Origin of the sequence: Haloechinothrix sp. LS1_15, from assembly GCF_033042135.1 — a bacterium.
Classification (GTDB): domain Bacteria; phylum Actinomycetota; class Actinomycetes; order Mycobacteriales; family Pseudonocardiaceae; genus Haloechinothrix.
The window spans coordinates 1-57,671 of the sequence record NZ_WBXM01000006.1; the positions used below are offsets into that span (position 1 = coordinate 1).

At 69.1% G+C, this 57,671-nt stretch carries 52 protein-coding genes and 1 pseudogene (1 of these 53 running past the window's edge); 31 read left to right on the forward strand and 22 right to left on the reverse strand.

Going from position 1 to position 57,671, the window contains the following annotated elements; all coding sequences use genetic code 11:
* The 3 genes from F8178_RS10715 to F8178_RS10725 form a co-directional block, all read right to left on the reverse strand.
* Positions 1–917, reverse strand: a 917-nt coding sequence (locus tag F8178_RS10715; protein WP_317494594.1) for a malectin domain-containing carbohydrate-binding protein, incomplete at its 3' end; no start/stop codon positions are given.
* Between the two features lie 101 nt (positions 918–1,018).
* On the reverse strand, positions 1,019–3,163 hold the full coding sequence (locus F8178_RS10720; RefSeq protein ID WP_317494595.1) for a glycosyl hydrolase family 18 protein: 2,145 nt from the start codon (positions 3,161–3,163) through the stop codon (positions 1,019–1,021).
* 429 nt (positions 3,164–3,592) lie between these two features.
* Positions 3,593–4,468 (reverse strand): GGDEF domain-containing protein, encoded by an 876-nt coding sequence (locus F8178_RS10725; protein ID WP_317494596.1) that lies wholly within the window; start codon positions 4,466–4,468, stop codon positions 3,593–3,595.
* A gap of 266 nt (positions 4,469–4,734) precedes the next feature.
* On the opposite strand from F8178_RS10725, the gene F8178_RS10730 reads away from it, so the two are divergent.
* The gene (locus F8178_RS10730) at positions 4,735–7,128 is read left to right on the forward strand and encodes a sigma-70 family RNA polymerase sigma factor (RefSeq protein WP_317494597.1); all 2,394 of its coding nucleotides are present in this window, start codon (positions 4,735–4,737) and stop codon (positions 7,126–7,128) included.
* Between the two features lie 81 nt (positions 7,129–7,209).
* The gene (locus F8178_RS10735) at positions 7,210–7,722 is read left to right on the forward strand and encodes a GtrA family protein (RefSeq protein WP_317494598.1); all 513 of its coding nucleotides are present in this window, start codon (positions 7,210–7,212) and stop codon (positions 7,720–7,722) included.
* A gap of 29 nt (positions 7,723–7,751) precedes the next feature.
* Here the strand turns inward: F8178_RS10735 and F8178_RS10740 are convergent, their stop codons facing one another.
* Positions 7,752–9,035: an ATP-binding protein gene (locus F8178_RS10740; protein WP_317494599.1), complete on the reverse strand. Its 1,284-nt coding sequence runs from the start codon at positions 9,033–9,035 to the stop codon at positions 7,752–7,754.
* An 86-nt stretch (positions 9,036–9,121) separates the two neighbouring features.
* Positions 9,122–9,832 (reverse strand): response regulator transcription factor, encoded by a 711-nt coding sequence (locus F8178_RS10745; protein ID WP_317494600.1) that lies wholly within the window; start codon positions 9,830–9,832, stop codon positions 9,122–9,124.
* Positions 9,833–9,868: 36 nt separating this feature from the next.
* Here F8178_RS10745 and F8178_RS10750 point away from each other — a divergent pair, with 36 nt between their 5' ends.
* Positions 9,869–10,669 carry an inositol monophosphatase family protein gene (locus F8178_RS10750; protein ID WP_396345300.1) on the forward strand — a complete coding sequence of 267 codons (801 nt, stop codon included), beginning with the start codon at positions 9,869–9,871 and terminating at the stop codon, positions 10,667–10,669.
* Positions 10,670–10,674: 5 nt separating this feature from the next.
* On the opposite strand, the gene F8178_RS10755 is transcribed toward F8178_RS10750, so the two are convergent.
* The 7 genes from F8178_RS10755 to F8178_RS10785 form a co-directional block, all read right to left on the reverse strand.
* Positions 10,675–10,965 (reverse strand): hypothetical protein, encoded by a 291-nt coding sequence (locus F8178_RS10755; RefSeq protein WP_317494602.1) that lies wholly within the window; start codon positions 10,963–10,965, stop codon positions 10,675–10,677.
* Positions 10,962–12,983, reverse strand: coding sequence for a TNT domain-containing protein (locus tag F8178_RS10760; protein WP_317494603.1), 2,022 nt, complete (start codon positions 12,981–12,983; stop codon positions 10,962–10,964). The genes F8178_RS10755 and F8178_RS10760 overlap by 4 nt, the downstream gene beginning before the upstream one ends.
* 11 nt (positions 12,984–12,994) lie before the next feature.
* The gene (locus F8178_RS10765) at positions 12,995–13,324 is read right to left on the reverse strand and encodes a hypothetical protein (protein WP_317494604.1); all 330 of its coding nucleotides are present in this window, start codon (positions 13,322–13,324) and stop codon (positions 12,995–12,997) included.
* On the reverse strand, positions 13,321–13,917 hold the full coding sequence (locus tag F8178_RS10770; RefSeq protein ID WP_317494605.1) for a YbaB/EbfC family nucleoid-associated protein: 597 nt from the start codon (positions 13,915–13,917) through the stop codon (positions 13,321–13,323). Before F8178_RS10770 ends, F8178_RS10765 begins: the two co-directional genes overlap by 4 nt.
* Before the next feature lie 124 nt (positions 13,918–14,041).
* On the reverse strand, positions 14,042–14,983 hold the full coding sequence (locus F8178_RS10775; RefSeq protein WP_317494606.1) for a hydroxymethylglutaryl-CoA lyase: 942 nt from the start codon (positions 14,981–14,983) through the stop codon (positions 14,042–14,044).
* 6 nt (positions 14,984–14,989) lie between these two features.
* Positions 14,990–15,559 (reverse strand): PH domain-containing protein, encoded by a 570-nt coding sequence (locus F8178_RS10780; protein WP_317494607.1) that lies wholly within the window; start codon positions 15,557–15,559, stop codon positions 14,990–14,992.
* Between the two features lie 107 nt (positions 15,560–15,666).
* The gene (locus tag F8178_RS10785) at positions 15,667–16,512 is read right to left on the reverse strand and encodes a biotin--[acetyl-CoA-carboxylase] ligase (protein ID WP_317494608.1); all 846 of its coding nucleotides are present in this window, start codon (positions 16,510–16,512) and stop codon (positions 15,667–15,669) included.
* An 81-nt stretch (positions 16,513–16,593) separates the two neighbouring features.
* On the opposite strand from F8178_RS10785, the gene F8178_RS10790 reads away from it, so the two are divergent.
* From F8178_RS10790 to F8178_RS10840, 11 genes are all read left to right on the forward strand, one after another.
* Complete coding sequence (locus tag F8178_RS10790; RefSeq protein WP_317494609.1) at positions 16,594–18,240, forward strand: acyl-CoA carboxylase subunit beta; 1,647 nt, start codon at positions 16,594–16,596, stop codon at positions 18,238–18,240.
* 38 nt (positions 18,241–18,278) lie between these two features.
* Positions 18,279–18,518 (forward strand): acyl-CoA carboxylase subunit epsilon, encoded by a 240-nt coding sequence (locus tag F8178_RS10795; protein ID WP_317494610.1) that lies wholly within the window; start codon positions 18,279–18,281, stop codon positions 18,516–18,518.
* A 91-nt stretch (positions 18,519–18,609) separates the two neighbouring features.
* Positions 18,610–19,242, forward strand: a complete 633-nt coding sequence (locus F8178_RS10800; RefSeq protein WP_317494611.1) for a Maf family protein — start codon at positions 18,610–18,612, stop codon at positions 19,240–19,242.
* 110 nt (positions 19,243–19,352) lie between these two features.
* A complete protein-coding gene (locus F8178_RS10805; RefSeq protein ID WP_317494612.1) occupies positions 19,353–19,673 on the forward strand; it encodes an SAV_915 family protein in 321 nt (106 codons plus the stop codon).
* The gene (locus F8178_RS10810) at positions 19,670–19,960 is read left to right on the forward strand and encodes a hypothetical protein (RefSeq protein WP_317494613.1); all 291 of its coding nucleotides are present in this window, start codon (positions 19,670–19,672) and stop codon (positions 19,958–19,960) included. Before F8178_RS10805 ends, F8178_RS10810 begins: the two co-directional genes overlap by 4 nt.
* 4 nt (positions 19,961–19,964) lie before the next feature.
* On the forward strand, positions 19,965–21,140 hold the full coding sequence (locus tag F8178_RS10815) for a hypothetical protein (RefSeq protein ID WP_317494614.1): 1,176 nt from the start codon (positions 19,965–19,967) through the stop codon (positions 21,138–21,140).
* 316 nt (positions 21,141–21,456) lie between these two features.
* The gene (locus F8178_RS10820; RefSeq protein WP_317494615.1) at positions 21,457–22,071 is read left to right on the forward strand and encodes a hypothetical protein; all 615 of its coding nucleotides are present in this window, start codon (positions 21,457–21,459) and stop codon (positions 22,069–22,071) included.
* 123 nt (positions 22,072–22,194) lie between these two features.
* Positions 22,195–23,058, forward strand: a complete 864-nt coding sequence (locus F8178_RS10825) for a hypothetical protein (protein WP_317494616.1) — start codon at positions 22,195–22,197, stop codon at positions 23,056–23,058.
* 234 nt (positions 23,059–23,292) lie between these two features.
* Positions 23,293–25,098 (forward strand): acetyl/propionyl/methylcrotonyl-CoA carboxylase subunit alpha, encoded by a 1,806-nt coding sequence (locus tag F8178_RS10830; RefSeq protein ID WP_317494617.1) that lies wholly within the window; start codon positions 23,293–23,295, stop codon positions 25,096–25,098.
* 31 nt (positions 25,099–25,129) lie between these two features.
* The gene (locus F8178_RS10835) at positions 25,130–25,558 is read left to right on the forward strand and encodes a DUF1707 domain-containing protein (protein ID WP_317494618.1); all 429 of its coding nucleotides are present in this window, start codon (positions 25,130–25,132) and stop codon (positions 25,556–25,558) included.
* A gap of 48 nt (positions 25,559–25,606) precedes the next feature.
* Positions 25,607–26,152 carry a GNAT family N-acetyltransferase gene (locus tag F8178_RS10840; RefSeq protein ID WP_317494619.1) on the forward strand — a complete coding sequence of 182 codons (546 nt, stop codon included), beginning with the start codon at positions 25,607–25,609 and terminating at the stop codon, positions 26,150–26,152.
* A gap of 34 nt (positions 26,153–26,186) precedes the next feature.
* Here F8178_RS10840 and glpD read toward each other — a convergent pair whose 3' ends face one another.
* Both glpD and F8178_RS10850 read right to left on the reverse strand, forming a co-directional pair.
* Positions 26,187–27,941: a glycerol-3-phosphate dehydrogenase gene (glpD, locus tag F8178_RS10845; RefSeq protein ID WP_317494620.1), complete on the reverse strand. Its 1,755-nt coding sequence runs from the start codon at positions 27,939–27,941 to the stop codon at positions 26,187–26,189.
* Positions 27,942–28,097: 156 nt separating this feature from the next.
* Positions 28,098–29,501: an NAD(P)H-quinone dehydrogenase gene (locus tag F8178_RS10850; protein ID WP_317494621.1), complete on the reverse strand. Its 1,404-nt coding sequence runs from the start codon at positions 29,499–29,501 to the stop codon at positions 28,098–28,100.
* Positions 29,502–29,648: 147 nt separating this feature from the next.
* On the opposite strand from F8178_RS10850, the gene F8178_RS10855 reads away from it, so the two are divergent.
* The 3 genes from F8178_RS10855 (at position 29,649) to F8178_RS10865 (ending at position 30,795) form a co-directional block, all read left to right on the forward strand.
* The gene (locus tag F8178_RS10855) at positions 29,649–30,101 is read left to right on the forward strand and encodes a gamma-glutamylcyclotransferase family protein (protein WP_317494622.1); all 453 of its coding nucleotides are present in this window, start codon (positions 29,649–29,651) and stop codon (positions 30,099–30,101) included.
* Positions 30,102–30,174: 73 nt separating this feature from the next.
* Positions 30,175–30,453 carry a type II toxin-antitoxin system RelE/ParE family toxin gene (locus F8178_RS10860; RefSeq protein ID WP_317494623.1) on the forward strand — a complete coding sequence of 93 codons (279 nt, stop codon included), beginning with the start codon at positions 30,175–30,177 and terminating at the stop codon, positions 30,451–30,453.
* A gap of 18 nt (positions 30,454–30,471) precedes the next feature.
* Positions 30,472–30,795, forward strand: a complete 324-nt coding sequence (locus F8178_RS10865; RefSeq protein ID WP_317494624.1) for a HigA family addiction module antitoxin — start codon at positions 30,472–30,474, stop codon at positions 30,793–30,795.
* A 45-nt stretch (positions 30,796–30,840) separates the two neighbouring features.
* On the opposite strand, the gene F8178_RS10870 is transcribed toward F8178_RS10865, so the two are convergent.
* From F8178_RS10870 to F8178_RS10890, 5 genes are all read right to left on the reverse strand, one after another.
* Positions 30,841–32,133: an amidohydrolase gene (locus F8178_RS10870; protein WP_317494625.1), complete on the reverse strand. Its 1,293-nt coding sequence runs from the start codon at positions 32,131–32,133 to the stop codon at positions 30,841–30,843.
* Between the two features lie 218 nt (positions 32,134–32,351).
* Positions 32,352–32,705 (reverse strand): hypothetical protein, encoded by a 354-nt coding sequence (locus tag F8178_RS10875; protein WP_317494626.1) that lies wholly within the window; start codon positions 32,703–32,705, stop codon positions 32,352–32,354.
* A 142-nt stretch (positions 32,706–32,847) separates the two neighbouring features.
* Positions 32,848–33,840, reverse strand: a complete 993-nt coding sequence (gene meaB, locus F8178_RS10880) for a methylmalonyl Co-A mutase-associated GTPase MeaB (protein WP_317494627.1) — start codon at positions 33,838–33,840, stop codon at positions 32,848–32,850.
* A gap of 15 nt (positions 33,841–33,855) precedes the next feature.
* The gene (gene scpA, locus F8178_RS10885; protein ID WP_317494628.1) at positions 33,856–36,093 is read right to left on the reverse strand and encodes a methylmalonyl-CoA mutase; all 2,238 of its coding nucleotides are present in this window, start codon (positions 36,091–36,093) and stop codon (positions 33,856–33,858) included.
* Complete coding sequence (locus F8178_RS10890; protein WP_317494629.1) at positions 36,090–37,994, reverse strand: methylmalonyl-CoA mutase family protein; 1,905 nt, start codon at positions 37,992–37,994, stop codon at positions 36,090–36,092. Before F8178_RS10890 ends, scpA begins: the two co-directional genes overlap by 4 nt.
* A gap of 157 nt (positions 37,995–38,151) precedes the next feature.
* On the opposite strand from F8178_RS10890, the gene F8178_RS10895 reads away from it, so the two are divergent.
* From F8178_RS10895 to hisS, 8 genes are all read left to right on the forward strand, one after another.
* Positions 38,152–39,900, forward strand: coding sequence for a serine/threonine-protein kinase (locus F8178_RS10895; RefSeq protein ID WP_317494630.1), 1,749 nt, complete (start codon positions 38,152–38,154; stop codon positions 39,898–39,900).
* A gap of 176 nt (positions 39,901–40,076) precedes the next feature.
* Positions 40,077–41,786 (forward strand): substrate-binding domain-containing protein, encoded by a 1,710-nt coding sequence (locus F8178_RS10900; protein WP_317494631.1) that lies wholly within the window; start codon positions 40,077–40,079, stop codon positions 41,784–41,786.
* 147 nt (positions 41,787–41,933) lie between these two features.
* Entirely contained in the window at positions 41,934–42,740 is an 807-nt protein-coding gene (locus tag F8178_RS10905; protein ID WP_317494840.1) for a purine-nucleoside phosphorylase, read from the forward strand.
* Positions 42,740–44,437, forward strand: a complete 1,698-nt coding sequence (locus F8178_RS10910) for a phospho-sugar mutase (protein ID WP_317494632.1) — start codon at positions 42,740–42,742, stop codon at positions 44,435–44,437. Before F8178_RS10905 ends, F8178_RS10910 begins: the two co-directional genes overlap by 1 nt.
* 24 nt (positions 44,438–44,461) lie before the next feature.
* Entirely contained in the window at positions 44,462–44,914 is a 453-nt protein-coding gene (locus tag F8178_RS10915) for a flavodoxin family protein (protein WP_317494633.1), read from the forward strand.
* 34 nt (positions 44,915–44,948) lie between these two features.
* Positions 44,949–45,698, forward strand: coding sequence for an LppX_LprAFG lipoprotein (locus F8178_RS10920; RefSeq protein WP_317494634.1), 750 nt, complete (start codon positions 44,949–44,951; stop codon positions 45,696–45,698).
* Positions 45,695–47,365 carry an MFS transporter gene (locus tag F8178_RS10925; protein ID WP_317494635.1) on the forward strand — a complete coding sequence of 557 codons (1,671 nt, stop codon included), beginning with the start codon at positions 45,695–45,697 and terminating at the stop codon, positions 47,363–47,365. The genes F8178_RS10920 and F8178_RS10925 overlap by 4 nt, the downstream gene beginning before the upstream one ends.
* Before the next feature lie 87 nt (positions 47,366–47,452).
* Complete coding sequence (gene hisS / locus F8178_RS10930; protein WP_317494636.1) at positions 47,453–48,745, forward strand: histidine--tRNA ligase; 1,293 nt, start codon at positions 47,453–47,455, stop codon at positions 48,743–48,745.
* 191 nt (positions 48,746–48,936) lie between these two features.
* On the opposite strand, the gene upp is transcribed toward hisS, so the two are convergent.
* Positions 48,937–49,560 (reverse strand): uracil phosphoribosyltransferase, encoded by a 624-nt coding sequence (gene upp, locus F8178_RS10935; RefSeq protein ID WP_317494637.1) that lies wholly within the window; start codon positions 49,558–49,560, stop codon positions 48,937–48,939.
* A 126-nt stretch (positions 49,561–49,686) separates the two neighbouring features.
* Between upp and deoC the strand changes: the two genes are divergently transcribed.
* The gene (deoC, locus tag F8178_RS10940) at positions 49,687–50,610 is read left to right on the forward strand and encodes a deoxyribose-phosphate aldolase (RefSeq protein WP_317494638.1); all 924 of its coding nucleotides are present in this window, start codon (positions 49,687–49,689) and stop codon (positions 50,608–50,610) included.
* A 45-nt stretch (positions 50,611–50,655) separates the two neighbouring features.
* On the opposite strand, the gene F8178_RS10945 is transcribed toward deoC, so the two are convergent.
* Entirely contained in the window at positions 50,656–53,202 is a 2,547-nt protein-coding gene (locus F8178_RS10945; protein WP_317494639.1) for a DUF3516 domain-containing protein, read from the reverse strand.
* Positions 53,203–53,319: 117 nt separating this feature from the next.
* On the opposite strand from F8178_RS10945, the gene F8178_RS10950 reads away from it, so the two are divergent.
* Both F8178_RS10950 and F8178_RS10955 read left to right on the forward strand, forming a co-directional pair.
* A complete protein-coding gene (locus F8178_RS10950) occupies positions 53,320–54,555 on the forward strand; it encodes a primosomal protein (RefSeq protein ID WP_317494640.1) in 1,236 nt (411 codons plus the stop codon).
* A gap of 386 nt (positions 54,556–54,941) precedes the next feature.
* A complete protein-coding gene (locus F8178_RS10955; protein ID WP_317494841.1) occupies positions 54,942–55,988 on the forward strand; it encodes a PA containing protein in 1,047 nt (348 codons plus the stop codon).
* 117 nt (positions 55,989–56,105) lie between these two features.
* On the opposite strand, the pseudogene F8178_RS10960 reads toward F8178_RS10955, so the two are convergent.
* Positions 56,106–56,292: pseudogene (locus F8178_RS10960) on the reverse strand (cytidine deaminase); the annotation flags it as partial.
* 399 nt (positions 56,293–56,691) lie between these two features.
* Between F8178_RS10960 and sdhC the strand changes: the two are divergent.
* The 3 genes in view from sdhC to sdhA are tightly spaced (at most 33 nt apart) and all read left to right on the forward strand, a layout consistent with a single transcriptional unit that may run on beyond the window.
* Positions 56,692–57,126: a succinate dehydrogenase, cytochrome b556 subunit gene (sdhC, locus tag F8178_RS10965; protein WP_317494641.1), complete on the forward strand. Its 435-nt coding sequence runs from the start codon at positions 56,692–56,694 to the stop codon at positions 57,124–57,126.
* Positions 57,127–57,128: 2 nt separating this feature from the next.
* On the forward strand, positions 57,129–57,545 hold the full coding sequence (locus F8178_RS10970) for a succinate dehydrogenase hydrophobic membrane anchor subunit (protein ID WP_317494642.1): 417 nt from the start codon (positions 57,129–57,131) through the stop codon (positions 57,543–57,545).
* A gap of 33 nt (positions 57,546–57,578) precedes the next feature.
* Positions 57,579–57,671, forward strand: the start of a protein-coding gene (gene sdhA / locus F8178_RS10975) for a succinate dehydrogenase flavoprotein subunit (RefSeq protein ID WP_317494643.1). The gene runs 1,710 nt beyond the window's last position; the window shows 93 of its 1,803 coding nt (coding positions 1–93); it begins with the start codon at positions 57,579–57,581; its stop codon lies beyond the right edge, outside the window.

The window sequence follows — 57,671 nt, forward strand, 5'->3', positions numbered from 1 at the left end:
TCGTCGGGTGCTTCGCCGCGGGGTTGGGTGGTGGCGGTGACCGTGTTGCTCGGGCCGGACTCTCCTGCCTCGTTGACCGCCACAACCGCGAACTCATAGCTGGTATCAGCCGCCAGACCGGTCACCGTATGACTGGTCGCCTCCGTCTCGGCGACCACCTCACCATCCTGAATCACCCGATAGCCGGTGACCTCGTCACCCTCACCACCGGCCTGCCAGGCCAGCGACACAGTCGTCGTGGTCGTACCGGTCACCGCCAGCCCGGACGGCGCAGCAGGCGGCTCCTCCGGCGGCTCCGGATCCGGATCATCCGGCGGACCCGGATCGTCATCACCATTGGCCGCGACCACCGAAATCGCCGACACCGTAGCGAAATTCGACCCACCATTCATGGTGAAACCCACCGACAACCGGCCACCCGACACCGACACCGGGAACGACCGATCACACGCCGTCAACGCCCCACACTCGGCGAAAATATCGAACCCGGACAGCACCGTATCCCCATTAGCAGCCACATCGAACACCCGCTGCCCAGGAGCATTCGCCCAATCCTCCACCATCTTCACCGTGACCTCATAGTCACCATCAGGAAGATCAAACGAATACCCAGCACCCCCAGTAAACAAGTTGTACCCCTGATACAACTCGTCATCCCCGGTCCCGGCCACCGACTCCGACGTCGACCCCGAACCGAACACCATGTCATAACCCCACTCCCCCTGCGAATACGACCGATCCGCCGACCACACCACACCGGCACTATCGGTCACCTCACCACCATTCGCATTCACCCGCACCGGCACCGAACCGTCCCCGGCACCATCCGCACCCTGCGCCACCGGCACCACAGCCCCCAAAGCAAGCAGGGCCGTAGCGAATCCGGCCAGCAGGCCGAACGTGCTTCGTCTACGCATCGTCATCTCTCCCTCGGGATCGCAGGAACGACCGGTCGTGCCCGGGCCCGCGGCCGGACCGCGGGCCCGGGCACGACCGAGTCAGGGGTAGGACGCAGGGCCTACGAGAGGACGTTGGCCAGGGTCGAGGTCAGCGACGCTTGCTCGTCGTCACCGTCGAGCGACCACATCATGGCGCCGCCGAGTCCGAGGTCGAGAATGTACTGACCCTTCTGCTCGAACAGCACCGGATCGTCGTAACTCCACCACTCGTGGCCGTCGTAGAGCCACAGCGCGCCGTGCTCGGTGTCACGGAAACGCTCGCCCGGCTTGTCCTTGAGGACCTTGTAGTCCTCGTAGCCGTTCTCGTGCGTGCCCTGCGCGGCACCGGTCGCCGGCTGGTACAGACCGTCGTTGGTGTCCGGTACACCGGCCCAACCACGCCCGTACGCCGGGAAACCGAGCACGAGCTCGTCGGCGGGCGCACCACGCTCGATGTAGCTACTGATCGCCAGATCCACGCTCCACTGCTCCGGCTTGGGGTTGTCCGGCGGCGAGAACAACTGGGACTGGTGGTTGGTCTCGTCGTCCCAGGCACCGGCGAAGTCGTAGCCCTGGACCGTGGCGAAGTCGAGGTAGTCGAAGACCTTGTCGACCTCGAATCCGGCGTCGATCTTCGCCGGGTCGGCTGGGAAGAACGCCGTCAGCTCGTGGTACTCGCCCGTCTCGTCACCGAGCTCATCCAGTTGCTGGCGGAACTCCTCCAACAGCAGGGTGTAGTTCTCCTTGTCCTCCTCGCGGACGATGTTGCCTGGCGCGCCCTCCGAACCGGGCCACTCCCAGTCCACATCGATCCCGTCGAACACGTCCTCGGCCGCACCATCCGGCAGGCCGGGAATGTTACCCCTGACGAACCGGTCGATGCAGGTTTCGACGAAGTGCTCGCGGGACTCCTGGGTCAGCGCGGCATCCGAGAAGTTGCGGGACCAGGTCCACCCGCCGAGCGAGAGCAGCACCGTCAGGTCGGGGTGCTCCTCCTTCAGTTTGCGCAGCTGGTTGAAGTTCCCGCGCAACGGCTGATCCCAGGTGTCGGCCTCGCCGTCGACGCTCTCCTCCGCGGTGAACGCCTTCTCGTAGTCGGCGAACCGGTCACCGCTGACGCACTCGCCATCCTGGCTCACGTCGGCGAACGCGTAGAAGACGTGCGTGAGCTGCTCGGCGGCGCCGTTGTCGTGCACGTCGGAGAGCATGAAGTCGCGGCCGTAGATGCCCCACTGGGTGAAGTACCCGACGTGAACGTGCTCGTCGGGTGCTTCGCCGCGGGGTTGGGTGGTGGCGGTGACCGTGTTGCTCGGGCCGGACTCTCCTGCCTCGTTGACCGCCACAACCGCGAACTCATAGCTGGTATCAGCCGCCAGACCGGTCACCGTATGACTGGTCGCCTCCGTCTCGGCGACCACCTCACCATCCTGAATCACCCGATAGCCGGTGACCTCGTCACCCTCACCACCGGCCTGCCAGGCCAGCGACACAGTCGTCGTGGTCGTACCGGTCACCGCCAGCCCGGACGGCGCAGCAGGCGGCTCCTCCGGCGGCTCCGGATCCGGATCATCCGGCGGACCCGGATCGTCATCACCATTGGCCGCGACCACCGAAATCGCCGACACCGTAGCGAAATTCGACCCACCATTCATGGTGAAACCCACCGACAACCGGCCACCCGACACCGACACCGGGAACGACCGATCACACGCCGTCAACGCCCCACACTCGGCGAAAATATCGAACCCGGACAGCACCGTATCCCCATTAGCAGCCACATCGAACACCCGCTGCCCAGGAGCATTCGCCCAATCCTCCACCATCTTCACCGTGACCTCATAGTCACCATCAGGAAGATCAAACGAATACCCAGCACCCCCAGTAAACAAGTTGTACCCCTGATACAACTCGTCATCCCCGGTCCCGGCCACCGACTCCGACGTCGACCCCGAACCGAACACCATGTCATAACCCCACTCCCCCTGCGAATACGACCGATCCGCCGACCACACCACACCGGCACTATCGGTCACCTCACCACCATTCGCATTCACCCGCACCGGCACCGAACCGTCCCCGGCACCATCCGCACCCTGCGCCACCGGCACCACAGCCCCCAAAGCAAGCAGACCGGCCGCGGCAGCCGCGCCGAACGTACTGGCCCGGCGCAGCAGATGTCGGCCACTGCGGGAACTCTCCTGTCGAGAGGAGATACGTTTGATCATGAAAGTTCCTCACTGCTCGATGACCCGGCAGGCGTAGCGTGCCGGGTCTCGCACCGTTCGCGGGCGGGACGCCAGCCCCGCCCGTCATCCCCTTGAAACCCACCTGTCAGGCGCAGGATCGGTGTGCCGTTGAACAGCCCACCGCCCGCGGTGTCGCCTGTGTCGTGTCGTTCCCCTGTGCTGACCGGAGCGCGAAAACTGTAAAGAACGTTTCCTATTTAGCCGGGCATCACCTCGCCAGCACGCGCGCCGGGAACCCCGCCGCGATACGCGATCTAAACTTTTAGGAAAGTTTCCTAAAAGTAAAGGTAATTGTAATTGCATGGATCCGGGCCCCGTCAACCCTCTGTCCGCTGGCGCACGACGAAAGTCGGGGACAGCCGCGCCGCACCACGCATCGCGACGACGAGCGTGCGGCCGCGGCCGGTCTCAGCAACGACCGAGTTCGTGCAGCAGCTCGCAGCTCTCCGGAACGCTCGGACGTAGACGTACGATGCGCACCGTGACCGACGCGCACGCGAGATCGGGATCCTGTTGGAGGCGCCAGTGCACCTCGCGTCGCACGGCGACCGCACGATCCCCGAGTCCTTGGGCACGGTCGGCGAGCGCCACAAGGACGGAGGTCCCGATGGCCGCCACGCTCTCCCCGGCGGTGAACACCGCGCGCATCCCTTCCGCGGCCAGGATCATGCTGGTCAGCCTCGACCAGCCGGTCACGCGTGTCAGGTCGATCGACAGCACGACGAGCACGTTCCGATCGGCGGCGGCAACCCGGTCGTAACGCGCTCGCTGGTACAGCTCCTCGAGCCGCGTGCGCAGGTACGCCGCCGTGGGCAGGCCGGTCAACGCGTCGGTCACCTCGGTATGCGCGAGCTGATCGAGCGCGACATCCGCCCACGCCAGCGCGGTGACACGGACGAACCGGGTAGGGGTCGCGTCGACATCGGCCAGCGCGAGCTGCCCGGCATCCCGTGTCCCGCCCGATCCCTGCGTGGCCGCGTGCAGCGCCGCCAGGTCGGCGAGTGTCTCGGCCAGGCCTGCCCCGGCCGCCGCCCGCGCCCGCCCGAGACCGGACAGCGCCTGGTCTGTGACCCCCTCGCGCATGACCGTGGCGCACACCGCATCGATCTCGGGCAAGGCCCAGTCACTGGGGAACCGCCAGCCGGAGGCCAGGCTCATCGCACGCCACCGCGCGCGCAGCGCCCGCAGCGGGGCACTCGCCGGTCCGGGCATGTCGGGACTGGCCTGGGACGGACCGTCTGCCTCACCGTTGCCCGTCACCCCAGACGCATGCCCGTCCGCCACTAGCCGGTTCCTTCCACCGCGTCGTTCACCTTCCGTGATGAAGTGACGGCGCCGCCCGCCGCGCGTGACGGCACGACGCGACCGCAATTTCCGTCCCGGTGAACCGCGGCGGCAGCCGTACGGTACCGCCCCCCACCCGCCACGACGCGTCACACTATCGCATGCGCGCGGTCTCCACTCCGGTGTCGTAACCTGAGCAGGCGGGACTCGATAGTGACCACGCTGGTAACGGTGACACCGGCCAGCAGCGAGCCAGGAGGAGGCCAGTGTCAACGGTTCCAGCAGAACCGGCGGGGCCGAGTGACGCCGCGCTGATCACCTCGGTGCAGGAAGGTGATCTGTCCGCGTACGGCACCCTCTACGAGCGCCACGTCACCGCGGCGCAGAACCTGGCTCGCCAGCTCGCCAGGTCCCCAGCCGAAGCCGACGACCTGGTGGCCGATGCGTTCGCCAAGGTGCTCGACACGTTGCGCGCGGGCAAGGGCCCCGAGAGCGCCTTCCGCGCTTACCTGCTGACCGCGCTGCGACACACCGCCTACGACAAGTCCCGCAAGGATAAGCGCGTCGATCTCAACGAGGATATGAGCGCGGCGACCGGGGAGGTCGGTAGCGCACTGGCCGTGCCGTTCTCCGACACCGCCGTAGCAGGCCTGGAGCGCAGCCTGGCGGCGCAGGCGTTCGCGCGGCTCCCGGAACGCTGGCAGGCCGTGCTCTGGCATACCGAGATCGAGCAGCAGTCTCCTGCCGAGGTGGCTCCGCTGCTGGGGCTGACAGCCAATGGGGTCTCCGCGCTCGCCTACCGCGCACGCGAGGGTCTACGGCAGGCTTACCTGCAGGTCCACCTGTCGCGGACCTCGGCCGAGCGGTGCAGGGCCACGGCCGACCGGCTCGGCGCATGGACCCGCGACGGCCTGTCCAAGCGGGAGCGTGCGCAGGTGGAAGCCCACCTCGACGAGTGCGAGGAGTGCCGCGCACTCGCGGCCGAGCTCGCCGACGTCAACGGCGCACTGCGCGCGGTCATCGCGCCGATCGTGCTCGGCGGTGCCGCACTGGGTTACCTCGCCACCGCGGGTGCGGGCCAAGCTTCGGCGGCGACCGCGGGTGCCGCCGCAGCGGGCGGCGCCGCCGCATCCGCATCGGCGGGATCCGGCGGGGCGGGTGCCGCGGCCTCCGGTGGACCACGCCAGTTCCTCGGCGTCACCGCCTCGGCCGCCGCCGTCGCCGCCGCCGTCGGCATCGGGCTGGTCGGCGGGGACGGCCAGCACATCCCCGATGCGCAGCAACCGGCGGCCGAGCAAGAGCCGCCCGCCGACGAGCCGCCCGCCGACGAGCCGCCCGCCGACGAGCCGGACACGGATGAGCCGGACGACGAACCAGCCGATGAGCCGGACGCCCCACCACCGGCACCGGCACCCGAACCACCACCTGCACCGGCACCCGAACCGGACGAAACCGAGGAGGCACCGCCCCAGGACGCACCGGAGGCACCGGCACCGGAACCCGCGCCGGAACCCGCACCCGAACCACCCGAACTCACCGCCGAGGGCCCACCCGAGGGCATCGAACTCGTCGCAGGCGGCGACCCGGTCGACCTTCCCATCACGGTGCGCAACGACGGCGACGCACCGTCGGAGCCCGCCACGGTCACCCTGACCTTGCCTGCTGGGGTGGCCGCGGTAGCGCATGCCACCGGTGGTGGCAGCCAGCCGATGGCGGGATCCGTCCGGGCGACCATCGCCGAGAACCCCCGCCAGCAGGGCGACGGTTCCGACGACGGCTCCGTGGTCCGCTGCCCAGCGGGTTCCGGAACGGTCAGCTGCACGACCCCGTCCGGGCTCGAGCCGGGCGAGGAGATGACGCTGCTGTTCCGATTGCAGGCAAGCGAGGATGCCGAGCCGGGTGAGATCACCGGCAGCCTGGACAGCGAGGATGCCGCCAGGGTGCGGATCACCATCCCGGTCCGGGTGGCCGCCCCCAACGACGGCGTCGAGGTCACCACCCGGCCGTTCGGTCACGGCCATCCCGGGACCGGCGGCGGCAGGCTGTCGCACATCACGGTGACCAACACCGGGGAATCCACGGACCACACCACGGTCCACCTCGACGCCAGCGCGTTCGTGTTCAGCCGCTCCCGGCCGGGGCATATGGACTGCACCAGCGACGCTTCCAGCACCGAATGCACCTCCGCCGACGAGCTGGAACCCGAGGAGTCGGTGCGCATGTGGGCGCTGGTACGCGACCCCTGCACCGCCGGGATCGTCACGGTCACCGCCAGGCTCGGTACGGCCACCGATACCGCCACCATCGAGGTCGGCAGCTGGCAGCCGTGCACCCTCCCGCCGACACCACCGCCCCAGCAACCGGAACCCGACCCGACGCCCTCGCCCGGCCCGTCCCCCGGGCCCTCGCCGAGCACACCGGAACCGACACCTCCCGAGAAGGACCCCACTGGCGGCGTCACGGGCACCGGGCAGAGCCCCACCCCCACGGGTGAGACCGAGACGGGTCCCGCCACAACCACCACGCGACAGCACCCGACCGGGGACAGGACGAGCCCACCGGAAGCGGAGGAGTCCTCACCGGCCTCAGAGCGTCCCGGCGCGCGTCACGGGCACGGGAAGCCACCGGCCCAAGTAACGGCAGGCTACGGTCCGCGGTGACCCCTGGCGGCGAGCCGTCCCGGCAGGGTCGCCGCGCGGCCGTCACCGCCCCGGCTTCCCACGGCTCGTAGACTGCTGCGGATGACCCTCGTCGACGACGTGCTGGCGCGGGTGCCCCGCCCGCTGCGGCTGCTGCTGCTCAGGTACCGGGAGCTGCTGAAGTTCGGCTTCGTCGGTGGCACCGCCTTCCTCGTCGACAACGGCATCTGGTACGCGCTGAAGCTCACGATCCTGACCGAGAAGCCCACCACCGCCAAGGGCATCGGCATCCTGGTGGCCACGATCGTGTCGTACGTCCTCAACCGCGAATGGTCGTTCCGCACCCGAGGCGGCCGGGAACGCCACCACGAGGCCGCGCTGTACTTCCTGATCAGCGGTATCGCGATCGTGATCAACCTGATCCCGCTGTTGATCTCGCGCTACGTGCTCAACCTCGAGGTGCCGCACGTGTCGTTGCTCGTCCAGGAAGTCGCCGACTTCACCAGCGCCTCGATCATCGGCCTGGTGCTGGCGATGGCCTTCCGCTTCTGGGGCTACAAGCGGTGGGTCTTCCCCGACGAGTTCGGCGACCACCGCACGGGCGTACCGGTGTGAGCGGCCCGACCGGGTCCTGCCGCGTAGCGCTACCGGGGTGAGGGCGTGCTCGGCCAGTCCACGCCAGCGATCTCGGTCGACTTGGGGACGCGGAGGAACACGCTGAACGTCGCCGGGCGCTGCCCGGACAGCTCCAGCCTGCCACCGTCAGCCTCGACGAGAGCGCGTGCCAGCGCCAGGCCCACCCCGGTGGAGCCCGCGCCGGAGACACCCCGGTCGAACATGTGCGGCACCAGGGCGTCCGGCACGCCGGGCCCATCGTCGGTCACCTGCACCAGTACCGTCTCGTCACCGTCACCACGCCGGGCCGACAGCGTCACCGTCCCCGACCCGTGCCGCCGGGCGTTGTCCAGCAACACCCCGATCACTTCGCGGAGCCGTGCCGGTGTTGCCCTGGCCATCAACCCGTCGGCCACCCGCAGCTTCAGCGTCCTGCCTTCGGATTGCAGCATCTCGCGCCACTCCTCGGCGATGCGGCTGAGGGTAGCGGGCAGGTCGACGGGTTCGGCATCGGACTCCCGCGCCGCCCGGGCGGCGGCGAGCAGCTCGTCGAGGACCTGGGACAGCTCATCGGCCTGCTCCTGTGCCGCGGTGGCGTCCTCGACCACATCGGGATCGCTGTGCATCGTGAGCGCGTCGAGTCGCAGCTGCACCGCGGTCAGCCTGCTCCGCAACTGGTGCGAGACGTCGCCGACCAGCTGACGCTCCCGGTGCACCAGCCGGGACAGTGCCCGCGCCGAGGTGTCCAGGCTCTCGGCGACCTGGTCCAGTTCCGGCACGTCGTAACGCCGGGAGTCGGAACGGAAGTCACCGGCACCTAGCCGTGACGCACGCTCCGCGACGTGCCGCAACGGCCGGACGAGCCTGCGGGCGGTAACCGTCGCCACCACCGTTCCCGTCCCGACCGACAGCACCGCGAGCAGCACCACCGCGATCGTGACCTGTGTCTGCCGGGCACGCAGCGGCCCCATCGGCGCGGCGAGCTCCAGCGTGGCATCATCGACGAGCTCGGCCCGCGCCACGATCTGCTCGCCGTCGGTCTCCGCCCCGTAGTACAGGTCCTGCCTGTCGGGTAGCCGCACGGTGAGGGTCTCGTCCTCCCGTACCGCCAGCCGTACCCGGCCGAGGTCGATCTCCTCGCCCTCGGCCATCCGCTCGTCGATGTTGCCCGCGATCCGCTCGGCTCGGGTGTTGAGCTCGTCCCGGGTCATGTTGTGCACCAGCTCCCAGGCCGTGACCCCGAGCGGGATGCCGAGCGCCGCCGCCGTCACGGTCACCGCCAGCAGGATCGCGAGCAGTATGCGCCTGCGCACGTCAGCAAGCCTAACCGCATCCTGGAGTGGGCAACATGACCACCGGCGTCCCGGCGCGCATCACCGATCGCACGGTTCGCGGCCGCTCAGTCGGTCTCGAAACGGAACCCGAGGCCGCGCACGGTCGCGATGCGCCGCTCCAGATCCGGCTGGGTCGGTCCGCCGTCGCCGCGCCCGTCGATCTCGCCGCTGGCGACCGCCAGCTTGCGCCGCAACCAGGAGATATGCATGTCGAGCGTCTTGGTGGACTTGGTATCCAGGTCGTTCCACACCTCCGCGAGGATCTCTTCCCTGCTGACCACCTGCCCCGCACGGCGCAGCAGCACCCGCAGCAGCTCGAACTCCTTGTTGGCCAGCTGCATCTCCGTGCCGTCCACGGTGACCACCCTCGCGGCGAGGTCCATGCGCACCCCACCGGACTCGAGCACCTCTGGGCTCCTTCGCCGCAGCAGCGCACGGATCCTGGCCAGCAGCTCGGCGAGCCGGAACGGCTTGGCCACGTAATCATCGGCACCCGCATCGAGGCCCACGACGAAATCGACCTCGTCGGTGCGGGCGGTCAGCATCAGCACGGGGAGGTCGCTGCCGTGGGCACGCAACCTGCGGCACACCTCGAGACCATCCATCTTCGGCAGCCCCAGATCGAGCACGAGCAGGCTCACCGGGCCGCTCGCGGCCGCGTCGAGGATACCCGGGCCGTCCTCGACGACCTCGACCTCGTATCCCTCCCGCTGCAGTGCGCGCGACAGCGGCTCGGCGATCGCCGGATCATCCTCGCCAAGCAGGACCTTACTCACCTGAATCACCTTACGCGGTACCCGCGTGAAACCATCGTGACCGTGGCCGACTCCCGTACCGATACCGAACTCATCACGTCACTGGCCGATGCAGCCGACGCCGTCACATTGGCCCGGTACCAGGCTAACGACCTGGTCATCGACCGCAAGCCGGATCGCACGCCGGTCACCGACGCCGACTTCGCGGTGGAAGACACCATCCGGTCGCTACTCGCCGAGCACCGTCCGGACGACGTCGTCGCCGGGGAGGAGCACGGCGGCGAGCTCGACGGGGCGCCGGGCAAACGAGTGTGGGTCGTCGACCCGATCGACGGGACCAAGGCCTTCCTGCGCGGGCTTCCCGTGTGGGCGACGCTGATCGCCGCCGTCGACGCGGGCACCGTAGTCGCAGGCATGGTCAGTGCCCCGGCGCTGGGGCGGCGCTGGTGGGCGACGGATGGTGGCGGAGCTTACACCGACGACGGTCGCGGTCCGCGCCAGATCGCGGTGTCGGGGGTGGCCTCGCTGGCCGATGCCTTTCTGTCCACCACGAACCTCAGCACCTGGGGCGAGCACCACTCGCTTCCCGCCTACCTCGCGCTCGTCGAGGCATGCTGGGAGAACCGCGCCTACGGCGACTTCTGGCAGCACTGCCTTGTCGCGGAAGGGGCCATCGATGTGGCGGCCGAACCGATCGTCAGCCCGTGGGACATCGCGCCGTTTCCGGTGCTGCTGGCCGAGGCCGGTGGCAGGATGACCGACCTGACGGGCGCGACACGTCTCGACGGCGGCAACGCGCTGTCGACGAACGGGACCCTGCACGGATCCGCGCTGGACGTGCTCGCCAGCGCGGGCTGATCCCTTCAGCGGGGGCCGATCGCCCCGCGCACCACCTGCGCCCAGGCCAGCCTGCCGAACAGGTAATGGCAGGCGACCTGCTCGCTGGTGAAACGCGCCCAGTCGTACCGGTTGCCCTGCTCCCGCCAGAAAACCTCCCACGCCACCGGCGGGTCGGCCTCGGCATGGCCCTGTTGGCCGCGGTGGTGCTCGGTGCGCAGCAGGCACCAGCGGTTGTCAGCCTCAGCGCCGATCGAGACCACCTCGCCAGGCACCCCGATCTCCGCGAGCCACCTGCCGATCGATTCGCAGTTCATTCGCCCTCCGGAGTGTCCTCGCCTGCAGCGGTGTCGCTCCCGGTCGCCGTGATGTCCGCAAGGAACCCGAGGGCCACCAGCTCGCCTGCCGGGTAGACGGTCCGGTACCGGACGCCACCGCCCTCCTGGCCGAACCATGCCGCCGACACCGCGCGCCATACCGGGAGCTCCCGCAGTACCCGGAAGCGGAAGTACCCGGCATGCCGGTGCGCGGGCGGCAGCGATCGCCTGCCGAACGCGGTACCGCCCGCACTGAACACGCGGCCGTGTTCGGTGCCCAACCGGTCGATGACGGTCCCGGCTTCGAGCACCACGGCGACGCCGACGTCGGTACCGCCCTCCGGATACCGCTCGCACGGCGGCCACGCGTACTCCGGGGCGAGGTCATCCGATCTCACCAAGTACCGCCTGTCCCATTCCCGCTCGTGCATGCCGCCGAGCGGGTCGTATCCCGCCAGCAGCTCGGTCACCATCGGGTGGTGCGCGGGCATCCCCCTGTGCCCCAGGACCTCACCGTCCACCGCGGTGGGGACCCCGTGGAGCCGGTCGGACTCGGGGTGGTCGTGCGGCGGGAACCGCAGCCCTGCGGCGAGGTCCTCCTCGGGAGGGGGTGGCGGTAGCTGCCTGGCCGGTTTGTCGCTGGGCACCGGGAGGTGACCGATGGGGAACATGTGCACAAGGAACAGCGCGAGATCCCCGCCAGGATCCTGGCGGCCCGCGGCACCGTGCCCGGCGGCCTGCTGCGCCGCGGGCTGGGCCGTGCCCGGTTGCCCCATCACCTGATGACCCGCCCCGTGCTGACCCGCTACCTGCGGGTTTGCGGGGGCGGCGCCTGCGTGCGGGTGCTGCGGCACGGCCTGCTGCCATCGCGGCCCCGGCCCGTAGCCACCACGGTGCGGGCCCGCACCCGGACCACCCGCAGGGCCTGCCCCCGCCGGTCCACCGCCTGCCTGGCCCGCTGCCTGGCCCGCTGCCTGGCCCGCGGCGGGAGCACCGGGGCCGGCACCGGGTGGTGCGCCGGGACCGTGCGCCTGCCCCGGCGCGCCCGGTCCCGCTGCCGCAGGCGACGCTGCAGGAGGTGGCGCCCCAGCCTCGGCGAATCCGGCCAGCGAGGTACGGCCCGCGGGCGGTTGCGCATCCGCAAGCGGGTGACCGCCAGCGGGGCCTGCCTGGCCGGGATCGGGTTGGGTCACGGGCGCGGCACGCGGCGCCTCACTCGCGACCGGTCGCGCCACCCCAGCCGGTGGGGTCTCGCCGTCGAACCGCGCTCGCACGCCGTGCGCGGGTGCGTCCCCCGCGACCCCGACCCCACTCGGCGGGGTCGGGGGATCGGCAGCGCCCGCGCCCGCGGGTCCGGGTGGTTCCGGCGAGCCCGGGGGCGGCTCCGGGGACGTCGCATCCACCTCCCCCGCCGCCTCCTCGGCGGCACCGGCGACGTGGTCGGGCAGGTCGGCGGGTGGATCCCCGGCCGCGGTGGCGGCCAGGTCGGCGAACGGGCCGCCCGCAGGGCCGCCACCCGCACCGGCATCGGCGACGGACTCAGCCAGCCCGCCGGTGACCGACGCGAGCTCCGCGGCCGCGCCGTTGAGCACGGCATCCACCCCGGCGAGTGCGGTTGGGTGTCCGGCGGAGGCCGCGGCCTCCGCCGCATCGACGTTTCTCGCCGCGTGCGTGAGTTGCTCGATCATCGTCACCTTGGCCGAGGCGATCCGCTCGGCCGCGTACTCGAGCCGGTCGGCAGCACGGTCGGCCTCGCGCGGTGTCGCGACCAGCGAACCCTCGTCGGGGTCGAGATGCCGGAGCCACATCGCCCGCGCCGCATCCGCCGCCTCCCCCTCCATGGCTTCGAGAGCGCGATCCATCGTGGCATCGGCCTCGGTGGCCAGCCTCGACAGCTGCCGCGCGGCCTCGCGCCACGCGGCCGCCTGCTCCAGCATCGCGTCCTCATCGGCTTCCGGCCAGGTCACGCCGGTGCGCTCGGCGATGTCCGCGAGTTCAGGGGGAAGGTCGATGCCCATCGCCACCGCCCTCAGCGCTCGGGGTCGCGTGCGATGCCGACGATCCGGTCCGCAGCTTCCCCCTCTGCTTCGCGATAACGCGCGGCCACCTCGGCCAGTCGGTCACCCGCATCCCGCAGGTGCGCGGGTAACGCCGCGACGCGATCGCGAACTCGATCGGCGTCGGGCGCGTGCCGCGCCGCGAACGCGGCGCCGGTCGCATCCGAACCCCAGGCGTTACCGGTCCTGCACAACACCTCATCTAGCGCCGCCGCGATGGCTCTCGCGCGTTCGGCGTGCTCGGTGAACTCGCCCGCCCGGGCGGCGATGCGGTCGGCATCGGCGAAGAACCCGCTCGTCATCGGGAGTCCGCCCTCCCTCCGGGCACCCAGCTCCGCAGCGCGAAGTCCTCCTCCTCGACATCGTCGGCGTCCCGGTCCCGGGACACGGCCTGCGACGTACCGGAGCTGCCGGTTCCGGAGCCACCGTGCCCACCTCGGGGGTCGTACCGGGAGGCCCCGGCGCCGGTCTCACGCACCCACCCGGCGTCCTGGCGCGGAACCTGCCGCCCGGAGCGGCCAGGCGCGATCGCGCCCGCGCCGTCGTGGCCCGACAGCTCGGTTGTTCCCAGCAGCAGCGCATGCGGATCGGTTCCGGTAGGCAGCACCCCGGCCAGCACGTCCGCCGCCCGCGACCGCGCACGCGCCGCCGCCTCGGTGGTGGCCCGCACGATCTGCGAGGAGAGCTCGGTAGCCGTGAGCCTCGCGTACGCCTCCGGCGCGATACGCAGCTCCTCGAGCGTGCCCAGCGGGCCGACCGTGGCCGTCACCAGCCCGCCAGCGACACTCGTTGCCTCGCGGATGGTCGCGAGCTCCCGGTGCGTGGCCGCGAGCTGCTCCCTACTCCTGTGGTACTCGGTGAGGAGCTCGTCAACCCTGGCGCGGTGATCGACCACGGCACACCCCGTTCCCCTCTTCTCGCCCGATACGGCGTCGCGCAGGTCCGATTGGTGAGACGCTATCCCATGAGACTCGGTTCCCACACCGTCAGGAGTGCGGCCCGTTCCGGGGTGCCCGCCATCAACCGCCGAGCGCACGTACCACCCGGGACGGCGAGGGCCTGCCGAGCTGCTGCGCCATCCACCGGCTCGCCCCGACCAGCGCGTCCAGATCGACCCCGTGTGACACACCCAGCCCGTCGAGCATCCACACCAGGTCCTCCGTGGCGAGGTTGCCGGTGGCCGATTCGGCGTACGGGCAGCCGCCGAGGCCGCCCGCGGAAGCGTCAACCGTGGCCACACCCCGCCGCAACGCGGCGAACGTGTTGGCGAGCGCCTGGCCGTAGGTGTCGTGGAAGTGCACGGCCAGCGCACCGACGTCGACACCCGCGGAGCACACCGCGTCCAGCACCCGCTGCACATGGCCCGGGGTAGCCACCCCGATCGTGTCGCCGAGGGAAATCTCGGTGCATCCCATCTCGTACAGCCGGGCAGCCGCGGTAGCGACCTGCCCGGGATCGACCCGCCCCTCCCATGGGTCACCGAAGCACATCGACAGGTAGCCCCGCACGTCCAGCCCTTCGGCGCGGGCGCGCTCAACGACAGGGGCGAACATACCGAACTGCTCGTCGAACCCCGAGTTGAGGTTGCGGCGCGCGAACTCTACGGTTGCCGACGCGAACACCGCGATGTGCGCGACATCGGCGGTCAACCCCCGATCCAGCCCGCGCTCGTTCGGGACGAGCACCGGGTAACGCACGCCTGGCCGCCGCCGCAGCCCGGCGAGCACCTGTTCCGCATCGGCCAGCTGCGGTACCCACTTCGGATGTACGAAACTGGTCGCTTCGAGCGTCCGCAGCCCCGCATCAGCCAGCCGGTCCAGGAACTCGATCTTCACCTCAGTCGGCACGACGGACTGTTCGTTCTGCAGGCCGTCACGCGCGCCGACCTCCCAGATCGTCACGTTGTCGACCAGCCCTTCCGCTGCGTGGCGGGCGGGCAACCCCTTGTCACGCGTAGTCACGGTCGGCTAGCTCCACTTGCTCCGCTTGCGCCGGGAGGGCGTGTCCCCCTCCGGCACGATGTCCGCCTCGTCGGGTTCCTGCTGCTGGCCGCGCTCACCTGCCTGCCAGTTGATCGCAGAGTACACCTCAACGACCGAGGGGACGTCGTCGAACTCCAGCGCCTGCTCCGAGGCCGACTCGATGATCAGTGAACCGGTGCCGAGCAGCCTGTCGAACAGCGTGCGCTCGAACCGCACGCTGTTAATCCGGCTCATCGGGATATCGAGGCCGGTCCGTTTGATGACTCCCTCGCGCGAGATCACCCGCTGCTCGGTCACCAGGAAGTGCGTGGTGCGCCACCGCACGAACGGGGCGATGACCAGCCAACAGAGCAGCAGCAGTCCGAGCCCGGCGATCGACGCCAGCGCCACCGTGTCCCAGGGCTCCTCCAGGTCCCTGGCCGGAAACACCAGCCAGATCCCTCCACCGATGACGACGACGCCGACGAGCACCGGCATGACGAGCATCTTGAGGTGCGGGTGCTTGTGCACCAGAACCTGCTCGCCGGTGCCGAGGACGCCCTTCGGGTACCCCACGCTCCTCACGCTCCTATCCGATCGTGTCACCCGGTGATCGTTCACCAGAACCTACCGCCGGGCCACGTGTTCCCGACACGGGCCGAGGCTGACGCCCGACCGTCGCCTCAGGCGCTGCGAACGTGCACGACGTCGCCCGCCACGATGGTGTGCCGCGTGCCGTCGCTGGAGTCCACGAGCAACTGCCCGATGGGATCGACGTCGCCAGCGCGGCCGGAGAGTACTTCCCCTCCCGGCAGCGCCACCTCGACCGGCTCCCCCAACGTCCGGCACCGCATGCGGTACTCGGAGTGCATCCCGGCGTCGTCCAGGTCCCCTGAGGACACGCGCCACCGCCGTTCCCGCTCCGCTAGCGAACGCAGCAGCTTCAGCGCCACCTCGGTGCGGTCGGTCGTCGCGCCGTGCTCGGCCAACGAGGTCGCAGGCAGCGAACCGGGGCCGGGTTCGACGCCGGGCACGGGGTGCACGTTCACCCCGATGCCGAGCACGATGGCGGGGTGGACGGCGTCGGGTTCGGGCACCATCTCAGAGAGGATGCCCGCGCACTTGCCGTAGCCCTGCTCCCCTAGCCGACCGGCGAGCACGTCGTTCGGCCACTTCAGGTACGCATCAACACCGAGCTCGCGGGCCGCGTCCAACACGGCAAGGCCCGCCACCAACGCCACCGACCCGGTATTGCGCACCGGAACGCCGGTGGGGCGCAGCAGCACGCTGAGATACACCCCGGTGCCGGCGGGCGAGGACCACTGCCGGGAGTGGCGCCCGACCCCCGCCGTCTGCTCGCCCGCGATCCGTACTGTGAGGTCGGAGCCGCCGCTCGCCGCGGCGTCCCGCAGGTCCGCGTTGGTCGAACCGGTACGTTCGACCACCTCGACAGCAGCGTAGGGGCCGTTCGGTCGGGCCAGTTCCGAGCGCAACCGCTGGGCATCCAGCGCCGTGTCGGGTGCTGTCATGGCCCCAGCCTAGAACGAGTTCCGTGATATTGCTGACCTCTCACCCGCACGGGGAGCGGTTCACGGTTAGGCTCGCTGGCTATGAGCAGCGCAACGGAGCCGATCGGGCCGGCGCCGGAGGACGGTGAGACGCCCGACATCCACACCACGGCAGGTAAGCTCGCCGACCTGTATCGGCGGTATCACGAGGCGGTGCACGCCGGTTCGGATCGCGCGGTGGAGCGGCAGCACGCCAAGGGCAAGAAGACGGCCCGCGAGCGCATCGACATGCTACTGGACCCTGGCTCGTTCGTGGAGCTCGACGAGCTCGCCCGCCACCGGTCCACCAATTTCGGCCAGGAGAAGACCCGCCCCTACGGCGACGGGGTGGTCACCGGATACGGCACGATCGACGGACGCCCGGTGTGCGTGTTCAGCCAGGACGTCACCGTCTTCGGCGGTTCGCTCGGCGAGGTGTACGGCGAGAAGATCGTGAAGGTCATGGACCTGGCGATCAAGACGGGCAGGCCGATCATCGGGATCAACGAGGGCGGTGGCGCTCGTATCCAGGAAGGCGTGGTCTCCCTCGGCCTCTACGGCGAGATCTTCATGCGCAACACCAAGGCATCCGGGGTGGTGCCGCAGATCTCGCTGATCATGGGCGCGAACGCTGGCGGGCACGTGTACTCGCCCGCGCTGACCGACTTCGTCGTGATGGTCGACCAGACCTCGCAGATGTTCATCACCGGTCCCGACGTGATCAAGACCGTCACCGGTGAGGAGGTCACCTTCGAGGACTTGGGTGGCGGCCGGACCCACAACACCAAATCCGGCAACGCCCACTACCTCGCCCCCGACGAGGACGACGCGATCTCCTACGTCAAGGAGCTGCTGTCGTACCTGCCGTCGAACAACCTCTCCGAACCGCCGGTGTTCGATGGGCAGGAGCCGGGCGGGCAGGCTGTCGCCGACGAGGTCACCGACGAGGACCTCGAACTCGACACGCTGATCCCCGACTCGCCGAACCAGCCGTACGACATCCACGAGGTGATCCGCCGCGTCGTCGACGACGGCGAGTTCCTCGAGGTGCACGAACTGTTCGCGCCGAACATCGTGGTCGGTTTCGGCAGGGTGAACGGCCAGAGCGTTGGCATCGTGGCGAACCAGCCGACCCAACTGGCCGGGTGCCTGGACATCAACGCGTCCGAGAAGGCCGCTCGCTTCGTGCGTACCTGCGATGCGTTCAACGTCCCCGTACTGACCTTCGTGGACGTGCCCGGATTCCTGCCGGGCACCGACCAGGAGTGGGACGGCATCATCCGGCGCGGCGCCAAGCTCATCTACGCCTACTGCGAGGCCACCGTCCCGAAGATCACGGTCATCACCCGCAAGGCCTACGGCGGGGCGTACGACGTGATGGGCTCGAAGCACCTCGGTGGCGACATGAACCTGGCGTGGCCGACGGCGCAGATCGCGGTGATGGGCGCCCAGGGTGCGGCCAACATCGTGTACCGCAAGACGCTGGCGCAGGCCGAGGAAGAAGGGCGCGACGTCGAGGCGCTGCGTGCCGAGCTGATCCAGGAGTACGAGGACACGCTGTGCAACCCGTACGTCGCGGCGGAACGCGGCTACGTCGACTCGGTGATCCCGCCGTCCCACACGCGCGGTTACGTGGCGCGCTCGCTACAGATCCTGGGCGAGAAGCGCGAGACGCTGCCGCCGAAGAAGCACGGCAACATCCCGCTCTAGGGAGCCTACCGGCCGCGCAGGCGTGATGGAGGTTGGAGATGAGTGAGGAGCGTACCGAGGAGCAGCAACCACTGCTGCGGGTCGTGCGCGGCACCCCCGATGACGTCGAGCTGGCCGCATTGACGGCGGCGGTCAGCTGCCTGGCCGCAGGGGAGGGCGAGCGTGCGCCGGATAGTGCCCGCCGAACCCGGTCGCTGTGGTCCGATCCACGGGCAAGGCTGCGCAGCCCGCTGCACCCCGGCCCCGGCGCCTGGCGCGCCTCCGCGCTGCCGCAGTAGCGGAGGGGTGGGGGCTGAACGTGACGTTCAGCGCCGTAGACGGCACGAACGCCACGTTCAGCTCGCCTACGCCGGACCGTAGACTCGTACCGTGTGTTTCGTTCTGGCTTCCGCATCCCCAGCGCGGTTCAAGGTGCTGCGCGGTGCGGGTATCGATCCCCTGGTGCGCGTCTCCGGGGTGGACGAGGACGCCGTGGCCGCGCGGCTGGCGTCGCCATCGCCTGAGCAGCTGGTCACGGCGCTGGCCAGCGCCAAAGCCGAGGCCGTGGCCACCGAGATCGCCGACGAGGCACCCAACGCGGTGGTCGTCGGCTGCGATTCGATGCTCGACTTCGACGGTGAGGTGGTCGGCAAACCGGGAGACCCGGAGATCGCCCGTCAGCGCTGGTCACGTATGGCTGGGCGGACCGGTACGCTGCTGACCGGTCACGCCGTGGTGCGGCTCGACGGCGGGGTACGCACCAAGGAGGCGGTGGCCTCGCAGGCCACTACCGTGCGTTTCGCGGCGGTGACCGACGCCGAGATCGACGCCTACGTCGCTACCGGTGAGCCGCTCGCGGTGGCCGGTGGCTTCACCCTCGACGGGCTGGGTGGCTGGTTCGTCGACGGCGTCGACGGCGATCCCTCCAGCGTCATCGGCATCAGCCTGCCCCTGACCCGGTCGCTGTTGGCCGAGGTCGGCGTGAGCGTGGCCGACTTCTGGGAGCCGGGGAACCCGGAGTAGGTCACACGCGTCCCAGGGGCAGCCAACCGGTACGGTTGCCGGTTCGGAGCGGCCTGTGCTGCACTACGCGCGGGCTGTGCAGAACGCCGACGTTGTTTCAGGGGGTCACCGTGACCGGGACGCCGGAATCGCAACAGGGCAGCACACCCATACCCCCGGAGTTTCCACCCGTGGTGTACCTGCCGCTCGCGGAACACACCGACACCCCGGAGGAAGCGGTCGTCGAACTGCGGCGCACCAGGGACGGGCGGATGGCGCTGATGGCCTACTCCGCGATGGATCGCCTCAAATACTGCTGCGGTGAGCAGCAACCGTGGATGGTGCTGCCGACCGCCTATCTCGATCAGATCCAACAGGTGCAACCGTTCGACCTCGTGTTGCTGGATGTGATCATCCCCGAGGAGCACCGGCACGGGAGTGCGACGTCATGAGCGGGCACCGGGTCGACGACGGGGTACTGGAGGCCATTGCTACGACGCTCGGCGGGGCCGGAACGGATCTGGATGAGCTGGGAGGCTCGGTGCCCGACCCGCCGGATGCCGGGGAAGCCGGTCCCGCGATCGCGGGCATCGTCTCCCAGCTGGTCGACAACGCGGGCCAGCTCGCCCTGGGGCTGTCCGTAATGAGCGAAGCGATCGCCGAAGCCGGTGTGGACTACGCCGACTACGAGGCCGAGACAGCGGGGGAACTGGACGGCATGGACCTCGAGGTGGAGTGAACGCATGAGCATCGACACCAAGATCGACGGTGACCCGGAAAGCATCTGGTCCACCGCCGACTGGGTGCGCGACCGCCTCGCCGTCGGCATCGAAGACAGCGCCTCTGGAGCGCTGCGGGCCCGCAACCACGCCGACTCCGGCTGGGACGGCCCAGCCTCCGACAACTTCCGCGACCAGATGACCACCGGCGCGAACAAGGCCGACGACTTCGCCGACGCCGCCCGCACTATGGCCAGGGCCTTCGACGACACCGCCGAAGCGCTCAAGCGGGCTCAGGACGACATGGCAGCCATCCGCGAGCAGGCCGCAGCAGCCGGACTCTCCGTCGATGGTTACACCATCCACCCACCGGGACCGGCGCCACCCGACCCGGGATCACCCCCACAGGGCCGCGAGGCGACGGCCGAGGCACACCAGGCCCACCAGCGAGCGGTCGCCGCGCGAGGCGACCACGCCGCGCAAGTCGAGGCCTACGAGAAGGCACAGGCCGACGCCGAGGACGTCCGGCGCACGTGGCAACAGGCCGTGGAGGACATCAACGACACCTCCAACGACGTAGGCGCCAAGGCCTGGTTCACGGTAGGGGACATCGCGGTCGGCGGTACAGCGGCAGCTGCCGCAGCCGCCCAACGTGTCGGGCTGCTGCGGGCCGCGCGTTTCTATCAACAAGATGCCGTGGACGCTGCGCGACACGTACAAGCCTACGGCGATCACGTCACCGATCGGCGAGGCTTCTACCAGCAGATCGATCGCCGTGACGCAAGCACCCGAGCCGCGGCCAACGCACGAGCTAGCGCCAGTAGCGTCATGAATCGCTGGTCAAGCTACGCCATGCGGGGCAGTGGCGTATTGGCAGCTGGTGGGGTCGCTTATGACATCTCGCAAGGAAAGAACCCCGCGCAAGCTGCCACTTCCGGTGGCGCTGGCTTCGCCGCCTCCGTCGGTACGGGCGCGCTCATCGGAACGAAAGTCGGTGGCCCAGTGGGTCTTGTTGCCGGGACCGTCGCCGGAGCTGCCGTCGGCGCCGTTACATCCGGAGCGGTCGATTACGTCTGGGAGAACGCTGGTCCCATCCGAGATGCTGTCGTCGACGGTGCACAGGAGGTTGGGGAAGCCATCGGCGACGTCGGCAGTGCCCTGAAGGGAGGGGTAAAAGATGCCTGGAACGCGATCTTCTGACGACGTTGCTTGGCCAGCCGTGTGGCGTGAATCCCCGGCCCGCAAGCACTACTATGCCTCGGCGTTGCTCGTACTTCTCGTGCTACTTATTCCGCTCGTGGCAAGCCTCGGACTCCTGGGAAGGGGCGCTGTTCTCGAAGCCCGCTACACTTTCACTATCTGCATAATCGGACTTTTCGTACTCTGGACGGACTATGAGCAAAATTTCCGCCTTCGGCGTTCCGGGGCAAGGAGGATTACGAACGTTACGGCCGCCGACGGTGGCGGACTGAGAATCCCGTACTCACTGCGACTCTACAGCGCACTCGCGCTACTCATGTTCAGCTTTTTTGTCGCCGCCGTCATGGCCTTCGTCGACATTATGTTCCGCCGCGACGAGCTTCTGGCCGCAGATAGCCGGCGATTGCGTGATCTCATGGAACTGATTTACAGCCACGAAGCAATAACCTATGGAACACTGGCACTCACAGGATGTGTTGCGGCGATTTTCCTGTCTTTTCCCTTGCTCCTCGTCACCGGACGGTACGGACGCGGCTACGTGCTTGTCACCCAGCACGGAGTATTTCAACGCGGCTGGACGTTTTGGTCGTACCTGCCGTGGTCGGCGGTGGAATCCATATCCGCCATTCAAACCGATGGCCCGGACATTGTCATCTTCGCCAACGACGACGCACCGTGGGAGCGCGAACAGCTGACCAAGCTCTGGCGCCAGGACCGACTCCCGGAACTGACCTTGGAGGACGGCTACAGCCTCAAACCGACCATGGTGATCCAAGGCAAGTTCCTCGAAGCTGACCCCGCACTCGTGCTGGCCATGCTCGGCTACTACGCCAATGATCCCAAAGCCCGAGCCGAGCTGGGCAGTCAACGAGCGCTCGACCGAGCACGTAGTGCGGATTACGTTGCCCCACGGTCGGACCGGCACGGGTGAAAGATGCCTGGAATGCCGTATTCTGACATCCTCGGTTGGCCCGATGCGTGGCGACACTCACGAAGCCGAGCGGACGCGGGGGCCGAGTTGTTCCGGATACTTTGCTACCTGGGTATAGCGGCAATGACGGCGTGGTTGGCCATGCATTTGTGGCAACGTGGCGACACGGTCGAAGCCGTTTTCATCGCCTTGGCCGGAGCTCCTCTGCTTGCGATGGTAGGTATCGCCTTCGACTTGACATTCCGTGTCCGACATCGGCGTACGGGGAAGTTGACCCTCGCGGGAACAGATTCGGGAACAGATGGTATCAGGTTCCCGTACGTGCGCCGATCGTACTACGGAAAAATCGCCTTGTGCTTGTACTACATGGCACTTCTGTGCGCCGTGAGTGTTACCGCGATATGGGCAGACATTCCTGCCGTTGCGCCGATCATTTTCGGCATATTCGCCGCCGTTTTCGGAATATATGTTGCACTAAAGTTGAGAGGTGCGCTACCCGAAGGATATGTAATAATATCCCCGCAAGGAGTTGTTCATCATGACTCGTCGTTTCGCACGTTCCTCCCCTGGATCGAGCATTCCGGCGAATGGTCCGGGATATCGTACATCCACCCAAGCCCGGGCGGGTCTGCAACGATCACGGTAGGGGCAGACGAGTTCGGAGGGTTCGAGCGTAAGCGCGCGACCAGGTTCTGGCGACTCAAGCAATACCCTCTGTTTGAGAATGAGGAACGTATCATCATGCCAGCAATCCACATCCGGGGAGTCAAGCTCGATACCAACCCCGCGCTGGTGCTCGCAGTGCTTCTCTTCTACGCGCGAAACCCCGCGCTTCGGGAGGAGTTGGCCACGGATTCGGCGCTCCAGCGGGTGCGTTCGGCGAATCTGGTTCACTCGGGAAGCAACTGGGAATGGCGCGGTGGTGTCCCTGGCATGTCCTACCGAGAGTTTGTCGAGTACCGTCGCCGCCAGGACAGCAGCACGTGAGGCGCACACAGGAACGACGTGTAAGCCATCGGACGTGCATGCGTGATCAACATCCGCCAGCGCAGCACGTCTCGTGCGAGTTCAGCATCGCTCCGGCACACACCAAGTGCATTACGTCACCCCCGACGTGAGGTGACTCTCGTCCACCTGGCCCGGTTCGAACCGTAAACTCCCCCTAAGACCCCGTACACGCGCGCACGTACGGTGTGAGCGGCTTGGACAAGGAGGTACAGCGTGCCCGAGACAGGCCCCGAGGCGGGTGGAGTGCCCGACCGGCAGCCGGTGACGAAGGTGCTCGTCGCCAACCGTGGTGAGATCGCTGTCCGGGTCATCCGGGCGGCCAAGGATGCCGGGCTCGGGAGCGTGGCGGTCTACGCGGCCCCGGACCGGGATGCGCCGTTCGTGCGCATGGCCGACGAGGCGTTCGCGCTGGGCGGCTCCTCGCCGGGCGACAGCTACCTCGTGTTCGACAAGATCCTCGACGCCGCCAAGCGTTCAGGTGCCGATGCCGTCCATCCCGGGTACGGCTTCCTCTCGGAGAACGCCGACTTCGCCCAGGCCGTGCTCGACGCCGGCCTGACCTGGATCGGACCGTCACCGCAGGCCATCAGGGACCTCGGTGACAAGGTCACCGCCCGGCACATCGCCGACCGGGCCAACGCTCCGCTGGTTCCCGGCACCAAGGACCCCGCGGCCTCCGCGGACGAGGTGGTCGCCTTCGCCGAGCAGCACGGCCTGCCGGTCGCGATCAAGGCCGCGTTCGGAGGTGGCGGCCGTGGCCTCAAGGTGGCGCGCACCATCGAGGAGATCCCCGAGATGTTCGACTCGGCCACCAGGGAGGCGGTCGCCGCGTTCGGCAGGGGTGAGTGCTTCGTGGAGCGCTACCTCGATAAGCCGCGCCACGTCGAGGCGCAGGTGCTGGCGGACAAGTACGGCAACGTGATCGTGGCGGGTACCAGGGACTGCTCGTTGCAGCGGCGTCACCAGAAGCTGGTCGAGGAGGCCCCGGCGCCGTTTTTGACCGACGAGCAGCGCGCCAGCATCCACGAATCGGCCAAGGCGCTGTGCAAGGAGGCCGGTTACTGGGGTGCGGGTACCGTCGAGTACCTGGTCGGCGAGGACGGCACCATCTCGTTCCTGGAGGTCAACACGCGCCTGCAGGTCGAGCACCCGGTGACCGAGGAGACCACCGGGATCGACCTGGTGCGCGAGCAGTTCCGGATCGCTGCCGGTGAGCGGCTGCGGTTCACCGAGGATCCCACGCCGCGCGGCCACTCGATCGAGTTCCGCATCAACGGTGAGGACGCGGGCCGGAACTTCCTGCCCGCGCCAGGCACGGTTACCCGCTTCGTGCCGCCGGACGGGCCGGGAGTCCGGGTCGATGCGGGCGTCGAGTCCGGCACGGTGATCGGCGGGCAGTTCGACTCGCTGCTGGCCAAGCTGATCGTCACCGGCTCCGACCGGACGAACGCGCTGGAGCGCAGCAGGCGCGCCCTCGACGAGATCGTCGCCGAAGGCATGCCCACCGTGATCCCGTTCCACCGCGTGGTCGTCCGTGATCCCGCCTTCATCGGTGAGGATGGCTTCGCGGTGCACACCCGCTGGATCGAGACGGAGTTCGACAACACGATCGAGCCGTATTCCGGTGGCGCCCCAGCAGAGGACGACGAGGACCAGTCCCGCCGCACCGTCATCGTCGAGGTCGGCGGCCGCAGGCTCGAGGTCTCGCTGCCCGGCGATCTCGCCGCGAGCGGTTCCAACGGGGCCGCTCCCGCCAAGTCCAAGCCGCGCAAGCGGAACCGCGAGAAGGCCACGACCGTGTCCGGCGATGCCGTCACGGCCCCCATGCAGGGCACCATCGTCAAGCTCCCGGTCGAGGAGGGCCAGCAGGTCGAGGTAGGCGAGCTGCTCGTCGTGCTCGAGGCGATGAAGATGGAGAACCCGGTGAACGCGCCCAAGTCGGGCACCGTGACCGGCCTGTCCCTGGAGATCGGCGCCGGGGTCAATCAGGGCACGGTGCTGTGCGAGATCAAGGACTGAACGAGACCGCCACCACCCGTACGATCACGGTGTGAACGCCGATCGGCCGGAATTCCGGATCAGCGACGCTGACCGGCAGGAAGCGCTGGATGCGCTCAACGAGCACGTCCGCACCGGGCGTTTGGGCCTCGAGGAATTCGGGGAGCGTTCCGCCCAGGTGACCACGGCCAAGACGCTCGGCGAGCTGGCGGAGTTGTTCGTGGACCTACCGCGGCCCCGCCCCAGCGTGCTCGATCGCCCCGCACAGCAGCCTGCCCCGGCACGGCAGGCGGAGGTCGCCGACTCGCCGGGCCCGGTCGCGAGCTGGCTGGTCTCGGCCGCGGTGCCGCTGTCGGCTGTGGTGGCGATCGTGCTGTACTTCACCGTGGCGCGGGGCATCTTCCTCGTCTTCCTCATCCCGATCGCCGTCGCATTGCTGGTCAGCGCCGCAACGGGACGCGGCTGGCCAGGCGTTCGCTGACCTGCCCGCCCGCTCCCGCCTGGCGACAGGCGGGTAGCGTCGGTTCCCGTGGAGCCCGTGGAGATCAACGCAGGTACCTACTACCTGCGCCAGCTACGCGCCGACGACCGGATGGACGACCGGCCCGCACTGATCGAGGCGTTCGCCGACGCCGCGACACAGCGCTACCGCAGCGCCCGTGTCCCGGACAGCGACGCCGCCACCGCGTATGTCCGCGATCGCGAGGCGGCGTGGGAGTCCGACACCCGCTACACCTGGGTTGTCGCCGAGCAGACCACGGGCGCCCTCCTCGCCGAGGTCGAGCTCAACCGGCTCGATCCGGCCAACAGGGCCGCCGGGCTGGCGTTCTGGACCCACCCGGCGCACCGGGGTGGCGGCGTGCTCGTGCCCAGCATCGGTGCGGTCCTGCGGTTCGCCAGCGGCGCTCTCGGCATGCACCGCACCGAGCTCCGGCACGTCGCGAGCAACCACGCGGCACGGCGCGTCGCGGAGAAGTGCGGCTTCACGCTGGACGGCACCCTCCGTGAGGCCGCCGTCGTCGACGGCACCACGGAGGACCTGCTCATCTGGTCACGGCTGTCCACCGACAGCTGAAGAGCCACGACGCGCGCACGTCCCCTGGCGCCTATCACCCCTCCTTGCGAACGGTCAACGCATCGAGATGCGGCCGGACGTCGGGCGCGGTCAACCGCACCGCGTCCGCGGCCTCGTCGCTCGGCTGGATCTGCGAGTCCCGCTCGGCGGTCACCCGCGAGATGTAGGCGTCCACCTCATGGTTCACCGTGGCACGCGACCATCCCAGCACGCCCGCCATGAGCTCGGCGACCTGTCGGGAACAATCCACCCCGCGGTGCGGGTACTCGATCGCGATACGGGTGCGCCGCGCCAGCACGTCCTCCAGATGCAACGCCCCCTCGTGACTGACCGCGTAGACCACCTCGATACGCAGGTAGTCCGGCGCGTGTTCCAGTGGGCGCAGCCACTCCGGCTCGTGGTCGGCCAGTGCGAGCAGCTCGTGCACCTGCGATCCGTACCGGTCGAGCAGGTGCCGCACCCGGTAGGGATGCAGTCCGTACTGCGCCGCGAGCCGGTCGGCCTGGTTGACCAGCGCGTGATAACCGTCGGCCCCCAGCAGCGGGACCTTGTCGGTGATCGAGGGCTGCACCCGCGAGGGCAAGTCGACGGCCGCAGCGTTCACCGCATCGGCTGCCATCACACGGTAGGTGGTGTACTTGCCACCGGCGATGGCCACCAGCCCCGGTGCGACCCGGGCCACCGCGTGCTCCCGGGACAGCTTCGAGGTCTCCTCGCTCTCCCCTGCCAGCAACGGCCGCAGCCCAGCGTAGACCCCCTCGATGTCATCATGCGTCAACGGTGTCGCCAGCACCGTGTTGACATGCTCGAGGATGTAGTCGATGTCGCGCTTGGTCGCGGCCGGATGTGCCAGGTCCAGCTGCCAGTCGCTGTCGGTGGTGCCGAGGATCCAGTGATTGCGCCACGGGATGACGAACAGTACGGATCTCTCCGTGCGCAGGATGATGCCGGACTCGGCCACGATGCGGTCCCGGGGAACCACCACGTGCACACCCTTGCTCGCGCGCACCCGGAACCGCCCCCTGCTACCGGACAGCTGCTGCAGCTCGTCGGTCCACACCCCGGTGGAGTTGACGACAGCGCCCGCTGGAACCTCCACCTCACGGCCGTCCTCGGCATCACGCACCACCACACCGGAGACCCGATCCGCCTCATGCAGGAAATCCACCACCTGCGTCGAGGTGCGCACCACCGCCCCATACCGCGCCGCGGTGCGGGCGAGCATCATGGTGTAACGCGCGTCGTCGACCTGCGCGTCGTAGTAGCGGATACCACCGACGAGCGCGTCCCTGCGCAGCGCGGGCGCCATCCGCAACGCACCCGCCCGTGTCAGGTGCCGCTGTCCCGGTACCGAACGCGCTCCGCCCATGGTGTCGTACAGCAGCAGCCCCGCCGCCGTGTACGGGCGCTCCCAGAACCGACGCGTGAGCGGGTAGAGGAAGCTGACCGGCTTGACCAGGTGCGGTGCCAGCCGGTTGAGCAACAGTTCTCGCTCCGCCAGCGCCTCCCGCACCAATGAGAACTCGAGCTGTTCCAGGTACCGCAACCCGCCGTGGATGAGCTTGCTCGACCGGCTGGAAGTGCCGGACGACAGGTCCCGTGCCTCCACCAGCGCCACGCGCAGCCCTCGGGTCGCCGCGTCCAGCGCCGTGCCCGCGCCGGTGACGCCACCCCCGATCACCACGAGGTCGAAAGATTCCTTACCCAATCGCTGCCAGGCGTCCTCCCGGTCAACCACACCGAGGCGACCGATACCCGACCACCCGGCCGTACGCGCCTGTCGTGCCACCGCGCGCTCCTCTCGACCACGGCCCTGCCGCCACAGTATCCCGACACGGATAATTCTGCCGGATCAACCCGCGTGAGCCGGTCCACAGTCCACCGTCAAGCCTCACCCGGTGGGGTTGCCGCCGAGCGAGCTCGGACCTGGGAGGCCGGTCCTCGGTCAGTCCAGGTCGTCGTGGCGCATCAACTGCCGCCCCGCCTCGGTCAACGATCCCGACAGCGACGGGTACACCGCGAAGGTGAGCGCGAGGTCCCTGGCGGTGAGCTGGTTCTGCACCGCGAGCGCGATCGGCAGGATCTGCTCGCTCGCCTGCGGCGCGACCACCACCCCACCGATGACCACGCCTGTGGCAGGACGGCAGAACAGCTTCACGAACCCGCGCCGCAAGCCCTCCATCTTGGCGCGTGGGTTGGTCGCCAGCGGCAGCATGATCGTGCGGGCAGGCACCTCGCCCGAGTCGATAGCCTGCTGGCTGATCCCCACGGTGGCGAGCTCGGGATGGGTGAACACGTTCGCGGCCACTGTCTTGAGCTTGATCGGGGACACGCCCTCACCGAGGGCGTGCCACATCGCGATACGGCCCTGCATGCTCGCCACCGAGGCCAGCATGAGCAGGCCGGTGCAGTCCCCTGCGGCGTAGATGCCGGAGGCACTGGTGCGTGACACCCGATCGACGGGGATGAACCCGCGCGGATCGGTCTCCACCCCGACCGTCTCCAACCCGATATCCGAGGTACTGGGCACCGACCCGACGGTCATCAGCGCGTGGCTGCCCTCGATGGTGCGCCCGTCGGTGAGGTGCACGACGACACCGTCGGATGTGCGCTCGACCTTGTCCGCTCGCGCGTGCTTGGCGAGGGTGGCGCCGCGCTGGCTGAACACTTCCTCGATGACAGCGGCGGCATCGGCATCCTCGTGCGGCATGATCCGGTCCCGGCTGGAGACCACGGTGACCGAGACCCCCATCTCGAGGTAGGCCGAGGCGAACTCGGCCCCGGTGACACCCGAGCCGACCACGATCAGATGCTCCGGCATCTCCTCGAGGTCGTAGAGCTGCCGCCAGTCGAGGATGCGTTCGCCGTCGGGCACCGCCCCCGGCAGCACCCGGGGCGTCGCGCCGGTGGCGACGAGCACGAAATCGGCGGTGAGCACCTCCTTCTCGCCGCTGTCGCTGATCACCTCCACCTGGTGCACGGCAAGACCCGGCTCCGGATCGCACAGCCGCGCCGTGCCGGTGAGCACGCGAACACCTTCCCGCTGGACGCGTGCCTTGATGTCAGCGGACTGCGCCAGCGCGAGCCCTTTGACACGGCCGTGGACGACATGGTTGTCCACCTGGACCTTGTCCAGATCGAGAGACACGCCGAGCTCCCCCATGCCGTGTAGGCCCGCCCGTGCCCCCGACGTCGCGATGAGGGTTTTCGAGGGCACGCAGTCGAACAACACGCAGCCACCGCCGAGGGCGTTCTGGTCGATCACCGTCACGTCGGCCCCGTGCTGGGCGGCGACCAGCGCCGACTCGTAGCCTGCAGGTCCGCCGCCCATGATCACGATCCTGGTCACGTGGCCTCCATACTGCTCCGCTCACGAACTGCGCCACTGCCACGGTACGTGGCGCGCCTCCCGGCGTGCCGGGCACCCGCTGCGCTGCTACGGTGAAGTCATCCTGATCCAGATGACGGTGAGCAACGAGCTACTAGGCTGTCGATCGTGCCACTTTATGCCGCCTACGGTTCCAACATGGACCCTGCGCAGATGATGGAGCGCGCGCCGCTGTCGCCGATGGCTGGGACCGGCTGGCTGGAAGGCTGGAGGTTGACCTTCGGGGGCGAGGACGTCGGCTGGGAAGGCGCACTGGCCACCATCGTCGAGGATCCCGATTCGCGGGTGTTCGTGGTGCTCTACGACGTCAGCCCGTTCGACGAGGACCGGCTGGACCGCTGGGAAGGCGGTGAGCTGTTCCTGCACAACAAGATCCGGCTGCGGGTGCAGACCATGGACGGCGACCAGCTGGCGTGGTTCTACGTGCTCGACGCCTACGAGGGCGGGCTCCCATCCGCGCGGTACCTGGGCATGCTCGCCGACGCCGCCGAGGCCGCTGGCGCCCCCGCCGACTACGTCGCCGACCTGCGCACCCGGCCCTGCGTCGGCATCGGCCCGTAACCCGTGTCCAGGGGACAGACATCCATAATACTAACGTGGTGCGTTACTAACGTGTTGCGGTAGTATCTGCGGTGTGATTCGTTCGTTCGCCGACAAGCGGACGGAGCTGGTCTGGCGGCGACGCCAGGCGCGACTGCCACATGACGTAGCCCGTCAAGCCTGGAAGAAGTTGGCCATGCTCGACCAGGCTGACAACCTCAACGACCTCCGCGTGCCGCCCGGCAACCGGCTGGAACAGCTACGCGGCGACCGCGAGGGACAACACAGCATCCGCATCAACGACCAGTACCGCATCTGCTTCGTCTGGACCGACCACGGCCCGACCAGTGTCGAGATCGTCGACTACCACTAAAAGGCAGGCGAGTAGGAAATGAGTGACGACACCATCATGGAGCCGGTACACCCCGGCGAGATCCTGCGTGAGGAGTTCCTGGAGCCGCTGGGCATCACCGTCTACCGCCTGGCCCACGACATCGGTGTAGCCGAGACCCGCATCGCCGAGATCGTCAAGGGACGCCGTGCAATCACCGCCGACACCGGCCTACGGCTGTCGCGCTACTTTGGCACCAGCGAGGCGTTCTGGACCGGGCTGCAGGACCTCTACGAGCGCGAGCGGGCACGCGACCACCTTGGCGACACGCTGACGCGTATCCCCACTCTCCCGGTCAACGACCCGACGAGCACCTGCACCTGATCGGGGACTCATGCCCTGGACACGGCATGCCAGTGCCCGACACGTTTAGGCGGCCAGCACCGTGTGCACGAAGGTGCGGACACCGACGAGCAGGGCGCGCTCGTCGAGCTGGAAGGTGCCCTGGTGGATGTCCCGAACCGGGCCGTGGCCGGGCCACACGCCGAGCCGGGCGAAGGATCCGGGCACGTGCTCGAGGTACCAGCCGAAATCCTCCCCGCCGGAGGACTGCTCGATCTCGATCAACGCCTCGGGGCCTAGCGCGGTGGCTGCTCCCTGCCGCAGCTGTGCGGTGCTTTGCTCGTCGCAGACCACCGGCGGGACACCCTGCCGGTACCCGATATCGAGATCCACGCCGGTGGGGGCCAGCAACGACTCGGCCGTCGACCGCACCAGCGGCTCCAGCTCGCGCCAGACGGCGTGCTCGGCGGTACGCACCGTGCCACGCAGCGTACCCTGCTCGGGCACGGTGTTCGGAGCATCGCCCGCGTGCACCGAACCCCAGGTCAGCACCGTTCCCGACCGCGGGTCCACCCGCCGGGACAGCACCGAGGGCAGCCCGGTGATCACCGTGCCGAGGGCGTGCACCAAGTCGGCCGTCAGGTGCGGACGCGAGGTGTGACCGCCGGGTGAGGTCAGGCTCAGCGTGACGAGGTCCGCTGCCGAGGTGACTGCACCGACGCGGGTGCCGATCGTGCCCACCGGCAGGTGCGGGGCACAGTGCAACGCGAAGATCCGGTCGACGTCCGCGAGCCAACCCTCGGCGATCACGTCCAGGGCGCCACCGTACATGACCTCCTCGGCCGGCTGGAAGATCAGCCGCACCCGGACCGGCAGCTCGGGGGCGGCGACCAGCGCCGCCCCCGTGGCCATCAGGATCGCGGTGTGCGCGTCGTGCCCGCAGGCATGCGCCACCCCGTCGACAGCGGAGGCGTACGGCAGACCGGTCGCCTCGGTGATGGGCAGCGCATCCATGTCGGCCCGCAGCGCGATACAGGTTTCCCCGCTGCCGATGTCGCACACCACGCCGGTTCCTCCGGCGAGCACGGTCGGTCGCAGGCCGAGCGAACGCAGCTCGCTCACCACCAGCTCGGTGGTGCCGAACTCACGGTTGGCGAGCTCGGGGTTGGCGTGGATGTGCCTGCGCCACGCGATGATGTCGGCTACGCTCCGCTCGAGACACCGGTCGAGCCAGTCAGGACCGCGGCCGGCCGCGAGATCCTCCACCGAAGCCATACTGACGCCGCTGGCGGTGATCAGCCCGTCCAGCGCGGCATCGGTGATCGACGACCGGCCGTCCCGATCACCCGGAACCTCGGGTCCGGAGTACAGCACGGTCATACCGCACCTCCACAACCGGCGACCGCCCCCACGGCAGCCGGTACTCCAATTGGGGATGAAATGTCGGTGGTCGTACGCATGTAACACTCATTGTGCACGACACCGATTCACGTTGTGCTCTGATTCACGTACCACAGAGACTACCGGTGGCCATGCTGCGGCGAGCGGCTACAGAGGGTTCGCTCCGGCGGCCCGAAGTTGCCGCCGCTCGACGACGATCAACCGCCCGCCGGGTTGCGGCGCTTCGACCTGATCCGCCTACCCCAGATCACGATGCCGAGCAAGGCCAGCGCCGCCCCAGCCACGATCAGCCGATCCTCGGGGGTGCGCTCTTCCTGTTCGAGCCGCGGCCCTTCGTTCACACCGCCGGTCCCCTCGCCGTCCTCGGCATCCTCGCCGTCCTCGGCGTCCTCGGGCTGCGCCTGATCGGTCCGTTCCTGCGCCTGTTCGGCGGCCACCGGATTGCCGCGGACCGTTTCCTCCTCGGGCCCCGCCAATCCCAGGGTCGGTACCAACGCGGCGATCACGCCAACCAGGAGCAGCGTGATCGCCACGCCCCGCACCTTGGTCATGCCGTGCCTCCAGCTCGAGGAAGTTCCCACCTACCCCTCGCCTGCGCCGCACGCGAGGTCACGTCGAACAGTGTGCCCGTTCCGATACGGTGTGTCATCTCGGCGCGCCCCGGCTCACACCCGGTCACGGTCCCGAGCTCGCCTACCTGCCGCCGCCGAAGGCGTTCAGGATGCGTTCCGCGGCCAGCACCGGTGTGAGGTCGCCGTCGCGCACCGCCTGTTCCATCTGGGGGACCAGATCCCGCACCGCGGTGTGCGCCGCCAGCCGTTCGAGCAGCTGCTGCCGCACGGTGGACCACATCCAGTCCACCTGCTGCTGCTTGCGCTTCTCCGCGAGTGCGCCGGACTCGGCCATCGTGGCGTTGTAGTTGAACAGCTGCTGCCATACCGCATCCAGCCCGGCGCCGGTGAGGCCGCTACAGGTGAGTACCGGCGGGACCCAGCTCGCGTCCTGGCCGTACAGCAGCCGCAGCGCTCCCTGCAGCTCGCGTGCGGCCTTGCGCGCCTGCTGCTCGTACTCGCCGTCAGCCTTGTTCACGGCGATCACGTCGGCGAGCTCCAGCACACCCTTCTTGATGCCCTGCAGCTGATCACCGGTACGTGCCAGCGTGAGGAAGAGGAAGCAGTCGACCATGTTCGCCACGGTCACCTCAGACTGCCCGACACCAACGGTCTCGACGAGCACCACGTCGTAGCCCGCCGCCTCCATCAGCACGATGGTTTCCCTGGTCGCCCGTGCCACGCCGCCGAGCGTGCCCGAGGTGGGCGATGGGCGGATGAACGCCGATGGGTCGACGGCGAGCTTGCCCATCCGGGTCTTGTCACCGAGGATGCTGCCGCCGCTGCGCGTCGAGGACGGATCCACCGCGAGCACCGCAAGCCGGTAGCCCTGCTCGGTCAGCGTCGTGCCGAGCGCGTCGATGAAGGTGGACTTGCCGACGCCGGGAACGCCGGTGATGCCGACGCGCATCGAGCCTCCGGAGTGCGGCAGCAGCTCCCCCAGCAACTCCTGCGCCTGCTCCCGATGCTCGGTACGGCTGGACTCGACCAGCGTGATCGCCCGCGACAGCGTGCCCCTGTCGCCAGCCAGCACGCCCTTGGCGTACGCGGGAACATCGATCGTCTTCGGTGGCATGGCTCGTGGCCTTCGTCAGTCCTCGCAGCTGAGCTGGTTCAACAGGTCGACGGCCGCGTCCGCGATGACCGTACCGGGCGGGAAGATCGCCGCCGCTCCCGCTTCCCGCAGCGCGTCGAAATCCTGTGGCGGGACCACCCCACCGACCACCACGAGGATGTCCGAACGTCCCAGCTCGGCGAGCTCGGCACGCAACGCGGGTACCAGCGTGAGGTGGCCCGCTGCGAGCGAGGAGACCCCGATCACGTGGACGTCTGCCTCCACGGCCTGGCGGGCGACCTCGGCCGGAGTGGAGAACAGTGGCCCGACATCGACGTCGAATCCGATGTCGGCGAACGCGGTGGCGATCACCTTCTGACCCCTGTCGTGGCCGTCCTGACCCATCTTGGCGACGAGGATCCGCGGGCGCCTGCCCTCTGCCTCGGCGAAAGCCTCCACCTTCTGCCTCGCCGTGTCGACGCCGGGTGAGGAACCCACCTCCTCACGGTACACACCGGAGATCGTACGGATCTGTCCCGCGTGCCTGCCCCAGATCCGTTCGAGCGCCCCAGAAATCTCGCCGACGGTGGCCTTGACCCGCGCGGCATCGATCGCCTTGGCGAGCAGGTTCGTCGACATGTCGCTGGGGTCAGGGGTGGCTTCCCCCGCCGCGGTGAGCTCGTCCAGTGACCGGCGCACCGCGTCCTCGTCGCGCTCGGCGCGCAGTTCCCGCAGCTTCTTCAGCTGCTGCGCGCGCACCTCCGCATTGTCGACCTGCCGCACGTCGATCTGCTCGGAATCCCCATCGTCGACGACGCGGTAGGTGTTGACGCCGATCACCGGCTGCCTGCCGGAATCGATCCGCGCCTGGGTACGGGCGGCGGCTTCCTCGATGCGCATCTTGGGGATGCCCGCCTCGATCGCGCTGGCCATACCGCCAGCCGTCTCGACCTCCTGGATGTGTTCCCACGCACGGCGCGCCAGGTCGTAGGTGAGCCGCTCGACGAAGAAGCTGCCGCCCCATGGATCGATGACCTTCGTGGTTCCCGACTCGTGCTGCAGCATCAGCTGGGTGTTGCGCGCGATACGCGCGGAGAAGTCGGTCGGCAACGCCAGCGCCTCATCCAGCGCGTTGGTGTGCAGCGACTGGGTATGCCCCTGGGTGGCGGCCATCGCCTCCACACAGGTGCGGGTGACGTTGTTGAACACGTCCTGCGCCGTCAGCGACCAGCCCGAGGTCTGGCAGTGGGTTCGCAGGCTCAGCGACTTGTCCGACGTGGCACCGAACTGCTTGACCAGCTTGGCCCACAGCAGCCGCGCCGCGCGCAGCTTGGCGACCTCGGTGAAGAAGTTCATGCCGATGCCGAAGAAGAACGACAGCCGCGGCGCGAACGAATCGATGTCCAGCCCGGCATCGAGCCCTGCCCGGATGTACTCGACCCCGTCGGCGAGGGTGTAGGCGAGCTCGAGGTCGGCGGTGGCGCCTGCCTCCTGCATGTGATAGCCGGAAATGGAGATCGAGTTGTAACGCGGCATGCGCTGCGAGGTGTACGCGAAGATATCGGAGATGATCCGCATCGACGGCTGCGGCGGGTAAATGTAGGTGTTGCGGACCATGAACTCCTTGAGGATGTCGTTCTGGATGGTGCCAGCCAGCTGCTCCGGCGCCACCCCCTGCTCCTCGGCGGCGACCACGTACAGCGCCAGCACCGGGAGTACGGCCCCGTTCATGGTCATCGACACGCTCATCTCGTCGAGCGGGATGCCGTCGAAGAGCTGCCGCATGTCGTAGATCGAGTCGATGGCCACCCCGGCCATGCCCACGTCACCGGACACGCGCGGGTGGTCCGAGTCGTAACCACGATGGGTGGCCAGGTCGAACGCCACCGAGAGGCCCTTCTGCCCGGCGGCCAGGTTACGCCGGTAGAAAGCGTTGGACTCCTCAGCCGTGGAAAAGCCCGCGTACTGCCGGATCGTCCATGGCTGGTTGACGTACATCGTCGGGTACGGCCCACGCAGGAACGGCGCGATCCCGGGGTAGGTGTTCATGAAGTCGAGCGAGGCGGTGTCCTGCTGGTCGTAGACCGGCTTGATGCCGATCCCCTCCGGCGTCTCCCATTCGAGTGCATCGGCGTCCTTGCCGGTGTTCGCCTGCACCGCCGCGGCCCAGTCGGCGTCATCGGCGGTTTCTGTGGCGCCGGAGGTACCGAGCGGGACCTCGGTGAAGTCAGGGATGGCCTGTCCTGCTCCGGACTCGGCGTGTGTGTCGCTCATCGGGCAACTCCCAACGTGTCCAGCGAATCGGCGAGGATGCCGAGCGCGTCACATCCGCTGTGGACGAACCCACTCACTCCGGCCTCCCGGAAAGTCTCGTCCGGTTTCCCTGCCAGCAGGACCTGCTTCGCACCCGCCGCGCGCAGCGCGGCGACCACCTCGGCGACCTGCTCGGCGTAGGCCGTGTCGCTGCCGCACAGGCACGCGATCGCCGCCCCGCTGGTGCGAAACGCCTCGGCCAGCTCGGCGACCGATGCGGTCTCGCCGGGATCGACGGGCTCGATGCCGCCCGCGGTGAAGAAGTTCGCCGTGAACGTCGCCCGCGCGGTGTGCGCGGCGAGCGGGCCGAGTGTGGCGAGGAAGGCGCGCGGACGCAGGCCTGTGGCGGCCAGGTGGGCATCGGAGCGATCCCGCAGCCGCTCGAAGCCCTCCGCGTAGCGCACCCGGGGTAGGCCGCCGTGCTGCCGCGCGTCGTCCGGCCACGGTTCGCGGCTGACGGGTTCCTCGGTCAGCAGCGGGTACTCGCTGACCCCGGTGAGCGGCACCCTCCTGGTTGCCAGGTCGGAAGAACGTTCTTGCCATGTCGCGGTGAGCCTGTCCGCGAGATAGCCGCTGTCCAGAACGGACTCGATACCGCCGCGCTCCTCGATCGCCTGGAACTCCCGCCACGCGGCGTGCGCCAGCGCGTCGGTGAGGTGCTCGACGTACCACGAGCCACCTGCCGGGTCGGTCACTCCGGCGAGTTTGGACTCGTTGAGCAGAATCGAACTGGTGTTGCGCGCGATCCTCCTGCCGAACGCATCCGGCTGCCCGATGGCGGTGTCGAACGGCAGCACGGTGATCGCGTTGGCCCCGCCGACTGCGGCACCGAAGCATGCCACGGTGCCGCGCAGCATGTTGACCCATGGGTCGCGGGTGGTGAGCATCGCGGGCGAGGTCACGGCGTGCTGATGCTGCGCTGCCGCGGCCGACCGGACCCCGCTGACCTCGCAAGCACGCGCCCACATCCGGCGAGCGGCACGCAGCTTGGCGATAGTGAGGAACTGGTCGGCGGTGGCGGCGTATCGGAACTCCAGCTGCGCCGCAGCGTCGGCGACGGGCATCCCGACGCCCGCCAGCGCGCGCAGGTAGCCGACCCCCGTCGCCAGCGCCGCTGCCAGCTCCTGGGCATCCGAGCCGCCTGCCTCGTGGTACGGCAGGCCGTCCACCACGATCGTGCGCAAGTGCGGGTAGTCCCGCCCGACGCGCGCGGCGAGCTCGGCCGCGCCTGCCACATCGTGCGCGTGGCCGGTGGTCGCCAGGAGCCCGATCGGGTCGGCGCCCAGGGTGCCCACGGCCTGGCTCGGCGGCAGCTCGCGTTCGGCGAAGACGTCGAGCAGGGCCTCGGCGGCTCGCCGGTAGTCCGCGCCGGGGTCGAGCACGATCGGGGCGAGGTCGACGTACACCCCGGTCAGTGCTTCGCCGAGGGCATCGACCGGCAGCGCGGCAGCGCGCCCCTCGCCGAGGCGCAGCCACACCGAGTTGGCGCCGTTCTCCAGGTCGGTGAGTACCGCCCGGTTGACGGTCGCCGGATCGGGGTCGGCGTGCCGGACGCGGTTGTCCCATCCGGTGGTGACCCTGCCCTCCGGGCGGTCACCCCGCACGTAAGGCGGCAGCCCGGGAAGCCCGGTGGCGAATGCCGGGACATCCTCGGCGGTGTACAGCGGGTGCCGCTCGATGCCGTCATAGGTGGTGCTGACGAGCAGGCGCTCCGGTTCGTCCGGTGCGGCGTCCCGCCCGAGCGTGCCGGTCTTACGCAGTGCGGCGGCGACCTGGTACCGCCACTGCTCGCGGGTCGGGGTGTCGAACTCACCACCGAGAACAAGTTCTTCAGGCGCCGAGGGCCGGTATGACGCAGCCATAATCTGTCATGGTAGATCCCGCACTGCCTCGCACGATGTGACGCGCATCGCGAACCCGGACGTTCAGGCCACTCTTCCGGGCTACTTCAGGGTTAACTGGAACGCGTTCTGGCACGTCATCGCCCACGGCGAGCGCTGTATCGGACACAATGCGTGTGTGTCATCGCACAGTACGAGCCAACCTGGCGACGGGAGCTCGAGGCCACGGGTGATCGCGGGCCGCTACCGGCTGGAGTCGGTTCTCGGTCAGGGAGCGATGGGCACCGTGTGGGCGGCCTACGACGAGCTACTGTACCGGCGGGTAGCGGTCAAGGAGTTCCGGCTACCCCGGGACCTTCCCGAGGGGGCGGCGTCACGGCTGCGCGAGCGCACGCTACGGGAGGCACGCACGATCGCCGGGATCAGCCACCCGAACGTGATCACGCTGTACGACGTCGTCAGCGAAGGCGGCGAGCCGTTCATCGTGATGGAGTTGCTGCCTGCCCGCAGCCTCGCCGGGATCATCGCCGAGCACGGCCCGCTGACGGTCACCCAGGCTGCCACGATTGCCGACGCCGTAGCGGCCGCCCTGCAGGCGGCGGCGGCCGCGGGTGTCACGCACCGGGACGTGAAGCCGGCCAACGTACTGGTATGCCGGGACGGCAGGGCCACGCTCACCGATTTCGGTATCGCAGGGCAGGCGGCGGAGATCGCCGGCGCCGCGGGCAGGCCCATGGCGGCCGAGCGGCCGCCGGAACCCGGCAACCTGCTACTCGGCTCACCCGCCTACATGGCCCCGGAGGTCGCCTCGGGCGAGCGCGCCGGGCAGGCAGCCGACCTGTGGGGTCTCGGTGCGACGCTGTTCGCGGCCTTGACAGGACGCCCCCCGTACGATGTCGACGACGATCCCGTGGCCACCGCGAGCGCCGTGGCCCGCGGTGAGGTCCCCGCACCGCCCCCCGGCCCGCTCGCCCCGATCGTTTCCCGGCTCATGAACCCGGATCCGCACGGCAGACCCGACCCCACGCGGGTGCGGGAGGCACTGACGCCGTACCGCGCGGCACCCGGCGAGGAGCCGTTTCCCGCGACGCTGTTCGCCGGTACGCGGCCGGGCACCGCGGAGCAGGCTGGTCGGGCAGGCGGCGCTTCAGGGGACGAGCCAAGCGGCGGCGCAGTCGACGGTGCGGGCGGCGAGCAACCACCACCGGCCCCGCTGGCCACCGATCCGGGTCCCCTCCCAGCCGAGTTACCCGCTCCCACCGGCTCGCGCAGGCGGCTACTCGCGACAGCCGGGCTCGCCGCCACGGCGGTATTGGCCTATGGTGCGACCGCCACCGCCGGGTTCGCACTGACCCGCTGGTTGGGTGGCTCGGAGGTGCTGCCGCCCGCGGCGGCCAGCGACGGCACGGGTTACGCCTTCGAGACCCGGACCGGCGACGCGGGTAGCGCGAGGGGATCGGGACGGGCACTGTTCACCGTCGACGTCCCCCGCGGCTGGGCCACCTTCGTGAGCAGGCATGCTCTCGACCAGCTGCCGGTGAGTACCCGGACGCGGTTCGTTTCCGGTGACGGTCGCGCGGCGATCGCCGTCGAGCGGTTCCCCGGTTTCTTCGACGATCTCACCATCGACGACTACCTCGATGTGCTCGGCGAGACCGTGTACCCGGCCGGTTTCGATGTCGTCCACCGCGCCCGCACCTCGCCGCTGGCGAACGTAGGTCCCGCGGAGGCGGTGACCTACCGGGCGGTGGCGGCCGAGCGCGAGCCGGGCTCCCCGGCACAGCACACCACCACCGTCGCCCGGCTCGCCGACATCGACGAGGCACTCTGGGTACTCGGCATCACGGCACCGCGGGCAGGCGAGGAGCGCGCCACAACCATGCTCGACGACCGGGTCGCGCCGAGCTTCACGGTGCTCGGCTCGTGACCCGACCGGCGCAGGCCTGCGTCACTCACGCAGCGCGCAGGGTTGGAAGCAGCAGGTAGTAGTGCACGAGGTCCCGCCGTTCGGGCCTTGCACTCACCCGTAAGGCTCACGAAAAATACTCGCGAACAGGCCATGATGCCCACGCTGCGGCAAACGAGACTTCACGGGGGATCCGAGTGGGTGGACGACATCGTCAGCGCGATGTACGGCGCGGCTCGATCCTCGCTGCGATCGCCAGCGGCGTGGCCATCGTGCTGGCCGCCGGAGCTGGTGTGGTATTCATCACCTCCCATGCGTTCGGGTGCCCCAGTACCGAACCGTTCGTTGTGGAGGCCGATCCGGCGATCGCCCCGGCACTGACCGAGTACGTCACCGAAGACCTGCCTGACGAGGACGGCGACGTGGCTTGTCTCGAACCACGCGTCGAGGCGGTGGAGCCGTTCGAGGCGGCAGGCCGGTACAGCGCGGACAACGGGGGTAACGCCGGAACGGGTGGTGAGGGGGCCGGCGCAGCCACACTCTGGATCCCCGACTCCACCATCTGGTTGCAGCGCGCGAACGAGCAGCAGTCCTCGGTCCCCGCGCGGGGCACGTCGGTCGCCACGAGCCCCGTGGTGCTGGCCACGAGCGAGGAGCGGGCCGCCGAGGCAGGCTGGCCCGGCGAGGCACCCTCGTGGAGCGCGGTACTCGATGACGGTGCCGTAGCGGGTTCGGGTGACCCGTCGGCCAGCGCCGCGGGACTCATCGCCGTCACCGGCATCGGCGAGCATGACTTCGCCGAACACCAGCGCACCCGCATCGTGCAGTCGATGGCCAAGCACGCGATCGCGGTGTCGGACAACCCGTTCAACCGGCTCCCCGGTGGCGGCACGGAACCTCAGGTCGACGTGTTCCCCACCGCCGAACAGCGATTGATCAGCGGTGACGGGCAGGACGCCGCACTGGATCGCGCCGTCACCGCAGCCTACCCCGATGTGCCGATCCCGTGGCTCGACTTCCCTGCGGTCGTGCTCGGGCCCGCAGGCGAGCCCGCGGTCGAAGCGGCCGCGACCTTCCGGGACGCGCTGACCGAGCCCACCGCCAGGGCCCGGATGGTCGAGCACGGTTTCCGCGACGGCGACGGTGAGCTCGCCACCGGCGCCGACACCGGGCCGGTCGCCGAAGCCCTCGCGGCTGCCGTGGTCCAGCCAGACGCGGGCACGATCGTGCCGCCACCGAGCACCGATGCCGTGGACGAGGCACTGACGACCTGGTCGACGGTGTCGAAAGAAGGCAGGATGCTGGTGGTCACCGACGTCTCCGGCTCCATGGCGGCCGAGGTCCCCGGCACCGAGCTCACCCGCATGGAGGTCACACTCGACGCCCTCACTCAGGGCTTGCACCTGCTCCGGCCGGGCACGGAACTGGCGATGTGGCAGTTCTCCCACGAGATCGACGGCGAGCGACACCACACCGAACTGGCGCCGTGGCGCACCGTCCGTGACCACCTCGCGAGCGGTCTACCGCAGCAACTGCCCGAGCTGATCTACGGGCCGGGACGCGGGACCGCACTGTACGACACCACCCTGGACGCCTACGACGAGATGCTGGACGCGCGGAGCGAGGAGCAACTCAGCCTGATCGTCATCTTCACCGACGGCAAGGACGAGAACCCCGACGGCATCTCCCGCGACGAGCTCGTCGCCGGGTTGGACGAACGCACGGGGGCGGACCAACCGGTCCCGATCGTCTACATCGGTCTCGGCACCGACGTCGAACCGGAGGTGCTCGCCGACATCGTCGAGGTCACCGGCGGGGACGTGTTCCTGTCGGAGGAGATCGCCGACCTCGAGGAGATCTTCTTCGATTCGCTGTCCGCGCTCGCCTGCCCGCCGAGGGGTTGCTGACCCGCACTGCCGCACGACGCCGTCCCCGGTAGCTGTCCCCGGTAGCTGTCCCCGGCACCCCGCTTCCCGGCTGCGATACTGGCTCGCGTCGACCCGAACCGGTCCGGAACGCCTGGAACGTTTGGAACGCCACGGAAGGAGCTCGCCATCAGCGCGGAGCAGGGCAACGCCACGGACACCGCGGCCGATGCCGCGGCCGAGCTCGCCAAACGGACCGGCACGTCAGGGCACGACGTAGCCGTCGTCCTCGGGTCCGGCTGGCGACCCGCAGCCGATATGCTCGGCGAACCGGTCACCGAGATCGAGTTGACACGCCTTCCCGGGTTCACCGGGCCGACTGCCGTGGGCCACGCGGGCACGCTGCGGTCGCTGCGGGTCGGCGACACCCGCGTGCTCGTGCTGCTCGGTCGGACGCACCTGTACGAGGGATTCGGGATCGAGCCGGTGGTTCACGGTGTGCGCACCGCCGCCGCCACCGGCGTGCGCACCGTGCTGCTGACCAACGCGGCAGGAGGGATCACCGACGGTCTCCGTGTCGGGCAGCCGGTGCTGATCAGCGACCACCTCAACTTGACGGCCCGATCGCCGCTGACCGGGGCCTCCTTCACCGATCTCACCGACCTGTACTCGCCCCGGTTGCGCGAGCGGGCGCGAGAGATCGACCCGACGCTGGCCGAGGGCGTCTACGCGGGGTTGCCGGGACCGCATTTCGAAACCCCGGCGGAGATCCGGATGCTGCGCACGCTCGGCGCCGACCTGGTCGGCATGTCCACGGTGCTGGAAGCGATCGCGGCGCGCGCCGCCGGTATGGAGGTTTTCGGGCTGTCGCTGGTCACGAACCTCGCGGCGGGACTGTCCGGCGAACCGTTGAGCCACGAGGAAGTACTGGAGGCGGGGCGTTCCTCCGCCAGGCGGATGGGATCGCTGCTCGCCGACCTGGTCGCGGTGGCCTGATGACGCTCGACCCGGCGACGCGTGAAGCGGCGCGGCGTTGGCTGGCTGGCGAGGTGGACGACCGCGACCGCGCCGAGCTGCGCGCCCTGCTCGACCGGGCGGACAACGGCGAGGCGGCCGCGGTGACCGAACTCGCCACGCGCCTTGCCACGCCGTTGCGTTTCGGCACGGCAGGGTTGCGCGGGCCGGTCCGTGCCGGGCCGAACGGGATGAACCGTGCCGTGGTTGCCCGTGCCACCTCGGCCGTGGCCCGCTGGCTCACCGGCCAGGGGCACGGGGGCGGCACGGTCGTCGTCGGCGGCGACGCCAGGCACCGGTCGGCGGCGTTGGCCGCCGAGGCCGCCGCGGTGCTGGCCGGTGCGGGCTTCGCGGTGCGCGCCTTCACCGAGCCGGTTCCCACCCCGCTTGTCGCCTTCGCGGTCCGCGAGCTCGACGCGGTCGCGGGCATCCAGATCACCGCGTCGCACAACCCGGCGTCGGACAACGGGTACAAGCTCTACGACGCCACCGGCGCGCAGCTCGCCCCGCCAGCGGACACCGAGATCGAAGCCGCGATGGCCGCCGCTCCGCCTGCGACGGAGCTGCCCCGCTCGACCAGCAGGCATGCCGTGCACAGTGCCCCGATCGGCGAACGCTACCTGGCGCGCGTGGCGCAGCTGCCGCGCGGCACCACCCGCTCGGTGCGTATCGCGTTCACGCCGCTGCACGGCACGGGCGGCAAACTCGCGCTCGCGGCGTTACGCCGAGCGGGATTCACCGATGTGGTCGTGGTCGACGAGCAAGCGGAGCCGGATCCGGACTTCCCCACCGTGGCGTTTCCCAACCCGGAGGAGCCAGGTGTGTGCGACCGGCTGCTGGAACTCGCCAGCACCACCGCGGCAGACCTGGCCATCGCGCTCGACCCGGACGCCGACCGCTGCGCGGTGGGCATCCCGGAGCCGGGCACCGGCTTCCGGATGCTCAGCGGAGACGAGACCGGCACGCTGCTCGGCGAATACCTGCTCGCCACGTTGGACAGGCAGCGGTCCCCGGATCCGGTGGTGGCCAGCACGGTGGTCTCCTCATCGGCGCTGGCCTCGATCGCGCGGGCGCACGGCGCGCGGTACGCCGAGACGCTGACCGGGTTCAAGTGGCTGGTACGCGCGGCCGAGCAGGGCGCGGCAGGCACACTGGTCTACGCCTACGAGGAAGCGCTCGGGCATTGCGTCGACCCGGCGACCGTGCGGGACAAGGACGGGATCGCGACCGCGGTGCTCGCCGCCGACCTCGCCGCCGCACGCAAGGCGGCAGGTTCCTCACTTCGCGCCATGCTCGACGAGCTCCACGTCGCGCACGGCGTGCACGTCACGGAGCCACTCACGCTGCGGCTGGACGCCGGTGAGGCTGCCAGCACGATCATGACGCGGCTACGCCAGCGTCCACCGTCGCGGTTGGCCGAGCGGTCGGTCACCGTCACGGACCTGCTGCCCGACGCCGACGTGCTCCGCTACCAGGGCGACGGGCTGCGCCTCGCGGTCCGCCCCTCGGGCACCGAACCCAAGCTCAAGGCCTACCTGGAAGCGGTCGAACCGGTGGCAGGCCCTGGCACGGCTGAGGCTCTCGATCAGGCACGGACCACCGCCGGGCACCGGCTCGCGGCATTGCGGCAGGACACCAGGACGCTTGTCACCACGGCGACCACCGCACGCACCTCGTGACCGATCGTGAGGCACAGTGAAGCCATGGCGACCTTGCTCATCGTGCACCACACCCCGTCCCCCAACGTGCAGGCCATGTTCGAGGCAGTCGTGGACGGCGCGACCACCGACGAGATCGAGGGCGTCACGGTCGTGCGCAGGGCCGCGCTGGCGGCCACCGCCTCGGACGTGCTCGCCGCCGACGGTTACCTGCTCGGCACCACCGCCAACCTCGGCTACATGGCTGGTGCGCTCAAGCACTTCTTCGACCAGATCTACTACCCCTGCCTGGACGCGACCAAAGGAAAGCCGTACAGCTACTACGTCCACGGCGGCAACGACACCTCGGGAACCACCCGCGGCATCGAGGGCATCGTCACCGGCCTGGCCTGGGAGAAGGCCGCCCAGCCGGTGGCGGTCACCGGGGAACCGAGCAAGGAGGACCTCGAGTCCTGCTGGGAACTGGGGGCGACGATGGCGGCAACACTGATGGGCTGACTCGCCCATCCCCCTCGGGGACTACCATGCGGGCATGGTGCCGCACCGGACTGCAGGCCGTGCCGTAGCCTGCCTACTCGCCGCGCTCGCGCTGGTCGCGTCAGCCTGTAGCGAGGATGCCGAAGACCTGCCCGAAGCGGGCACGCTGCTGGATCGTGCCAGCGCGGCCGCGGCGGAAGTGACCAGTGCACGGTTCACGCTGCACGCCACCGGTGACGTTCCCGGCCTGACCGTGCAGGCCATCGAGGGTGATCTGACCACAGAGGGCGGGCCGTACGGCGCAGCGCAGGGCACCGCGACACTCTCGGTGGGCGGCCAGCTCGTCGAATCGGAGTTCGTGCTGCACTCCGAGACACTGCATCTCGAAACGCCAGGGGGCGGTTTCCAGGAGATCCGCGCCGACCGGGTGGCCGCCATCTACGACCCCTCTGCCGTGCTCGACCCGGAACGCGGGGTGGCGAATCTGCTGACACAGGTGCGTGAGGCGGAAACCGTCGGCACCGAAACGGTGGACGGCACGGCGACCTACGAGGTCGACGGCACCGTGGCGCACGAGGCGTTCGCCGAGCTGATCCCCGGCGTCACCTCAGACGCGGAGATCACCCTGTGGCTCACCGAGGAGGGTGACCACCTGCCGGTGCGGGTGTCGCTGACGTTCCCTGACGCCGAAAGCGCCGAGGACGCCGACACAGCCGACACCGATGACGCACCGACGGTTGAGGTCACGCTGTCGCAGGTGAACGAGCCGGTCACGGTGTCACCGCCCGAGTCCGGCGGCGAATGAGGCCACGAAGGGACAGCCGCCACGGCCAGACGGGTGCTGTCCAGGCGGGCACGGCCAGGCCGCAGGCTGGCACGCCCGGCGTCTCCGGGACGGCACGTTCGGCCGCCATCGCCGCAGGCGGCGTGGTCGTGCTGCTCGGCGCGCTGGACACCTACGTGGTCATCGGGCTGTTCCGCGAGATCATCGACGATCTCGCGATCCCGCTGAACCGGCTGGAACGGCTGACGCCGGTGGTCACTGGGTACCTCCTTGGCTACGTCGCCGCCATGCCGCTGCTCGGCCAGGCTTCCGACCGGTACGGCCGCAAGGCCGTCCTGCAGCTGTGCCTTGTGGCGTTCCTGGTGGGTTCGGCGATCACGGCCGTTGCGCCCAGCATTGGCGTGCTGGTGACCGGCCGGGTGGTGCAGGGTGTGGCCGGCGGTGCGTTGTTGCCGGTCACCATGGCGTTGGCCGCGGACCTGTGGAGCGAGCGTAGGCGGCCTGCCGTGCTCGGCGGGATCGGTGCCGCGCAGGAGTTGGGGGCGGTACTCGGGCCCGTGTACGGTGTCGCGCTCGCCGCGCTGGCGGGTTGGCGCAGCGTGTTCTGGATGAACATCCCGCTGGCGATCATCGCGATCGTCGCCGTGCACTACGCCCTTCCCGGCAAGACCCGCCCCGGCAGGCGCGCCCGCCTGCGCGAGCGCAACCTCCCGCGCCGCTCGCCGTCACCGACGGCGGCAGCCGGTGCGCGCGCGCCGGTGGACGTCGTGGGTGGCTGCCTGCTGGCGATCGTGCTCGGCCTGCTCGTCGTCGGGCTGTACAACCCGGAGCCCGCCGAACGGATGCTGCCGCCGTGGGGAATGCCGCTGCTGGTGGCCGCGGCCGTCGCGCTGGGGGCGTTCGTGCTGTGGGAAGCACGCGCACGGACGAAGCTGCTCGACACCTCCGGTGTCGGGATGCGGCCGTTCCTCGCCGCGCTCGGGGTGAGCGCGGCGAAGGGCACGGCGCTGATGGCCACCTTGGTCAACGTCCAGCTGTTCGCGCAGTCCCTGCTCGGTGCAGACGATCGCGAGGCGATCGTGCTGCTCCTGCGGTTCCTGCTCGCGCTGCCCGCGGGCGCGGTATTGGGAGGGCTGCTGACCTCACGGCTGGGTGAGCGCTGGACGGCGGCGGTCGGCATGCTGATCGCGGCGTGCGGACTGTGGCTGATGTCGGCCTGGCCCGCCGATCCGCTCGCCGCCCAGCACGACCTTGGACTGGTCGCCCTCCCCCGGCTAGACACCGACCTGGTGGTGGTTGGCATCGGACTCGGGCTGGCGATCGCACCCGTGTCCGCGGCGGCGCTGCGCGCCGTACCGCCGAGCCAGCACGGGATGGCCTCGGCGAGCGTGGTGGTGACCCGGATGACCGGCATGCTCGTGGGACTGGCCACGCTGTCGGCCTGGGGCCTGCACCGCTTCCACAACCTCACTGCGGAGCTGGAGATCCCGCTGCGCCCGCTGTACCCCTCGGACGAGGCATACCAGGCCGACTACGAGGCATACGTCAGCGCCGTGCAGCAGGCCATGCTCACCCAGTACGGCGAGGTATTCGCGCTGGCGGCCGTCGTTTGCCTGGTGGGGACGGCGCTGGCGGCGCTGTTGCCGCGCGCCACGACACGGTCACCGACACCGCACGGCGGACGGTGACGCCTGGCACCCGCTACGGCCCGCTATCCTCGGCAGAGACCACGTCACCACCGACCGAGCCCGAACGACACCGACCACAGGATCACCGTGCCCGACTACCTTTCCACGGCCCCCTACAGGGGAACGCGCGATTTCCTCCCCGCCGAGATGTCCGTCCGTACCCAGGTGTTCGAACGGCTCTACGAGGTCATCGAGCGCTACGGGTTCCAGCGCTACGACGCGCCGCTGCTAGAGCCCGCCGAGATCTACGAGGCCAAGTCGGGCGACGAGATCGCGAACAAGCAGCTGTACACGTTGACCGATCACGGTGGCCGCAGGCTGGCGTTACGGCCCGAGATGACGCCCTCGGTCGCCCGCATGATCGCGGGCAACGCCGGGTCGCTGCAGCTACCCGTCCGCTGGTACAGCCACCCCAACTGCCACCGCTACGAGCGTCCGCAACGGGGCAGGGTGCGCGAGCACTGGCAGATCAACGTCGACATCTTCGGCTCGGAGGCACCGAGCTGCGAGATCGAGATGTTCGAGCTGATCGACGACATGATGCGGTCGCTCGGCGCGGACGATGACATGTTCGTGATCCGGGTCAACGACAGGAAGCTGCTTGCCGCGGCGCTGACCGGTGTGGTCGGGGTGTCCGAGGACCAGCTGCCCGGCGTGTTCGGGCTGGTTGACCGCTGGGAGAAGTACGAAACCGACGCGCTGGCCGCCGACGCCGCCGAGCTCGGGCTCGACGACAAGCAGTTCGCCAGGCTCGGCGAGTCGCTGGCTGCCGGGTCCGCGCTGCTCGACGAGCTGCCCGCCGAGGTCAAGCAGGAGTCGAACCTGATGCCGGTGTTGGATTCCGTCGTCGGGCAGCTGGTGCGGTTCGACCCGTTCATCGTGCGCGGGCTCGCCTACTACACCTCTACGGTGTTCGAGGTGTTCGACACCTCGGGCGAGAACAACCGGGCGCTGTTCGGTGGCGGGCGTTACAGCGACCTCGCCGGGCTGTTCACCGCGAAGCGGATTCCCGGCATCGGCTTCGGCATGGGCGACGTGACGCTGTTCGATTTCCTGCACACTCACGGGCTGGCCCCCGCGCCGCGCAGCGAGGTCGACGTGGTGGTGCTGCCGGTGACCGGCGAGCTGGCCGAGGCCGCCCGCTCGGTGGCGCGAGAGTTGCGCTCGGCGGGATTGCGCGCCTCGGTGCCGCTGGAACCGCGCAAGCTCGGTAAGGAGCTCGGCCGCGCGGACCGCGCGGGCGCGCGGGCGGTGGTCATCATCGGCGCCGAGGAGTGGGCGGCCGGCACCGTCACGGTTCGCGACCTGGCCACCGGCGAGCAGCACCAGGCCCCCACCGGCTCGGTCGCCGCGACTACCCGCCCCATCGTCGAAGACTAACCCCACTCGTGTCGGCCGCTCCGGCACGCCGTGTCGGGCATATGAGCACGCCGCGTCGGGCTCATGCCACGGGGACCGTGCCAGGGCCGCCAACCCGACCCACCGGATTACCCAACACATGGTGTCGGGATGCCCGAAATGAGGTGCTGTAGTGCCGGACACAGGGGGCCGGGTGGCCAGACACGGCTAGGTCAGGTGGGACCGAACTGGCGGTCACCCGCGTCGCCGAGGCCCGGAACGATGAACCCGGAGTCGTTCAGCCGCTCGTCGACGCAGGCGGTGACCACGCGCACCGGCAATCCGGCATCGCGCAGCCGGTCGAGGCCTTCTGGGGCGACCAGGCCGCAGACTGCCACGATCTCGGTGGTGCCGCGCTCGGCGAGCAGCCGAACCGTGTGCACCATCGACCCACCCGTGGCCAGCATCGGATCCAGCACCAGCACCGGCTGCCCTGCCAGCTCGTCCGGCAGCGCCGTCATGTAAGGCTCGGGCAGCAGCGTCTCCTCGTCACGAGCCAGCCCGACGAAGCCCATTCGCGCCTGCGGGAGCATCCGCAGCGCGCACTCGGCCATGCCCAGCCCGGCACGGAGTACCGGGACCAGTACCGGCTCCACCGCCAGCCGGTGGCCATCGGCGTGGCCGAGCGGCGTGCGGACGGGTTCGGTACACACCGGTAGGTCCCTGGCGGCCTCGTACACCAGCATCACCGTCAGGTCCTGCAGCGCGGAGCGGAAGCCGGCGTTGCCGGTAGCGGCATCCCGCAGCCGCGACAGGTTCACCTTGGCGAGGGGATGGTCGATGACAGTCACGTCCATAGTTCTCTGACCGTAGCGGTCCGGGCACCCGGCGCGGCGGTGACACTCGTGGCTGAGCCGCGCGGACGTTCGACGAGCACGAACCGCTCGTCACCGACCTACCTGCCGCGGCCTACACTGCCGGCCATGTCCCTCCCGTCCCCCGGAGCGCTCGCCGAAGCCACCCGCGACGAGGCGCGGCTGCGTGATTTCCTGCACCGGCTGCCCACCGTCGACGATGATGCCGTGGAACGCCGCGCCACGGCGGAGGCTAGCGGCGCCACCCCGTCCCCGGCGATGCTCGACAGCGCGATCGGCATGATCGACCTCACCTCGCTGGCGGCCACCGATACAGCGACCACCGTCCGAGCTCTGTGTGGCCGCGCCCAGCACCCGGATCCTGGCTCGCCCGAGGTTCCCACCGTCGCGGCCGTCTGCGTATTCCCGGACCTGGTGGAGACCGCGGCGGCCGAGCTCGCGGACAGCGGGATCGGCATCGCGAGCGTGGCGGGCGGTTTCCCGTCAGGCAGGACCTTCCGTGCGGTCAAGCGCGCCGAGATCGAGCACGCCACCTCCGCAGGCGCCACCGAGATCGATACGGTGCTGGACCGGGGTGCCTTCCTGGAAGGCAACTACGGCGCCGCGTTCGACGACATCGTGGCCGCCAAGCAGGCGTGCGGGCAGGCGCGACTGAAGGTGATCCTGGAAACCGGGGAGCTGGGATCGGCCGGGCAGGTGCGCCGGGCGTGCTGGCTGGCGCTGCTCGCCGGGGCCGACTTCCTCAAGACCTCGACCGGCAAAAGCATGCCAGCCGCGACCCTGAGCGCCACGTATCTGCTGGCCGAAACGGTGCGGGACTGGTACGCGGTCACCGGCCAGGAACGGGGGATCAAACCCGCGGGCGGCATCCGCACCACCGAGGACGCCGTGGGCCATCTTGCCGTGGCCGAGCGTGTCGCTGGCAGCCGGTGGCCTCGTGCCGGGCTGTTCCGGATCGGCGCCTCCAGTGTGCTCGACGACCTCGTTTCCCGGCGACGCACGCTCGGCGACGGCCGAGGCGCCAGCTGCTGACCGGATCCCCCACCCGATCGCCGTGCTGACTACCGCAGGAGACGATCACGAGATCCCCGACAGCTCTCCGACGTCGAGCATACGCACGACCGGGTGCCCGGCCTCGTCGGAGGCAGCCAGGTCGACCTCGGCGGTGATCGCCCAGTCGCGGTTTCCCTCGGGGTCGTCGAAGGTCTGCCGCACCAGCCAGCGGCCGGGCTCCCTTGCCACCTGGAACAGCGCTGGGCCCCTGGCGTCGGGGCCGGTGCAGATCTCGTCGTAGACGGCGAAGTATCCGTCGAGCGCGCGGCGCCAGGCTGCGGCATCCCATCCGGACTCGGCGTCGAGCTCGCCGAGCGCCTCGTCGTCGCCACGCGCGGCCAGCTCCACCCTGCGGAACAGCTCGTTGCGCACCATCACCCGGAACGCCCGTTCGTTGCCGGTGACCGCGGCAGGCGCGGTCGCCGACGGCGGTCGTACCTCCCCGCCGCCGTGCGAGCGCGCGGCGGCGGGATCGCGCAGCTCCTCCCACTCGTCGAGCAGGCTGGAATCGACCTGCCGTACCAGCTCACCGAGCCATTCGATGAGATCGACCAGGTCCTCCGACTTAGCCTCATCGGGGACGGTGTGCCGCAGTGCGTCGTACACATCGGACAGGTACCGCAGCAGCAGGCCTTCCGTGCGCGCGATCCCGTAGTAGCGCACGTAGTCGGTGAAGTTCATGGCGCGCTCATACGCATCCCGCACCACAGACTTGGGCGAGGGTTCGTGCTCGGCCACCCACGGGTGGCCTCGCCGGTAAGTCTCGAACGCGGCTTCGAGCAGGTCCTCGAGCGGCTTCGGGTACGTGATGTCCTCGAGCAGCTCCATACGCTCGTTGTACTCGATCCCCTCGGCCTTCATCTCGGCGATGGCCTCGTTGCGTGCCTGGAACTGCTGCTGGGCCAGTATCGGCCTCGGGTCGTCCACAGTCGATTCTATGATGGAGACGACGTCCAGCGCGTAGCTTGCCGAATCGGGATCGAGCAGCTCTATGGCCGCAAGGGCGAACGGGGACAGCGGTTGGTTGAGCGCGAAGTCGAACTGCAGGTCCATGGTCAACCGCACCCGCCTGCCATGCTCGTCCGGCTCCGCCAGCTCCTCGACCACGCCGGCGGCGCGCAGTGCGCGGTAGATCGCGATCGCGCGCAGGATGTACTTGCGCTGGCGTGCTCGCGGTTCGTGGTTGTCCTCCAGCAGCGCGCGCATAGCGGCGACGGCATCGCCGGGGCGGGCGATGACGTTGAGCAGCATGGCGTGGTTGACCGCGAAGTTGGACACCAGTGGCTCGGGCTCGGCGTGCACCAGACGTTCGAAGGTGGACTCGGTCCAGTTGACGAAGCCCTCGGGTGGCTTCTTGCGCGGCACCTTACGCCGCTTCTTCGGGTCCTCACCCGCCTTGGCCAGTGCCTTGGCGTTCTCGATGGCGTGCTCGGGGGCCTGCACCACGACGTACCCGTCGGTGTCGTAGCCCGCTCGCCCGGCACGGCCTGCGATCTGGTGGAACTCCCTGGCCTTGAGCTGCCGCTGCCGCGTGCCGTCGAACTTGGTCAGCGCGCTGAACAGCACCGTCCTGATCGGCACGTTGATGCCGACACCGAGTGTGTCCGTGCCGCAGATCACTTTCAGCAGCCCGGCTTGCGCGAGCTGTTCGACCAGCCTGCGGTAGCGCGGCAGCATCCCGGCGTGGTGCACGCCGATGCCGTGCCGCACCAGCCGGGACAGCGTCTTGCCGAACCCGGCGGCAAACCGGAAACCCGCCACCAGTTCCGCGATCTCGGCCTTCTCCGCCTTACTGCAGACGTTGATGCTCGTCAGTGCCTGCGCCCGCTCGGCCGCCGCTGCCTGCGAGAAATGGACCACATATACCGGCGCCTGCCCCCCGCCGAGCAGCTCCTCCACGGTCTCGTGCAACGGGGTCATCGCGTACCGGAAAGTCAGCGGTACGGGCCGTTCGGCTGAGGTGATCGCCGTGGTGGCGCGCCCGGTCCTTCGAGTGAGGTCCTTTTCGAAGAACGAGACATCGCCGAGGGTGGCCGACATCAGCAGGAACTGCGCCCCGGTCAGTTCGAGCAGCGGCACCTGCCATGCCCATCCCCTGTCAGGGTCAGCGTAGAAATGGAACTCGTCGGCCACCACCTGGCCGATATCCGCTTCGGCGCCTTCCCGTAACGCGATGTTGGCCAGCACCTCGGCCGTGCAGCACACGATCGGCGCGTCGGCGTTAACCGCGGTGTCACCGGTCAGCATGCCGACGGAGTCCGCACCGAAGGTGTCCACCAGCGCGAAGAACTTCTCCGACACCAGCGCTTTGACGGGTGCGGTGTAGTAGGTGCGCGTGCCGTGCGCGAGCGCGATGAAATGCGCTGCGGTGGCCACCAGGCTCTTGCCGGATCCGGTCGGGGTTGACAGGATCACGTTCGAACCGGATACCAGCTCGATCAGCGCTTCCTCCTGCGCGGGATAGAGCGTGAACCCGCACTCGGCCGCCCAGCCGGTGAACGCCTCGTAGAGCGCGTCGGGATCGGGTTCGGCGGGAACCTTCTCGCGCAGGGGTGTGCTGGCTGCAGTCATGTCGTGTCGACTCTACCGCCGGACAGGCACGGTAGAGTCGATCACGTCACCGAGCCGAAGCCCCGACACGTGCACGCGGAGCACGCCACCGGCGCGCAACCATCATCGGAGGATGTAATGGCGACCGACATCGTCCCGATCGAGCTCGGGTTGCCGCAAGGCGACCTGGTCACCCTGTGGGCTCCTCGTTGGCGGGAGGATGGCGAGGAATGGGAGGCCTTCCTCGGCGACGAGGACGACCTGTTCGCGTTCCCGGATTCGGCGCACTTGGCGGCGTTCGTCCGCACCGCCGAGCAGCACGACCTGATCGATCATCCCGCCTGGAACGCCGTCCCCGCGCTGCACGTGCCCGAGCTGATTCCGGACGACGAGCACTCCTACGATCTCGTCGGCGTGCCGGAACTGGTCGCCGAGGAGCCCGATTCCTGGACGATCGGCGAGCTCGCCGGGGTGGTGAGCATGGTGCGCTCGCTGGCGGACGTGTGCGAGCTGGACGAGGTCCACGAGGTACTCGACGCGCACGAGGCCTTCACTCTCCTCGAGCAGGGGAACTTGCCGATCACCGGCCGAGGGGGCATGCGGCTGTGGAACGACCTGGCGCGGGCGGTGGCCGACAAGTGGGACACCGTGCTGGACGCCATCGATCAGGTCGTGACCGTCCCTGCGGTCGACGAGGCGACACTGGACGCCACCGCGGAGGAGCTGGCGGCCTTCCACGAGGAATCAGCGGAGACCGGTGCAGGGGTGAGCACCGACCGCAGCCTGCAGGCCGACACGGACTCCGACGAGGACGGCACCGACTTCTGGACCGAGGTCGGTATCGATCCGATCAAGATTACGACGAGCACAGGCGAGTACGTCACACTGCGGTGTTACATCGACGATGAGCCGATCTTCCTCGGCTCAGACGGCCGGATCACGGTGTTCCGTTCGGAGCGCATGCTGGCGCGGCAGCTCGCCAACCCGAATGAGCTCGGTGACAACGACCTCGCCGATGTCGCCACCTGGGAGGAGGTGATCGCCAAAGCCACGACGGGCGACCTCGACGTGCGGGTCAGCGAGGACAACACCTACGTTCTCGCCGGCATCGACGACGACATCGCCGACGGTATCGACTACGTCGACCCGGTTCAGCTGGACCTCGCTGTCGAGCTGCTCACCGATGCCGCGGACTGGTCGGGCGACACCACGGCGAGCGAGGTGCTGGCGCCGTCGGAGCGCCTCGGGTGGCTCGTCTCCTTCATCGTCAACCCGGATCCGACCCGGCTGGCACCGAGCCCACCGTTCGACGACGAGGTCGCCGCCTGGCGCAAGCTGGTCAATTCCTTCGAGGATCGCCTACATCCGGCCTGACTGAGTTGATCTACTAGAATGCCTGCCACTCGCAACGAGGCGCGACCGGAAGCCCAACCCTCACGTTCTACTCCAGGTTCAGCTCAGGCAACCGCTGCGGGGGTTTCCCTCCGCCATCCGGCTGACCTGGGGTAGCGCGAACTACACGGGGGTGGTACATCGAGCCACCGCCGTATGGATAAGCTCACATTCGTTCCCCCGAGGGTTACGCGCTTCCAAGCGTGCGGGGCTCGCCCGGAGCCTGGGATGGGTGGGTCCACACCGCGAGACCGTCGGTTTCGCGAATAACCCGACGGTGAAACGTGACTGAGAATGTGACACTGCCCGTGCCGACGAAGGTCAATGCCGTGACGCAGGAATCGAACTTCGCCCCATCCTTCGACCGGATGCGCAACATGCTGGTGCGCGCCGCCGAGGTGAGGGAGAGCGAGCAACAGCAAATATTCGACGCCCTCGACGACATCTACGCCCGGATCGCTCCGGTGGAGTCGATCGGAGCCATCCGCAAGCGCCTCTCGGAGCTACCGGACCGTACCGAGGTCAGCGTCCTGGCCGAGCGGCTCGACGAGACGATGTCCCGCCTCGAAGCGCAGGACAAGGCCATCGCCGCAGTCTCCCGGGCCGTGGAAGGCATCGTCGACAAGCTGGCCAAGCCGTTCGCGCAACTCGACGGCCGACTGGACGGGGTGGCAGGCAAGTTCGAGGGTGTCGCGGGCCGGATGGACGGCCTCGAGGACAAGCTGCAGAACATCCACCGCAGGCTGGACGAGCTGGATGTGCACCTGGACAAGCAGGACAGCAAGCTGGAGTCCGTCCCCAACGCGGTGCACGGCCCGCTCCGCGAGCGCATCGAGGCCACCGAGTCTGCGCTGCGGGAGCGCATCGACACCAGCGACGCCGAACTCCGGCAGCGCATCGACGAGGTCGACTCCTCTTCGCGCGAGCAACTCGGCGAGGCGACCAAGTCGCTGCGTTCCGACCTGCTGGAAGCCACCAGTGCGATCGACGCGGGCGAGCGGGTGGATGCCATCGCCGAGAAGCTGAACGAGGTCGCAGGCAGGATCGACGAGGTAACCAACCGGATCAACAAGGTCGAGGACGACATCGCCTCGCGTGTCGGTGACCTGGACGGCACCCTCAAGGCCCGGCTCGCCACGGTGGAGAGCGCCATCTCCGAGCGGCCTGACTCCGACTCGCTTGGCTCCCTGGTGCGTAAGAGCAACGAGGAGTCCGAGCGGCGCATCGGTGGCCAGCTCGACGAGGCCATGGCCACGTTCGCCGAGCTCATGCTCGGTGGCGGGCAGCCTGCCCAGCAGACGGTGCAGCCGCCGCCCGCGCCACGGCAGACACGGCGCTCACGCAACGGTTCCAACCGCGCTCGCAACGGCACCAAGAAGGACGAGGCGCCCGCCGAGTCCTCCAACGAGAGCTGACCGTACAGCGCTCACCATCACGACTCGATCGAACGGCACAACCACACGGCAACGGACGTCAGGACCCCGGGCACGCCCCCGGGGTCCTCGTCGTGGGTGGGCCCAGGCCACACCCGGTCACCGGAAGACCTCAGGGAGCAGCTCGGCGAGCGGGCAGGGACCGCGCGGCGTGTCTGACCAGGCAGCCGTCGCCGCCGAACTCGTACAGCACCTGCCTGCAACGCCCGCAGGGCATGAGCAACTCGCCGGTGCCGCTGCGGCTCGCGACCGCGACCAGCCGTGTCGCGCCAGCCAGCCACAGCTGCTCCACCAGATGGCCTGCTCAGATACCCGCAGTGCCGCCTCATCCCATCTGGTGCCTCGCGCAACCCGAGCGTGAGAATCACCTCACCCACACCAACCGCCGGTGCAGGAGAACGCCTGGTACACGCCCTATCGGGGACCAGTCGACCACCCGGTCGGGCAACGGCATCACAGCAGCTCACACGCACTATACCCGCGCTGGTTGTCTCGTCGATCACACCGGACTCACCGAGTTTGAACCGGCCGGCACGGGCAGGGCTAGCATCCCCCTATTAGCCCACGCCTGCCGTGGTCGCCGCGCGCCACCAGCCGTCTCGTATGGACACGATCGCCCTGGTGGCGGTCGGTCTTCGGCAGGCAAGGAGTGGGTACGTCACGAAACCATGGAGGCCGTACACCGATGTCTGTCACTGCGAGTCCCACGGGGGCGAGCGATCGGGCGGGTGCCTCGCGCCTGGGCGGCACGTTCTACCGCGGCGATCCGGCCATGTGGTCCTGGGTGCTGCACCGCATCACCGGCGCGCTCACGTTCTTCTTCCTCTTCGTCCACGTCCTCGACACCGCCCTGGTGCGCGTTTCGCCGAGCGCCTACAACGCGGTCATCGAGACCTACAAGACGCCGTTCGTGAATCTGCTGGAGGTCGGCCTCGTCGGCGCCGTGCTCTACCACGCGCTCAACGGCATTCGGGTGATCCTGGTCGACTTCTGGTCCCAGGGCCCGAAGTACCAGCGCCTCATGCTGTGGGTGCTGGTCGGCCTCTGGCTCGCCGCCATGATCCCGGGGACCTACTACATGCTCGAGCACACCGTCTCCACGATGTTCGGGGGTAACTGACCATGACGTCCGAGTCCCTTACTCTCGACAAGCCACGATCCCCCCGCAGGCCTGCGGCCCGCCGCAACAACTTCGAGCTCTACAGCTGGCTGTTCATGCGGATCTCCGGGCTCGCGCTGGTGGTGCTGGTACTGGGCCATCTGTTCATCATGAACATCCTGGACGACGGCGTGCACCGGATCAATTTCGCGTTCGTCGCAGGCCGATGGGCCTCCCCGTTCTGGCAGGCCTGGGACCTGATCATGCTGTGGCTCGCCCAGCTGCACGGCGGCAACGGGATGCGGGTGATCATTGAGGACTACGCACGCAAGCCCACCACGCGCTTCTGGTTGAAGATGATCCTGTACGCCTCGATCGTGCTCATCCTGGCTGTCGGCACCCTGGTGATCTTCACGTTCAACCCGAACATCTCCGGCTGACCAGCCGCTCCCACCGCACTCCTGGAGTTCGCTATGCAGTTCCACAAGTACGATGTGCTGATCGTCGGGGCAGGCGGTGCCGGGATGCGCGCCGCCATCGCGGCCGCCACCGAATCCGGCGAAGGT

What these genes read in the sequence shown, in the direction of transcription:
- F8178_RS10870 (WP_317494625.1), bottom strand. Translation starts at nt 32,133, where the DNA reads ATGACCGTGCTGTACTCCGGACCCGAGGTTCCGGGTGATCGGGACGGC.
- F8178_RS10865 (WP_317494624.1), top strand. Translation starts at nt 30,472, where the DNA reads ATGAGTGACGACACCATCATGGAGCCGGTACACCCCGGCGAGATCCTG.
- F8178_RS10970 (WP_317494642.1), top strand. Translation starts at nt 57,129, where the DNA reads ATGACGTCCGAGTCCCTTACTCTCGACAAGCCACGATCCCCCCGCAGG.
- F8178_RS10760 (WP_317494603.1), bottom strand. Translation starts at nt 12,983, where the DNA reads ATGGGCATCGACCTTCCCCCTGAACTCGCGGACATCGCCGAGCGCACC.
- F8178_RS10890 (WP_317494629.1), bottom strand. Translation starts at nt 37,994, where the DNA reads ATGGCTGCGTCATACCGGCCCTCGGCGCCTGAAGAACTTGTTCTCGGT.
- upp (WP_317494637.1), bottom strand. Translation starts at nt 49,560, where the DNA reads ATGGACGTGACTGTCATCGACCATCCCCTCGCCAAGGTGAACCTGTCG.
- F8178_RS10720 (WP_317494595.1), bottom strand. Translation starts at nt 3,163, where the DNA reads ATGATCAAACGTATCTCCTCTCGACAGGAGAGTTCCCGCAGTGGCCGA.
- F8178_RS10790 (WP_317494609.1), top strand. Translation starts at nt 16,594, where the DNA reads ATGAGCAGCGCAACGGAGCCGATCGGGCCGGCGCCGGAGGACGGTGAG.
- F8178_RS10920 (WP_317494634.1), top strand. Translation starts at nt 44,949, where the DNA reads ATGGTGCCGCACCGGACTGCAGGCCGTGCCGTAGCCTGCCTACTCGCC.
- F8178_RS10785 (WP_317494608.1), bottom strand. Translation starts at nt 16,512, where the DNA reads ATGACAGCACCCGACACGGCGCTGGATGCCCAGCGGTTGCGCTCGGAA.
- F8178_RS10795 (WP_317494610.1), top strand. Translation starts at nt 18,279, where the DNA reads ATGAGTGAGGAGCGTACCGAGGAGCAGCAACCACTGCTGCGGGTCGTG.
- F8178_RS10810 (WP_317494613.1), top strand. Translation starts at nt 19,670, where the DNA reads ATGAGCGGGCACCGGGTCGACGACGGGGTACTGGAGGCCATTGCTACG.
- F8178_RS10915 (WP_317494633.1), top strand. Translation starts at nt 44,462, where the DNA reads ATGGCGACCTTGCTCATCGTGCACCACACCCCGTCCCCCAACGTGCAG.
- scpA (WP_317494628.1), bottom strand. Translation starts at nt 36,093, where the DNA reads ATGAGCGACACACACGCCGAGTCCGGAGCAGGACAGGCCATCCCTGAC.
- F8178_RS10910 (WP_317494632.1), top strand. Translation starts at nt 42,740, where the DNA reads ATGACGCTCGACCCGGCGACGCGTGAAGCGGCGCGGCGTTGGCTGGCT.
- meaB (WP_317494627.1), bottom strand. Translation starts at nt 33,840, where the DNA reads ATGCCACCGAAGACGATCGATGTTCCCGCGTACGCCAAGGGCGTGCTG.
- F8178_RS10820 (WP_317494615.1), top strand. Translation starts at nt 21,457, where the DNA reads ATGTTCAGCTTTTTTGTCGCCGCCGTCATGGCCTTCGTCGACATTATG.
- F8178_RS10815 (WP_317494614.1), top strand. Translation starts at nt 19,965, where the DNA reads ATGAGCATCGACACCAAGATCGACGGTGACCCGGAAAGCATCTGGTCC.
- F8178_RS10875 (WP_317494626.1), bottom strand. Translation starts at nt 32,705, where the DNA reads ATGACCAAGGTGCGGGGCGTGGCGATCACGCTGCTCCTGGTTGGCGTG.
- F8178_RS10765 (WP_317494604.1), bottom strand. Translation starts at nt 13,324, where the DNA reads ATGACGAGCGGGTTCTTCGCCGATGCCGACCGCATCGCCGCCCGGGCG.
- F8178_RS10955 (WP_317494841.1), top strand. Translation starts at nt 54,942, where the DNA reads ATGCGCAACATGCTGGTGCGCGCCGCCGAGGTGAGGGAGAGCGAGCAA.
- F8178_RS10755 (WP_317494602.1), bottom strand. Translation starts at nt 10,965, where the DNA reads ATGAACTGCGAATCGATCGGCAGGTGGCTCGCGGAGATCGGGGTGCCT.
- F8178_RS10925 (WP_317494635.1), top strand. Translation starts at nt 45,695, where the DNA reads ATGAGGCCACGAAGGGACAGCCGCCACGGCCAGACGGGTGCTGTCCAG.
- deoC (WP_317494638.1), top strand. Translation starts at nt 49,687, where the DNA reads ATGTCCCTCCCGTCCCCCGGAGCGCTCGCCGAAGCCACCCGCGACGAG.
- F8178_RS10825 (WP_317494616.1), top strand. Translation starts at nt 22,195, where the DNA reads ATGACGGCGTGGTTGGCCATGCATTTGTGGCAACGTGGCGACACGGTC.
- sdhC (WP_317494641.1), top strand. Translation starts at nt 56,692, where the DNA reads ATGTCTGTCACTGCGAGTCCCACGGGGGCGAGCGATCGGGCGGGTGCC.
- F8178_RS10735 (WP_317494598.1), top strand. Translation starts at nt 7,210, where the DNA reads ATGACCCTCGTCGACGACGTGCTGGCGCGGGTGCCCCGCCCGCTGCGG.
- F8178_RS10950 (WP_317494640.1), top strand. Translation starts at nt 53,320, where the DNA reads ATGGCGACCGACATCGTCCCGATCGAGCTCGGGTTGCCGCAAGGCGAC.
- F8178_RS10945 (WP_317494639.1), bottom strand. Translation starts at nt 53,202, where the DNA reads ATGACTGCAGCCAGCACACCCCTGCGCGAGAAGGTTCCCGCCGAACCC.